A 55,217-nucleotide genomic window follows, 5' to 3' on the forward strand; every position below is an offset into this window, starting at 1 on the left:
AGCGGCGGCCCGTACCGGGTCGTCCCGGCTGGTCAGCGAAGCCCGCCGGCTGACCTCGGCGCTCTCCGGCCGCTGATCCGCCCCACGATCACCGTGGCACCGATCACCGTGGGACCGATCCCCGACGGCGGGGCGGGGCGCGCGCGCTGACGCTTCCTCACGGGTCGTGACGAAGGGAATTCAGCAGGTAGCAATTAGGTGAATTCCTGACTGAATTCCCGTCAACAAGCGTCCGCTTCATATCTCGATTTGATAACAACCCTCCCCTGATGGCCTGGACCATTGCAGCGCAACGCGCGTAACTGCCCTCGTTTTATTGAGAGTTGACTGTTCGTCAAATCAGGTCGACAGGTAACGGAATGATTTCTCGAAGCGGACTCCCGTTTGTCCGAATTCTCCGCGGCATTCGTCTGGCAGGCTTCCGCGAACCCAGTCTTCCGACAACGATTTGAGGTGCCCATGACAGGACGACGCAGACGTCGCGCCGCCGCCGACCACCGCCGCAAACCGCGGAGGTTGATACTCATCACCGCCGCCACGGCAACGGCGGCGGTGATCGCCGCAGGCATCGCCTACTCCGGGATCGGCGACGGCGCCCAGGCGGCGGCTCCCGTACAGGCCGCGGAGGCCGCCGCACCGGCCGCCGCCCCCGCCCGGGACCAGGAGCCCGAGCCGATCGCCGCCGCGCCCGCCAACGAGAACGCGCGCGGCATGGTCTACGACGGCCTCCAGGCCGCGCCGAAGGGCGACCGGTGCGTGGGTGTGTACCGCACCGACACCGGCCTGTGCACGCACGGCCCCGACGCCCCGCCCAAGGGCGTCGACATCACGAAGGAGATCGCCCCGGCCGTCAAGGAGACGGCTCCGGCGGCCGATCCCTCCCGCCCCGCCGCCGAGGACCCCGCCTCCAAGGAAGGTGGCGGGCGTCCTCAGGACGCGCCCGCCGCCGACGCCGCGGCGACCAAGGCGACCGCGCCCGAACCGGCCGCCGCCGGCGGCAGCCAGGCCGTCGCCGCGGGCCCCGCGGGCCAGACCGTCCAGTGCGACGGCGACGGCAGCACCGGCAACCGCGTACAGGTCGTGTACGTCCACGCCCCCGGCAAGGACCGCTACTCCGAGTACGTCGCCTCGTTCCGCAAGTGGGCGGCCGACGCCGACCTCATCTACTCGGCGAGCGCCCAGGAGACCGGCGGCGTACGCCACATCCGCTACGTCACGGCCGCGGACTGCACCCCCACGGTGCTCAACATCGAGCTCCCGGCCTCGGCCCTGTCCGAGTTCAGCGCGACCAACAACGCGCTCGCCGGCAAGGGCCTCGACCGCCGCGACCGCAAGTACATGATCTTCGCGGACACCCAGGTCTACTGCGGCATCGGCACCTTCGCGGGCGACGAGCGGCCCGGCCAGGCCAACCAGAGCAACTTCGGCCCGTCCTACGGGCGTACGGACTCCGGCTGCTGGGGCGGTCACACCGCCGCGCACGAGCTCGGGCACAACCTGGGCGCGGTCAACAACAGCGCCCCGAACACCAGCCGCGGCGCCCACTGCACCGACGAGTACGACGTCATGTGCTACTCGGACACCCCGTACTACCCGCAGATGCGCAACATCTGCACCAACCAGGCGTCCGAGAACATCCTGGACTGCAACCACGACGACTACTTCCACACCAGCCCCAAGGCCGGAAGCTACCTGGCCACGCACTGGAACATCGCCGACAACCAGTTCCTGATGCGCTCGAAGGGCGGTAACGGCACCGACCCGGGTCCGAACCCGAACCCGACGCCGACCCCGACGAAGAAGCCGACGCCCACGCCGACGAAGAAGCCCGGCGGCGGCCCGGCCGCGACGGCGGCCCAGATCCAGTCCGACTCCGTCGTGGTGAGCTGGCCCAAGGTCGAGGGTGCGTCCTGGTACCAGGTCCTCCTGAACGGCAAGCACCTGACCTGGGTCCAGTCGCAGGCGCTGCGCATCTACAACCTCCAGCCCAACACGTCGTACACGGTCACCGTCTCCGTCCGCGACAGCTCCGGCCGTGACAGCGGCCCCGGCAAGGCCGCGTCCTTCAAGACGCCGGGAGCGGGCGGCGGGGCGACCAACCCGGGCAGCAAGTACACGCTCGGCAACGGCAGCACCGGCATGGCCGCCGAGGTGTGGGGCGGCCGCACCGCCGACGGCACGGTGCTCGTCGGCGGCCGCGCCAACGGGTACGCCCAGCAGCAGTGGTTCTTCGACGACGCCGGCAACGGCCAGGTCCGCATGCGGTCCGCGGTCTCCGGCAAGTGCCTGCAGCCGGGCGGATCGCCCTCCGCGGGCATGTGGGTCGCGCAGCAGCCCTGCGACAAGGGCAACGGCGCGCAGGCCTGGAAGCTGACCTCCCGCGGTGGCGCGGTCACCGTCACCGACCCGAGCGGCGGCTTCGCCCTCACCGTCAGCAACCGCCCCTACTACGGGAACTGGCTGCTCGACCTCCAGCGTGCGGACGGCCGCGCGGCTCAGGCCTGGACCCTCCAGAAGGCCGGCTGAGCACTGCCGCGACACGATGCCACGGCGCCCCGGGCCCTTGCGGCCCCGGCGCGCCGTGGCGCCCTGACGCCGTGAAACCGCCCCGGCGGACGGCCGCCCCGCGCGGCCGTCCGCCGGTCCCCCTCATCTCGACCGGAGCACCCCGACGATGCGCATACGAATCGCTTTCTCGGCCGTCCTGACCGCACTCGGCCTCATGCTGCTGACCCCTGTTGCGGCCCACGCCCACGGAGACACCGTGAAGGTGGTGGTGACCGGGCAGCGGACGGGCCACGTCACCGCCGACATCACCTGGGAGAACGACGGGGACGCCGTCGACGAGACGGTCGCCGCCACCGTGAACGCGATCAGCGTCGACGGGTCCCGCACCATGGGGCCCTGGCGCCTGGTCCGCGACCCCGCCGCGGCGCCTGCCGGCTGGACCACGGCCGAGACCCTGCCGCCGGGTTCCTGGAAGGTGAGCGTCGACGTGGGGTTCCCGGCCCTCGGACACGGCGACCTCGAAGTCGCCGTCCCCGTGGTGGACCCGGCCCCGGGCACCGGCGCGCCGACCGCCTCCGCCCCGGCTCCGGGCACGCCGACCACCGCACAGCCCTCGGCCGGCACCCCGTCGGCCGGCGCCCCGTCGGCCGGTCCGCCCTCGGCCGCCGCTCCGGCCGCGTCCACGGCTCAGGTTCCGGCCGCCGAAACCGAGGGGTACGCCGTCTGGTGGACCACGGCGGGTGTGGCGGCGACCGCCCTGGCCGGGGCGGCCGTCGGTCTCTTCCTGCGCCGCCGCCGGATGCGCCGCCGGCTGGGATAGCGGAACCGTCGGCTACGCCGTGGTGTGCCGGAGCTCGGCCGCCACGGCCCCGACGAAACGTTCCAGCCCCTGCGGGTTGATCCGTAGGAACAGATTCGGCTCGATGAGTTCCAGCTCCATGACCACCGGTTCCCTGGCCTCGTCCAGCGCCAGGTCCACTCGGGCGAACAGCAGCTCGCCCGGTGCGGGAACCGCCGCGAGGGCCGCCCGCGCCGTCCTGATCTCCGCCTCGGTGGGCTGGTACGGGGCCGCCCCGGGGTGCGGCACCCGGAAGTTGTCCGTCACCCCGGCCTCGGTCAGCACCGGCTGCTTGCGGATCGCGTGGCTGAAGGTGCCGCAGAAGAAGACCAGGGCGCGTTCCCCCTCCTCCACGAGGCGCAGGTACGGCTGGACCATCGCGGTACGGCCCTGGTCCAGCAGCATCCGGGCGTGGCGCACGGCGTCCGCCCGCCGGCCGGGCTCGTACCGGGCGGTGTCGCGCGCGCCCGAGGAGACCGTGGGTTTGACCACCACTCCGTGAGGCCCGTCGAAGTCCTCCTCGTCGCAGTGCCCGCCCGGTTCGACGAAGCGGGTCGGCACCACCGGGACCCCGCGTTCGGCGAGTTCCCTCAGATAGCGCTTGTCGCTGTTCCAGCGCACCAGCGGCGCCGGGTTCCACAGCCGGGTGACCCGGGCCGTCGCGTCGGCCCACGCCAGGAACTCCTCGAGGCGTCCCACGTAGTCCCAGGTCGACCGGATGACCGCCAGGTCGAAGCCGTCCCACTCCTTCGGGTCCGCGTCCCAGGCCACGGCTTCCGCGGACATGCCTGCGGCGCCCAGGGCCGCCAGGATCAGCGGGAGGTCCACGTCCTGATCGACGCCGTCGCCGCTCGTCACGATCGCGATCCTTGCCGTACTCACTCGGCTCTCCCCTCGTCACGTCCGCGATCACTCTTCCATGCGCGATCCGCCTGCGGGAGGGAACCCGGCGGGTGGCTCGTGCGTCGTACCGGGCAACGTCGTGCTCATGGCTGCGGGACGGGAAACGGGTCCGAGGCGGATGGGCGGGGCGGCATTGGTGGAGCAGGCCGACAGCAGTGTGCGCGCGGCGGGTGGCGACCTGTGGCGCTGGGGCAGGGACGCGCGGGGCCGCTCCGCCTGGACGCGCGGGCGCGTACCGGCATCACTGGCCTTACTGACCGCCGGCCTCCTCGCGTTCCACCGGGCCGTGCCCAACGGAGTCGGCCGCCTCGGCAGTCTGCTGGAGGCCTTCCTGCCCTGGCTCGGCCTGGCGGTTCCGATCCTGCTCGTACCGGCGCTGGTGCGCCGCTCGGCCACCGCGCTGCTGGCGCTGCTCCTGCCCGCCACCGCGTGGGCGGTCCTCTTCGGCGGGCTGCTGCTCCCCGCCGGCGGCGGCCCCGCCCCCATCACGGCGGTCCAGCACAACGTCAGCGACGAGAACCCCGATCCCTCGGGCACCGCGGCCGCGCTGCTCCGGGCAGCGCCGGACCTCGTCGCCCTGGAGGAGCTGACGCCCGCCGCCCTCCCGGCCTACGAGGCGGCCCTGGCCGAGGAGTTCCCCCACCACGCGGTCGAGGGAACGGTCGGGCTGTGGTCGAGGTATCCGCTGACGGACTCCCGGCGCCTGGACATCAAGCCGACCGCGATCGGGGAGGGCTGGAGCCGGGGCCTGCGGGCCGGCGTGCGCACGCCTCGCGGCGAGATCGCCGTGTACGTTGCCCACCTGCCCTCGGTGCGCATCCGGCCGAGCGGTTTCGGCTCCGGTCTGCGGGACGAGAGCGCGGGCTTGCTGGGCGCGGCCCTCGCCGTCGAGCGGCTGGACACGGTGATTCTGCTGGGCGACCTCAACGGCACGGTGGACGACCGCGGTCTCGCCCCGCTCACCTCGCGGCTGCAGGCGCCCCGGCGGGGGCTCGCCTTCAGCTGGCCCGCCGCCCTGCCGGTGTCCCGGATCGACCAGGTCCTGACCCGTTCGGCGAAGGTGTCCGACGTCCGGACCCTGCCCGCCACCGGCAGCGACCACCTCCCGGTCGCCGCCCGCATCACACTCGGCGCCTCATAGCCGGATCACGATCTTCCCCCGGACGTGGCCCTCCCTCAGGTACCGGATGGCATCGGGCACTTCGGCCAGCGGGTAGGTCCGGTCGACGACGGGGGTCACCGAGCCGGCCTCGATGAGCTCCGTCAGCACCTGCAGGTCACTGTGGTGGTGCTCCATGGCGGCGACGGTGCGCAGGCGGTGGCCCACGAAGGGGGACAGCAGGAGCGCGCCCAGCTGCCGCTCGTTGCCGCCGAGCCACCGGCCGCCTCCTTCCCCGCCGACGATGACGAGGGTCCCGCGCGGGGTGAGGGCGCGGCGCAGCCGGGAGACGGGGCGGTTGCCGGCGATGTCGAGGACGAGGTCGTAGCGCTGGCTGCCGTCGACGGGGTCGTGCTCCGCGTAGTCGACGACCTCGTCGGCTCCGATGGAGCGGACCAGGTCCGCCTTGGCGGCACTGCAGACTCCGGTGACGCGGGCGCCGAAGGCCTTGGCCAACTGCACGGCGTACGTGCCCACTCCGCCCGACGCGCCGAGGACGAGGACGGACTGCCCGGCCTGGACCCGTCCGACGTCGCGCAGGGCCTTGAGCGCGGTGCACGCGGAGACGGGCACGGCGGCGGCCTGTTCGAAGCCGGCATTGCGCGGTTTCGGCGCGAGCGTTTCCTCCTTGGCGCAGGCGTACTCGGCGAACGACCCGTCGCAGCTGCCGTACACCTCGTCGCCCGGCCGGAAGCGGGTCACGTCCGCGCCGACCTCCTCCACCCGCCCCGCGAGGTCCATGCCACGGATGCGCACCTTGGGTGCCCGCAGGCCGAAGCCCATGGCGCGCAGTGCGTACGGCATGCCCGCCATCAGGTGCCAGACGCCCTGGTCGACGCCGGCCGCGTGGACCCGTATGAGCACCTCGCCGCGGCCCGGCACCGGCCGGTCCGTCTCTTCCAGCCGAAGGACCGCGGGCGGCCCGTAAACGTCCTGGACGATCGCCTTCATGAGTGCTCTTCCTCGGTCTCGGTCTCGGTCTCGGAGTACTGGAACACCGCGTCGAGCGGTACGGCGAACACCCGGGCGATCTGGAAGGCCTTCTCCAGGGAGGGCGAGTAGCGGCCCTGCTCGATGGCGATGACGGTCTGCCGGGTCACGCCGATGCGGCGGGCCAGCTCGGCCTGCGTCATCTCGCCGTTGGCGAAGCGCAGGGCACGGATGGTGTTGGTGACCTTCGTGGGCCTCACCACAGCTGGAAGCCCAGCCGGTAGGCGGCGATCTTCGCCGTGGATCCGAGCAGCGCCGACAGGACGAACGCCAGGTAGATGGCGTTGGCGATCCAGAACTGGTCCGCCTCGGCCATGGCCAGGACGAGCCCGGCCACGGCGCCGATCACGACGAAGGACTGTCCGATGTACTCGCCGAAGCGGTGGATCTCCCGGTCGCGCTGGTCCTTGGTGTTGTCCTCCTTCGGCGCGAGCAGCGCCACGGTGATGTGCAGGGCGATCGACGCGACGATCGACGCGCCGACCGTCCACAGCAGCGCGGCCGCGTACGGTACCTGGGTGAGCGGGGTGTCCCCGGACCGCCCCAGGATCACGGCCAGGTACGCCCCGTAGGACACGACCGCCACCACGATCATGATCCACGCGCGTTTCTCCTCGACTGCCACAGCCACTCCCCATGTAAAGAAAACCCGACACGTGCAGTGTCAAACAAGCACAACACGATGTCAAGACTTCTATACATGCCCGGGCGGCGGGGGCCTGCGGCCGCTCTCCGTACGGCGTTTCGACCCCGCCGGACCGCCTAGGGCGCGGCGAGGAGCTCCGGTCCGTTGTTGCGGACGTTGTTGACGGCGGTCGACACCGCGCGGACGTCCAGCCGGCCCCCCGCCGGGGCGGCGAGGAGGGCGCGCAGCTCGTGCGGGTCCTGGTGGGCCGGGTCGAGCCAGGCCTCGTAGTCGGCCGGGGCGAGGGCGAGCGGCATGCGGGGGTGCACGCGGCCCGCCGCGTCGGTGGCCTCGGTGGTGATGATGGTGCAGGTCGCCCACCAGGCCGCCGCATCGTCGTCGTCGGCGACGGCGGGGTCGCGCCAGAACTCGTACAGCCCGGCCATCGCCATCACCTCTCCGCCCTCGGGACGGATGAAGTACGGCTGCTTGTACGCCTTCGCGGTGCCGGAGGCGGGGACGGGCTGCCACTCGTAGAAGCCGTCCGCGGGCAGCAGGCACCGGCGCTTGGCGAAGGCCCGCCGGTAGGCCGGCTTCTCGTGCACCGTCTCCACCCGCGCGTTGATCATCTTCGCGCCGCCGGTCGGGCTCTTCGACCACGACGGCACCAGTCCCCACCGCAGGGGCCGTAGCCGCCGCTCCAGCAGGCCCGTCTCGCGGTCGGCGCGCTCCAGCACCGCCCACACCGCGTCGGTCGGGGCGACGTTCCAGCTCGGCTCCAGCACGTGACCGGGATCCGGGGGCGCCGCCTGGAAGAGGCCGGACAGGTCCTCGGGACTGCGGGTGGAAGCGTAACGGCCGCACATGCCCTCCACCCTGCCACCCGAGCCGGCTTCCCGGCGGGGGTACACGCCGCGGTACGCGCGCCCCGGCAGCAGCCCCGGCAGAATCGGAATACACGCATCCGTGCGGGGCCGGCACCGGCTCGCAGCAAGGTGGCGGCCGGTTTGCGGAACGGTCCTGGAGGGCAGACGGTGGCACACACCGCTCGCACACATCGGACGACGGCAGGGTACGCACACAGATGATCACTGTCGGGGTCGAGGAAGAGTATCTGCTGGTGGATCCGGACACCGGGCTGCCGGTCCCGCACGGCGCCGCGGTGCGGGTCGCGGCCGGCCTCGATCCGGTCTCCGCGGAGGACGACGTCCAGGCCGAGCTCCTCCAGGCCCAGGTCGAGGTCGCCACGCCCGTCTGCACCGACCTCGGGGAGATCGGCGGCCACCTGCTGCGCCTGCGGCACGCCGTCGGCTCCGCCGCCGAGGCGAGCGGCTGCAAGGCGGCGCTGACCGGGACCGCGCCCGTCAAGGGGGCCGCGCCGGTGCCCGTCACACCCGTGACCCGCTACCTGGCGATGCGCACCCACGCAGCGCGCCTGGTCGACGAGCAGCTGATCACCGGCATGCACGTGCACGTGGGGATCCCGGACCGGGCCCAGGGCGTCGACGTGCTGAACCGGATCCGCGTGTGGCTCCCGACGGTGCTGGCGATGTCGGCGAACTCCCCGCTGTGGGAGGGTCACGACACCGGCTTCGCGAGCTGGCGCACGGTCGTCTTCGGACGGTGGCCGGTGAGCGGACCCACCCCTGTCTTCCGCGACGACGCCGACTACGACCTGCGTGCGGCCGAACTGGTGGAATCGGGCGTCATCGCGGACACCGGCCAGCTGTACTGGCACGCCAGGCTGTCGGAGAAGTATCCGACCGTCGAGATCCGGTGCGCGGACGTGCAGCTGCGGGCCGACGACGCGGTGATGTTCGCGGGCATCGTGCGGGCGCTGGTGGCCACCGCCCTCGGGGAGTCCGCCTGCGGGGTGCCCGCGCCGCTCTGTACGCAGGAGATGCTGCAGGCCGCGACCTGGCAGGCCGCCCGGCACGGCGTGGGGGGACCTCTGGTCGGGCCGGACGGCGCCCGCCTCGAGGCCCGGGCGGCCGTGGCCCTGCTCGTGCGGCACATCCGGCCCGCGCTGGACGAGGCCGGGGACCTCCGCGAGGTGACGTCCCTCGTCCACCGCCTGCTGCGGGACGGCACCGCGGCCGACCGGCAGCGCAGGGCACTGTGGGAGGGCGGCATGCCGGCACTGATCGACCTGATCACCAACCAGAGCACCGCTCCCTGAACGGCGGCCCGCGCAGCACCGGCGGACCGGTCCGCGCGCCCGGCCCCGCTCTCGTGGTGCGCCATCGGGTGCGGGACCCGAGGATGGAACCAGTCCCCCACCCCGCTGAAGGGAGCCTTCCCGTGCTGGAACGCAAGCGTGCCGACGACGAGGCCGAGGTCCGCCGACGCACCGGAGGCCCCGGTACCGAGCCCCGGAAGCGGACGGCGTCCTCGTGGCCACTGGCCGCGGGCGACTACTGGTTCGGCGGCGAGGGCGGGGACGGCCGCGGCGGCTCCGGCGGCGCAAGAGGCGCGTCGACGCCCCGTTGATCTTTCGGCCGGCGGGGAAGGGGCGGAATATGCCACAAGCCATCGCCCCCCTGCGCGCCCTCGTCCGCCGTCACCGGGAACCCGCGGTCGTGCAGACCGTCCGCTCGACCGCGGCCGCCGTCATCTCGTACGTCGTCGCGCTCCGGGTCAGCGACGAGCCCGCCCCCCTGACGGCTCCGCTCACCGCGCTGCTCGTCGTCCAGGTCACCCTCTACTCCACGCTCACCACCGGAATCCGGCGGGTCAATTCGGTCGTGGCCGGGGTGCTGCTCGCGATCGGCTTCAGCGCGCTCGTGGGCCTGACCTGGTGGAGCCTCGGGCTGATCATCCTGGTCTCGCTCATCATCGGGCCGCTGGTGAAGGCCGGGGAGTTCGTACCCGAGGTCGCGATCAGCGCGATGCTGGTGCTGGGCGTGACCAGCGTGACGGACACCGCCTGGGACCGGGTGCTCGAGACGCTGATCGGCGCGGCGGTCGGTCTGCTGTTCAACTTCCTGTTCGTGCCGCCGGTGTGGATCGGGCCGGCGAGCGAGGCCATCACGGACCTCGCCCGGCGCATGCGTGCCCTCCTCGGCCACATCGGCGACCAGGTCGCCGAGCACACGCCGGTCGAAAAGGCCGCCGCCCACCTCCACGAAGCCCGTCGGCTCGACAACGACATCGCGCTGGTCGACGCGTCCTTGCGGCAGGCGGAGGACAGTCTGCGGCTGAACCCGCGGGTGCGTGAGGGCCTCCTGTTCCGTCTGGTGCTGCGCACCGGGCTGGACACGCTGGAGATCTGCGCGGTGGTGCTGCGGGTCTCCTGCCGGACCCTGACGGACCTCGCGAAGTCGCACCAGGCGGGTCCGATGTTCCCGCCGCCCATCGCCGGGGCCCTGCGCGAGCTGTACGGGCACCTGGCCGTCGCCGTGGAGAGCTTCGCCGAGCTGATCACCGCGCAGGTCAGCGCCAACGCCGAACAGGCCGAGGAGAAACTGGCCCGCGAGCTGACGACGGCCCGCGTCAGCCGGGACCGCCTCGCCGTGCTCCTCCGGGAGGAGGCGGGCGTCCATCCGGCGGCGTGGCAGCTGTACGGGGCGCTGCTCGCCGAGGCGGACCGGGTGCTCGACGAACTGGGCGTGGACAAGCGCTCGGAGCGGCTCATCGAGGAACTCGACCGGCACTCCCGCATGCGGCGCGAGCGCTATCCACGGCTGCACCGCCTGACCCGGCGGTTTTTCTCCCCTCCGGCCTGAACCCGGGCCGGGCCGCCTGGTCTCCTCACCGACCCGCCCACGCCCGGGTGTCCGATCCGGCGAGGGGCGGCGTGTCCAGGCCCGCCCCTCGCTGCAGTCCCGTCAGGAACGCACCCACGGCCTGCGTGGCGGTGCGCGAGGGCACCCAGCCGAGCTCCTCCCGGGCGCGGCCCGCGTCGAGGAGCGGCAGCCGCAGGACCGCGTCGAACAGGCCGGGGGCGGCGGGCACCAGGTACATCCGCCAGGCGGCGGCGAGCGCGGCGCGGGCGGCCCCGGCGGGCAGCGGCACCGTACGGGCGTGCAGCAGGCCGGCTACGGAAGGCATGTCGAGCACCGGATCGGCCACCAGGTTGAACGGCCCGCGGACCGGGCGGACGACGGCCGCCCGGTAGGCCTCGGCGGCGTCCTCCGTGTGCAGGGCCTGGAAGCGCAGGCCGCTGACGGTGGGCACGGCCGGGACGAGACCGGCGCGGATCAGGCGCCACGGCAGGAGCGGCCCGGCGAAGATGCGCCGCTGTTCGCTCGCCGCCACTTTCTTGAACAGGAAGGCGGGCCGCATCCGTACGACGCGCAGCCCGGGGTGGGCGAGCTGGTAGCCGTCGAGGTAGCGCTCCAGGTAGGCCTTCTCCCGGGTGTACGCGGCGCCCGGCCAGCCGTGGGTCGGCCAGGACTCGTCGACGGGGCGCCCGTCGTCCGGGCCGGGCGAGTAGGCGCCGACCGAGGAGGCGTGGACGAGGGCTTGGACGCCCGCGCGGGCGCAGGCCTCGAAGACCCTGATGCTGCCCAGGACGTTGGTGTGCCAGGTCTCCACGGGGTCGTGCGTGGGCTGGAACCTCCAGGCGAGATGGACGACGGCGTCGGCGCCCGCGAAGAGCTCGGTCAGGTCGCTGCCGCCGGGGTCGATGTCGGCGGCCGCCCACCGCACCCCGGGGATGCGGAGGCCGGGCAGGCGGCGGGCGACGCCGAGGACGTCGGTGACCGACCGGTCCTCCGCCAGGGCCCGGACCACGCTGGTGCCCGCGTTGCCGGTCGCACCGGTCACCACGACCCTCATGACGTCCACCGTGTCCTCCGGCCGGTGCGGCCCTCGTGCCTACAGGTGGTGTGCGGGGTGTTCATGACTGCTCCTGCGGATTCGGGGAGGGGCGGCGGGCGGCGCCCCGGCGGGGACCACTGGCGGGAGGACCGGCAGGGCGACCGGCGGAGGGACGGTCACCCCAGGTGGTAGACGGCGAAGGCACGGTCGATCACCGGCATGGCGACGTTGCGGACCCGCACACCGCCCGCCGTCAGGCCGTGTTCCGTGCCCCGGTGGGCGTGGCCGTGCACGGCGAGGTCGGCGCCGGCCTCGTCCATCGCCTCGGCGAGCAGGTAGCTCCCGAGGAACGGGTAGATCTCCAGCGGCTCGCCGGCCAGGGTGTCCGGCACCGGCGAGAAGTGCGTGAGCGCGATCCGTACGCCGCATCCCGCGTCCGTCACCTCGCGCAGGGCGCGCAGCAGCCCCTGGGCGCACCTGCGGGTGTAGCCGATGAAGGACTTCATCTCGGGCTCGCCGAACTCGCTGCCGCTGCGCCCGGCGAAGCCCCCGCAGAACCCCTTCGTCCCCGCCACCCCCACCTTGACCCCGTCCAGGTCGAGGACCACGCCCTCGCCTTCCAGCACGCTCACCCCGGCCTCCACCAGGACCCGGGTGACCGTGTCCTGTTCGTCGCTCTGGTAGTCGTGGTTGCCGAGCACGGCCACGACCGGCACGGACAGTTCGGCGACCTCGGCCGCGACGACGCGGGCCTCGGCGGCAGTGCCGTGGCGGGTGAGGTCCCCGGCGAGGAGCAGGACGTCCGCATGGCGGGGCAGCGTCTCGAAGGCCGGCCTCAGGAGTCCCTGGCTGTCCGGCCCGAGGTGGATGTCCCCGACCGCGGCCACGCGGATCACCTCAGCACCTCCACGTGCTCCGGGGGGTCGGTGTGGCCCACCACCACGTCGGTCAGCAGGGGTACGCCTGCCAGTTCGGCCTCCGCGATCCGGCGTACCGCGGCCCGGCATTCGGGCGTCGCGACGGTGCCGGAGAGGACGACGGTGTCCCCGCGCAGGTCCACGCGGACTCCGAGTTCGGCGATGTCCGCTGCGGCGAGCCGCTGCCTCAGGTGCTCGATCCGGTACTCCACCGGCTCTTTCACGGGGTCTGTCTCCCTCCCTGACCGGGGCGGCTTCGCGCCTTCTCCCGCGGCCTGCGGCCGTCTCGGGCCGTCAGCCGTGCGTCGCGGTGGCCCGGCGTACGCACCGGGCTCCGCTCCCGCGGGGATCCGGCGCGTCCGGCGCGTCCGGCGCGTCCGGCGACGACTCGTCCGTCGGCTCGGACGCCGACTGATCGGACGGCGGGGCATCGGTCAGCAGCCCGCTGCGCAGGTTCTGCAGGGTGCGGTTGAGCAGGCGCGACACGTGCATCTGCGAGATGCCGAGCTGCTCTCCGATCTCGGACTGCGTCATCTCCTGCCCGAAACGCAGCGAGAGGATCTCCCGGTCCCGCGCGGGCAGCCGCTCCAGCAGCGGCTTGAGGGCCTCCAGGTCCTCGATCCGCTCGTAGGCCGGCTCCTCCCGGCCCAGTGCACGCTGAGCCGTACCCGGGTCGGCGTCCTCCTGGACGCACACGTCGAGAGAGCGGGAGGAATAGGCCTGCGCGGCCTGCCGGCCCTCCGCCAGCTCGGCGTCGGTGATCCCGAGGTGGGCGGCCAGTTCGGCTTCGGTGGGGAGCCGGCCCATGACCTGCTCCAGCTCGTCCGAGGCCCTGGCCAGGCTCTGGCGCAGTTCCTGCAGGCGTCGGGGCACCTTTACGGCCCAGCTGGTGTCGCGGAAGAAGCGCTTGATCTCGCCGGTGATGGTGGGGAGGGCGAAGGAGGTGAACTCCACCCCGCGCGTCACGTCGTACCGGTTGATGGCCTTGATCAGGCCGACGGTGCCGACCTGGACGATGTCCTCCATCGGCTCGCTGCGGCCGCGGAAGCGGCGGGCCGCGAACTTGACCAGGCTGAGGTTGAGCTCGATGAGGGTGTTGCGGACGTACGAGTACTCGGCCGTTCCCTCGGTCAGGGTGCTCAGTCGCCGGAAGAGGACCACGGACAGGGAGCGGGCGTCGGCCGTGCTGGCCTTCAGGGGCTCGGCCAGCGGGTCGACCGGGGCGCGGCCGTCGGCGTACGAGGTACGGGGGGTGTTCGACGTGTTCGACGTGTTGGACGTCTTCGTGTTCGGAGTCATGAGAAGGGGCCTCCGCCTCCGACGGGAATGTCGGACCGTGCAGTCGGCTTCACACCGGTTTATACCCTTTGATCCGCCGCCGACGCGCCGCCGGCCCGTCTTTCGCCCGCCATACCCCACTGCCGTACCCCGCCTCCGTAGCCGCTGCGCAGGCATGACGAACGGCGCAGTGGGCAGCAGCCCTGCATGAGCAGAGTGCAGCAGCAGACGCGTCGGCTGCTGCTGCGCGGACGGGCCGGGGCGGTCACACGCTGCCGGGACTTCACGCGGGAGGCGCTCGCGGACTGGCAGTGGATCCCGGCCGGTGACGGGCCGCCCGGCGGCGGGCCACCGGCCGTCCGGGAGCAGCAGGAGGACGACGAGCGGGTGCGGCGCCGGGAGCGGGTGGAGGACGTGCTGCTCATGGTCTCGGAGCTGGTCGCCAATGCCTGCCTCCACGCGGGCGGCCCCAGCGAGCTGGTTCTGCGTCACGGCGCCGACGGGCTGCTGATCGAGGTTACCGACGACAGCCCGGACCGCCCGGTGCTCCGTCCTCCGCGCGACCCGGCCCTCCCGGGAGGGCACGGCCTGATGGTGCTGGACCGCCTGTCGCGCAGCTGGGGCTGGCGGCCCGCCGCCGCCGGGAAGACCGTATGGCTGGAGGTTCCCCCGCCCTGGCAGCAGGGTCCGGCCCCGGATCCGACCCTGCGGTGACCTTGTGCCGGACGGCATGGGTGACCGGTTCCGACGTGGTTTGACCAGCGCCGGAACGGTAAGGCGCGCCGCATGAAGGCACCTCCCTCCGAAGAACTGGATCTGCAGGCCGAGGACAGAACCCGGCTGCCGCAGGACCACACGCAGGCCATTCTGGAGACGACCAAGCGGGTGGCGGCGCTCCTGAAGGCCTCGGAGCAGCGGTTCGCACTCGCCGGCAGCGTCGCCGCGTTCGCACACGGCGTGCCGGCCCACTTCCAGCACGACACGGACTTCTGCGTGCGTCCCGAGGATTCCGACGCGGTGATCAAGGCCCTGGAAGACGGCGACATCGCGATGCGCCGCGCCCCCGAGGACTGGCTGGTGAAGGGCCGGTCCGGAGGGGAGGAGATCGACCTGATCTTCGAGCTCGCCAGGCGTCCGGTGAGCAGCGAGCTCCTGGACCGGGCGGTGCTGCTGCCGGTGGACTCGGTGTGGATGCCGGTGCTCTCGCCCACGGACCTCATGGACAGCAAGCTCGCGGCCCTGTGCGAGCACTACTGCGACTTCGGGGACCTGCTGCCGATGGCGCGGATGCTGCGCGAGCAGATCGACTGGCCTCGGCTGGACGAAAGCCACCGGGCCGCGCCCCTGGCCGACGCGTTCCTCTACCTCCTGGAGCGGCTCCGCGTCATCGGCCCCCGCGACGGGGCGTGAGGACGCCGAGGGACCGGGCGCGGCCACGAACGACGGCGACGGGTGCCGATTCCGGCACCCGTCGCCCGTGGCGGCTTGGCCGTCCGCGGCGGCTCAGGTCGTCTCAGGTCGTCCTGCCTCGTCCGGTGACGAGGTCCCGGGCGCGGTCCACCAGGCCGAGGCCCGGGGCGAGCAGCTTGTTCGCCGGCGGTGTCGACGGGCTGCCCGGGTGCGGGCGGGTCGGCGCCAGCTTCTTCGCACGGCGGATGCTGTCGCCCAGGTCGTCCAGGTCGCTCTGCGGGCAGTTGTGCCGCAGGGCCGGGAAGAGGTTCTCCTCCTCGTCCTTGATGTGGGCGAGCACCTCGATGCGCAGTTCGTCCACCCGGCTGCCGAACTCGGCCCCCGCCGGATCCAGTTGCTCCAGCTCCTTGAGCAGCTTCTCCGCCCGGGAATGGTCGGCGATCTCCTTGTCCGCGATCCGGTCACCGCCGTCGAGATGCTCGCGGACGGCCGGATAGAGGTACTCCTCCTCCGCCACCGAGTGCCGGACGAGCTCGATGGTCAGCAGATCGGCCAGCTCGCGCCTGCGGTCGCCGTCGGTGGCGGTGCGCAGTTGCCCGAAGTAGTCCTTCACCTCGTCGTGGTCGGCGGTCAGTTCCCGCACCACGTCTCCGCCGTGTCCCATGATGTGCCTCCGGATTCCAGGTCGTCCGGGCGGCCGCCGCCCGGACCCACTGGTCCGCGCCTGCCCCGGGGGAGACGGCTCATGCCACGCCGCTACGCGGCCTTGCCGGCGCCCTGGCCAGCTCCCGTGTCGCGTGAACTGTGACTGATTCCCAATCATGGTTGTCAAGCAGTCCTTGATCGGGCCTGTTCAGCAAGGACCGCTAGATCCCGGGCTCGCGGTAGTGGACTTTCGGCAGTGCCGCGGGGGCGGCGGAGTTCCGTAGGGTCGCGTGCGTGAGAACAGTGATCATCAAGGCCCGGGTGCCGGCACCGGTACTGTCCGCAGGCCTCTTCATCGGGGCGGTGGCGGCTGTTGGCACCGGTGTCGCCACCCTGTGGTGGGGCATACCGGCGGCGGTCTGCGCCTTCCTCGCGGGCTGGCAGCCGGGGCGGAACCGGAGCACGGGGGCGGCCTTGGCCGGAGTGCTCGCGGCCGCCGTGGTGGCTGTGCTCCTGGTGCCGGCATGGTTGGGCTGGGCGAGCCAGTTCGTGGGGTTGCTGCTCGTGGCGGCGATGCTGCCGTGGTTCGCGGGCCGGTTCCTGCGCCAGTACCGCGAACTGGTCCGGGCCGGATGGGAGCGGGCCGCGCGGCTGGAGCGGGAGCAGCATCTGGTCGCCGAGCAGGCCCGGCTGCGCGAGCGAACCCGGATCGCGCAGGACATGCATGATCTCCTGGGCCACGACCTCAGCCTCATCGCCCTGTCCGCGGGGGCACTGAAGCTGGCCCCTGGTCTGTCTGAGGACCATCGGGCCATCGCCCGGGACATCCGCGCCAGGGCGGGAGCCGCCGTGGACCGGCTCGGCGAGGTGATCGGTGTCCTGCGCGAGCCATCGGATCTGGCTCCGGGGCCCGAGCCCAGCGCTGGGCTCACCGAACTCGGGGCTCTGGTGGACCGGGCGGCCGCGGCGGGGCTTGACGTCCGGCTGCGGGTGGAAGGCGAAGCGGCGGCCGGTGACGCGCCGCTGGTCGTCGAGCGGGCCGTGCTGCGCGTCGTCCAGGAGGCGCTGACAAACGTTGCCAAGCACGCCCCGGGGCACCGGGCGACCGTCGCCGTCCGGCACATGGAAGGGCGGACCGAGGTCAGTGTGACGAACGAGCCGGTGCCCTCCGTGTCTGCGGCCCACCATGACCATGCCGCCCGTCCCGCATTGGGGTTCCGGGCCTCCGCACCCGGCGAGGGCCATCGCTTTGGGCTCATCGGCCTGGATGAACGCGTCCGACTGGCCGGTGGAACCTTCGCATCGGGCCCCGAGGGCGGCGGTTTCGCCGTCCGGGCCAGGCTCCCGCACCGTCCCGGGGCTGTGCATCCGCCACGCCACGCCGAGCCCGATGGTCCAGGTGACGTACTGCCCCCTGAGCACCGCAGTGCCCGTCGCCGACTGGGCCGTACCGCCGCCGCGGCCGTCCTGGTGCCACTGTGCACCTCCGCGTTGCTCATCGGCGGGGTACGGGCGTGGGACACCGTGACGGCACGGCAGTCGGTCCTTGCCGCGCAGGACTACGCCCGGCTGCACGTCGGCCAGCCACGCGCGGACGTGGCGCCGTACCTGCCCCGGCGCCAGACGACCCGCCGCCCGGCCGCGCCCACGCCCGCACCACAAGATGCAGCCTGCGAGTTCTACGTACAGACCGGCGACCCGTTCGACGACCGCTCGGGGGACATCTACCGTCTCTGCTTCCGGGCCGACCGCCTGGTCTCCACCGACAACTACACTGGGAAGGCTGTCCGATGATCCGGATCCTGATCGCCGACGACGAGCCCATGATCCGCGCAGGCGTCCGCGCAGTCCTTGCCACTGACCCCGGTATCACCGTCGTCGCCGAGGCAGCCGACGGCCACCAGGCGGTGGATCTCGTCCAGCGCCACCGCCCGCAGGTGGCCGTCCTCGACATCCGGATGCCGGGGACCGGCGGTATAGAAGCTGCAGCCGAGATACGCAGGACCGTCCCCGAAACGGGGGTTGTGATGCTGACGACCTTTGGCGAGGACGAGTACATCCTGCGCGCCCTGAGCGAAGGTGCCGCAGGCTTCCTGATCAAGTCCGGTGAGCCGGAGGAACTGATCGCCGGTGTCCGGGCGGTTGCCGACGGCGCCGCCTACCTGTCACCGAAAGTCGCGGCCCGGGTCGTCGCGCATCTCGCCGCTGGCGGTGCGGGCGCCCAGGTCGGCCGCCGTTCCGCGGCCCGCGCCCGCGTCGAGGCTCTGACCGCGCGGGAGCGGGAGGTGCTCGGCTTCCTCGGCGGCGGGTTCTCCAACGGGCAGATCGCGCGCCGCCTGCACCTGGCGGAGGGGACGGTGAAGGCCCACGTCAGCTCGATCCTCGCGCGCCTCGGAGTCGACAACCGGGCCGCGGCGGCCGTGGTCGCGCACGAGGCCGGCGTGGTCCCGGTGGCGTCCGACCGACTGCCGTACGAGGACAGCTGACACCGCCCGCAGGGCAATCGGCCGTACGAGGAGCCGTACGGTCGCTACGGCCGTCGCGCCGAGCGCCGCGCCCGCCAGGACGTCGTGCGGATAGTGCACCCCGACCAGCACCCGCAACAGGGCGGCCGCCCCGGCCACCGGCAGCACCAGGGCCGCGAGCCGAGGACGTACCAAGGTCACGCCCACGGCCAGCGCGACTGCCAGGGTGGCGTGGTTGCTGGGGAACGACCAGTCGCCCGGCTCGGGACACGATGCCCCTGGCAGGGCACGACACGGACGTTCCTCGTCGACAAGGAGTTTGATCGCCTCACTCAGTCCGTAGGCGACAACGGTCCCGGCGGCCGCCACTGCCACCCCGGCCAGGCCCGGCACGTCATGGCGGCGCAGGGCGCTCCAACCGGCCCAGGCCAGCAGCAGGCCCAGGAACAGCAAAGTACCCTCACTCGCTGCTTCCAGGGCGGTCTCGGCCCACGCCGGCCCATCCGCCACGCTTCCAGTCAGGGCACGGTAGGCCCTCGCAGAGAGGCCCGCCGTGACGTGCACCGGTTCATTCGTGCCCAGTGTGCCGCCGGGCGCCAGCCAAACTACAGCCGCTGCCCCCGTCCCGGCTGACGCGACCGCCACCGGCAGCCGTCGGCCCCACCTGTACCGCTTGATCGATTCCATGCCGCCGACGGTAGGAACACCGCAGGCCGGGGTCACTGGCCGAACGGCAGCCCGGTCCCCCGACGATCGTCAGGGTTGACCGGATAGCCTCGGAGATCCAGAGGCTGTCACGAGCGTCATGCGGCAGCGGCTTCCATGGGCGGTGGCTGGGCTGTGTAGTGGCGTTGGTCCCGGATGAGGGCCCACAGGACGTCGAGGCGGCGGCGGGCGAGGGCGAGGATCGCCTGTTTGTGGCTCTTGCCCTCAGCTCGTTTTCGGTCGTAGAAGGTCTTGGACGTTGGGCAGAAGCCGGCGGCGATCTGGGCGGATAGGTAGAAGACGCGAAGGAGTCGGCGGTGGTAGCGGTGTGGCCGGCGCATGTTGCCGCTGATGCGACCTGAATCCCGTGGGAGGGGTGCGAGGCCAGCAACTCCGGCGAGACGTCCCGCGGTGCCGAAGGCGTCCATGTCGCCGCCGGCGATGAACTCTGCCCCAGCAACGGACCCATGCCAGGCATGCTGAGGAGAACCTCCGCGTCCCGGTGCTCTCGGAATCGGGCCGCGATCCGCGCGTCGATGGCGGCGATCTCTTCATCCAGTGCCAGGACTGTCCGCGCCAGGGTGTTCACCACCGCGGCGGCCGTACTTTCCCCAGCCACGGCGGTGTGCTGTGCCTGGGCCGCGGCGACGGCCGCATCAGCTATGGCCTGGGCGCCACGGACTTTGCGGTTCTTCAGCCAGGTCGCGAGCCGGCTCGGGCCGATCCGGCGCAGACCGACCGGGGTCTGGTAGCCGGTCAGGAGGATGAGTGCAGCTTTGGAGGCGGCGTAGTCGAAGGTCCGTTCCAGGGCGGGGAAGTACTCCAGCAGCTGTGCTCGCATCCGGTTGATGGCCCGGGTGCGGTCGGCTGCGAGGTCGTAGCGGCGGGCGGTGAGGATCTTCAGGTCCACCGCGATCTCATCCCATTCCTGCAAGGGCTGCAGGTCCCGGCGCATCCGTGCCTGGTCGGCGATGACGTAGGCGTCCTTCGCGTCGGTCTTGCCGTCGCCTCGGTAGCCGCGGGAGGCGTGGTGGACGGTCCGGCCAGGAGCGTGGAGGAGCCGCTGACCATGGCCGGCCAGGAGGGCGATCAGCAGAGCACCCCCGTCGGCGTTCAGGTCGACGGCCCAGGTCACTGGGCTGTCCTCGGCCAGCGCGAGGACGTCACCTATCAGATCCAGGAGGTCAGGCTCGTTGTTGGGCACCCGGCGCGAAAGCACCTTCGTCCCGTCCGTGTCGATCACCGTGCAGTGATGCGCGGCCTTGCCGGCATCCGTCCCCGCCCAGAGCTCGGACACCCGAGCCTCCCTCGTCGTCCGGTTGACTGGTCCCTACAGACGACGCCGACGTGTCCTTACGAAGCGATCTCTGTTCGCTCATCCCAATGAGTGGCCGTGTCGTCGCGGGGCACTGGGCGGCTAATCAGTCAAAGCCACAACCACGGCATGAGCGCTGTAAAGCCACACCCAGGCCCCCGGGTCTCCCGATCGTACGAAGGACCGGAATCAAACCGCCAACAAGGTAAGGAGCACCGTGGTTGGCCCGTCGGCCAGGTAGGCGCTCAATGCAGCGCTGGCTCGTGCGCCAGGTCTCTTCGGGCTCATCGACCCGGCCCCGCATGGGATCTATCCGGTGCGTGGGTGTTCTGGTCCGTCGACGCGGTAGCGGGCCAGGCAGACGTCCCGGCCGGTCGTCGGTTGGTCGCACTCGCCCGCGGCTACCAGGAGGCCGGGGTTCTGCGGGGCGATGTCGTAGATCTCGTCGTCCTCTGTGCCGGGGGCGGCGTGGGTCACGACGAACCTGTTCTGGCCGAAGCGCCGGTCGAGCCGACCGTCGGGCAGGTAACGGGCGCGCGCAAAGTCCTCTCGGCCCGTCGAGGTCACCCCGTTGCCGCCAAAGCGAGGATCGAGCGATCCGCCGCCCGTTGCTGCGGCCGCGCCGACTGTTGCCGTACACACCAGGATCGTCGCGGCGCACAGCAGCCTGTTCCTTGAGCTCGTGGCCGCAGAGTGTCGGGTCCGCCTGCAGCACTCAGGAGAGCCGACTGGAACGCCCACGGGCCAACTACAGAGCTTCTTACCTCGTTGGCGGGTTGGATTCCGGTCCTTCGCACGATCGGGGCACCCAGGGGCCCGGGTGCGGCTTCGGCGGGTCTTGTGAAACGCGCTCCTGACCGTTACAGGCAGTCCAGATTCACACAGGGCGTAGTGGGGTACTTCGGCACCCGTCGGGTGCCGTCGGTGCCTCCGTCGCCGCCGCCCTGGAAGGGCGTGGTGATACCAGTCCCGTACCGCTCGACCGTGCGGATCAGCTTCTTCACGGGCCTGGGCTTCTTGGTGATGTGCTTGATGGTGCGCGGGCTGTCGGTGAGATAGGTCGCCACCTCCTTGCCCCCTGCACCGCCCGGCGCGGTGGAGTCGGTGGTGAGGTTTGTGGTTGTGGTGGTGGGAGCGGCGAAGGCGGTGGAGGAGAGTGAGGCGGCTCCGCCGGCCAGGAGGGTGGCGATCAGGAGCGGGGCGAGGCGTCGGGTCCTGGTGGCGGTCATGGGGAAAGGCTCCTCGGGTCGTGGATTGCGGGGGTCGGATGTGGTGGGGCGGGTTGCCCGTGCGCCGTTCTTCGGCGTCATCCGTCACTCCATTGCGCCCCATGCACGGGCCCACGGTCACGGCCCGGGAAGTCGGGGCTTGACCCCGCCCCGTCCGGCTCGCTGTGGGCCTTGAGTGGGTGCCGCCTTGCCGGGGCTCCCCGATCACCGCGTCTGCCTGCCCCCGTCAGCGCTATGCGGACAGGTCAAGGCGGTCCTGGGCGGCCGTGACGGCGTCGTGCGCGCGGAGGCGGCCCATCAGCACGCACAGGGTGTACGTCACGTCGTCCATCTCCCGGCGCGCGTCCTCGCTCTCGGGCTCCGCGCCCAGCCTCGCCCGGCAGGCCCGGAACCGGGCGAGGACCTTTTCGGTCAGGGCCCGGTTCGCGAGCATGGCCGCCGGCGCGGCCGCTGCGGGCGCCGGGCACACCGGGCTGCGGGCGGATTCCACCGCGTGCCGCAGGGCCCGTTCGACAGGTGCGGGGAGCGCCACCCCCTGGGGTGCGGCGACGATGGCCGCGGCCAGCTCCGTGGCCGTGACGTGGACGGCCGCGGCCGCCGAGGCGAGGACGACGCGGGCGTCCCGCGCCGAGCACGGCGTCATTGCCATGATCATCCCCAGGGCCCGCGCCACCGCCGGATCGCCGTCCGCACGTCGGCCGCCTGACTTCGCCCCACCAGCAACATCGGAGGGATTTTCGGTCGAGGAATGACGAATACGAGGAACCATGCGGGATCATCCCTTCAACCGAAGGCAGACGGGCTCCGTAACGGAGTCATGAAGGGTTTACCCTCGCGTACTCGGCGTGCACCTGCCGCAGGCAAAGCTTCAGCCGCTACCGCAGGCGCCACCGTCCGCGCCGGTCCTCCGGCTCGCCGTACCTCCCTGAAGGGCGCGTCAGTCGGCGGGGCCCTTCCAGCGGGCCGGCCGTTCGTCCGCTCCGGTCGGGCCGACCGGCCGGTCGAGGCGGCTCGCCTCGTCCGTGTCCGCGGCTCGTGTGGTCCCGGGTTCCGGACCGGCCGGGTCCTCGCCCCGGGTCCGGGTGCCCGTCCGCGGCCTGGCGCGTGGTGCGGGACGCCGGGCTTCGCCGTCGTGGCCGTGCAGGGGCACGCCTCCCGCGCCGCCTTGGTCGTCCATGACAGACCCCTTTCTTCGTGTTCCGTCACGGCGCCTGCCCTGACGGCGGTGCCGGAAACGCACGGCCGGAGGCGGGGCTCCTCCCATGCATGAGCCGGACGTATCCGGGGAGGCGCCGGGAAGACAGTGACACCCGCCCGCCCCGGGCGGGCACCTGCACCGAGAGGTATGAGCCATGACCGAGGAAGAGATCTGGGGCTACCACCCGACCTCTGGACACCAGCCGGGCCTCGAACTCGTCGGTTACAAGGTCGAGGCCACCGACGGCAGCATCGGAAAGATCGACAAGCACTCCGATGCCGTGGGCGCCTCCCATCTCGTCGTCGACACGGGTGTCTGGATCTTCGGCAAGCACGTACTGCTCCCGGCCGGCACCATCCAGCGCATCGACACGGCCGAGAAGACGGTCTACGTCAACCGGACCAAGGAGCAGATCAAGAACGCCCCCGAGTACGACGAGATGAAGTACGAGGGTGAGTCGGGCTACTTGGAGCAGTTCGCCCGGCACTACAGCCAGTCCCACTCCTGAGGGCCGCTACGGGCCGTCCGGGTCCGGTGACACGGCGCGCAGCGAGTACAGGACGGGAAGGTGGGAATCCCCGAACGGGAGCCGGTACCGGCCGTCCCCGCCCCGGGACAGGATGCCGCGCGGATCGAACTCGGCGGCGACGTGCTCGCCCAGGTGCTTCACCGTGAGGCCCGCGGACGCGGCCGAGGTGACGATCTCGCCGATCGAGTACGGGTACTGGACGGTGTCCTGCGCCGGCAGGCTCAGGCCCGGTTCGGCGTAGGTGCCGGTGACCGTCTCGCGGTGCGGCTCGCCGCCGCCGTAGGGCCAGTCGACGACCAGCGGATCGATGGCGGCGACCGTCTGGAACGCCGGATGCAGATCGACCACGACCAGGCTGCCTCCGGGGCGCAGCGCCATCGCCGCACCGCGCATCCAGGCGTCGGGGTCGGCGATCCAGCAGAGCACCCCGTAGGTGGCGACGACCAGGTCGAAGCCGGCGGCCAGGGACTCGGGCAGCCGCTGGGTGTCGGCTTCGACGAAGGTGGCGCCGAGACCCGTACGGCCGGCCAGCAGCCGGGCCCGCTCGATCGCCGCCGGCGCGAAGTCGACCCCGGTGACCCGGGCTCCCAGCCGCGCCCAGCTCAGCGTGTCCATCCCGAAGTGGCACTGCAGGTGCAGCAGGTCCTTGCCGGCCACGTCGCCCGCCAGCTCCCGTTCGAGGGCGTAGAGGGTCTGACGCCCCGCGACGAAGGACTCGACGTCGTAGAACCTGTCGGTGGGCGTCGAGCCGTGGATCCGGGCACGGACGTCCCACAGCGCACGGTTCAGGGCGAGTCCGTCGTCGGCGTCGGGCCTGCTCTCGGGCCTGGCTTCGGGCATGGCCCCGAGGATGGCACACGCGGCGGGCGTTCCGCGGGCCGGTTTAGGCTGAGGCCATGGTGGTGCGGGGGCGAAGCTATCGGTACGTGGGGCCCGTTGACCTGCGGGCGCTCGTGCGGCCGGAGAACGAGGGCCGGAGGATCGGCTCGGCGGCGGACTTCGACGACTGGGTGTCGGGGCCGGCCCCGGCGGAACTGGCCGAGCCCTTCACCTTCGTCGTCGACACCGCCGGTGTCCTGCGCCTTGCGCCGCGCCGCAGTGAGCACGTGGCGTGCGCCGGCGGTGGCCCGGTCCTGGGCGCCGGTGAGATCGGCTTCCGCCGGGAGTCCGGTCGGTGGGTGGTCCGCGAGGTCAGCAACCAGTCCACGGGCTACTGCCCGGACGCCGGCTCGTGGACGGCCGTCGCGGACGCGCTGGACGCGGCGGGGATCGGGCACCCGCCCGGGTTCACCCACGAGGTGGTGTTCCGCCGGTGCCCCTCCTGCCGGGAGCTGAACATCGTGCGGGAGGAGGACTTCGTCTGCGTGTTCTGCGACGGGGCACTGCCGCGGGAGTGGAACGTGGACGACGGCGGGACCGGGCCGGCCCGGGAAAGCGGCTGATACGGCCGACGCGGCCGTTGCCGCCGATCGTCTGCGCGTGCGCTTCCCCGGCCGTCGCAACGGCGTTGAGGGGCTGGGAGCTGTCCGGCCGATCATGCAACCGTCGTTTGATCCGCGGCGACGTGGTCGGCCCGGTCCGGCCGTGGTCTGGCCGCTGTTCTGAGCCCTCGGTCGGCGTCAGGCCGGGGGGACCAGGCGGTTCTCGTGGGCGAAGACCACGGCCTGGATCCGGTCGCGGAGTTCCAGCTTGAGCAGGACCCGCCCCAGATGGGACTTCACGGTCGCCTCCGCGAGGTACAGGGCGGCCGCGATCTCGGCGTTGGACAGGCCGCGGCCGACCTCGACGAGCACCTCGCGCTCCCGGGCGCTGAGCCGGTCCAGCCGCTCGTCGCGGACGGCGGTGCCCCCGTCGGCCATGTGCGGACGGAAGTCCTCCAGCAGGCGCCGGGTGATCCGCGGGGAGAGCACCGCGTCGCCCGCCGCGACGTTGCGGATCGCGGTCAGCAGTTCCTCGGGCCGGGTGTTCTTCAGCAGGAAGCCCGAGGCCCCGGCTCCGAGCGCGGCGAAGGCGTACGCGTCCAGGTCGAAGGTGGTCAGGATCAGCACCCTGCTCCCCGGGGAGACCTCGACGACCTGCCGGGTCGCCTCGATCCCGTCCGTCCCGGGCATCCGGACGTCCATCAGGACGACGTCGGGCCGCAGCTCCCGGGCGAGGCGGACGGCGTGGGCGCCGTCCGCGGCCTCGCCGACCGGCGCCATGTCGGGCTGGGCCTCCAGGACCGTGCCGAAGGCCATCCGGAGCAGCGCCTCGTCGTCGGCGATCACGATGCGGATCGTCATACGGCGCCCGTCCCGCCGCTGCCCAGCAGGAGCCGGGTCCGCACGCCCCAGCCGCCGCTCGGAAGCGGTCCGGCCCGCAGCGTCCCCCCGTAGGCGGCCGCGCGCTCGCGCATGCCGGGGATGCCGTGGCCGGACGGTGCGGCGGCGGGAAGCGCCGGCCGGGGGCCGCTGTCGGTGACCTCCAGGCCGACGCTCCCGGCCGAGCACTCGACCAGGACCGTCGCGCGGGTGCCGGCGGGGGTGTGCTTGAGGGTGTTGGTCAACGCTTCCTGCACCAGGCGGTAGACGGTGAGTTGTGCGGTGGCCGGCACATGGGCGTGGCCGCCGCGGACTTCCAGGCCGGTCGGCAGCCCGGCGGCGGCCATCTGGTCGGCGAGCGCCTCCAGCTGGGCGATACCGGGCAGCGGGTGGCGCTCGGCGTCCGGCTCGTCGGCCCGCAGGAGGCCCAACGAGCGCCGCATGTCGGTGAGGGCCTGCCGGCCCGTCTCGGAGATCTGCAGCATTGCGGCGGTGGCCCGGTCCGGGGACCTGTGCTGCGCGTAGACGGCGGCGTCGGTGAGCGCGACCATGACGGACAGGTTGTGGGTGACGATGTCGTGCATCTCGCGGGTGATCCGGGCCCGCTCCTCGGCGACGGCCAGCCGCGCCTGCTGCTCCTGGTGCAGCGCCAGCCGTTCGGCCCGCTCCTGCACGGCGGCGAGGTAGGCCCGTCCGGTCCGCACGTTCACCCCGAGGACGGCGGCGGCGACCACCATCGCGGAGAGCGCGACGAACGGGGTCAGGAACGCGCCGTTCGACGCCCAGCGCAGGCAGGCCAGCACGGCCCCGCCCTCCACGACGGCGGCGGCGAGCAGCGTGCCGCGCCGGCCCGTGTGCGCGGCCGCCGTGTACAGGGCCACCAGCAGGGCGATGTCCGCGGGCAGTTGGACGTCCGCCAGCCACTGGACGAAGGCCGCGGCCACCACGGTGGTGAACACCGCGAGCGGGGCCCGGCGCCGCCACACCAGGGGCAGCGCCAGGGCTGCGGTGAGCGCCGCCGCCACCGGCAGCTCCCGGGCCGGGTACGTGGTGCCGACGTTGAGCAGGAGCAGCGCCGGCAGCACCGAGTCCCACACCAGGGGCGGTACCCGGTCCCGGTGGCGCACCGTCACACCTCTCCGCCTATCGGTCGTCGTGGCGGCCCGGCCGGGGCCGCCACCGCTTACAGCCGCAGCCTAGGCCGCGGGCCCGCGCCGCACATGAGCCCGGCGTCGGAGCGCAAGGTGCCGGGGTACTACCACAGGATGAGACCCGCCACCTCCCGCGGTCGCAGGCCGGACACCGATCCGGGGTGCCGGTTGCCACTCCGGTCGCACCGCGGCCCGCCCCCGGTTGCGACGCCGGTCGCAGTCGGCGGCGACCCGGGGTCGACGAGGCGGCGCGGGCCCGGCGCCGAGCATGGCCGGGTGACCGAAACCATCCCGGGGCTGTTCCTGTCCCTTCCGGAAGTCCTCGTCCTGCTGGGCGCCGTCGCGCTGCTGGTGACGCGCTGGCTCCCCCCGGCCGCCCGCCGGCCCGTCACCGTCGCGGCGGGGGTGGTCCTCGTACCGTCGGCGATCGTGCTGGGCATCGTGGGGATCCGCTGGCAGATGCTGCCGGTCCTGGCCGGCGCCGCCGTCGCCTCGGCGTTCGCCCTCCCGCCCCTGCTGCGGCGCGGTGCCGGCCGACCGGCGTGGCGGGCCCGCTGGTGGCTGGCCCTGCCGGGATCGCTGGCCTGCGCCGGCCTGATCGCCACCGGCCCGGTGGCCGCCTGGGCCTTCCCCGTGCCCGTCTTCCCCGAGCCGACGGGCGCCTTCGCGGTCGGCACCCGGGTGGTGCAGTGGACCGACCCGCTCCGCCCCGAGAGCTTCACCGCCGATCCGGACGACCGGCGCACGGTCGTGGTCCAGCTCTGGTACCCGGCGCAGAAGAGGCCTGCGGGCGTCCCTCGGGCCCAGTACCTGGGACGCACGGAGGGCGAGGCGCGGACCGTCTCCCAGGCCCTCGCCGGCGGGGTTGGCCTGCCCGGCTTCCTGGTCGACGGCGTCCCGAGGGCGCGCAGCCGCGCGGTCGTCGACGCCCCGGTGGCCGGCGGGGGCGAGCGGTTCCCGGTCGTCCTCTTCTCCCCGGGGTCGGGCGGGGTACGGTCCCAGAACACCGCCTGGGCGGAGGAGCTGGCCAGCCACGGCTACCTGGTCGCCGCCCTCGACCACCCGTACGACTCCACCGTCGTCGTCCTCGCCGACGGCCGCACGATCCGCGCCACCACCGCCTCCTCCGGGGACCGCGACCGTGACGAGGAGCTGGCCGCCGGGTGGACCGCCGTCCGGGCCGCCGATCTCGGCTTCGTCCTCACCCAGCTGGAGCGACTGGACCGCGGTGAGACCGCCGACCCGCTGACCGGACGCCTCGACACCGGCCGCGCCGCGGTGGCCGGCCACTCCCTGGGCGGAGCCGCCGCCCTGCAGGCGGCCCGGCAGGACCGCCGGTTCGACGCCGTCGTCGACCTGGACGGCTACCCCCACGGCCCCACCGCGCCCGCCCTCGAGCAGCCGGCGCTCGCGCTCACCCAGGAGATCACCGCCGGCACCGACCCGCGCTACCTGCCCCGGCTCACCGAGGCCCTCGAGCACAACACCGCGACGAGCTACCGGCTCACCGTCCCCGGCGCCGGGCACCTCACCTTCATGGACGGCCCGCTCTACCTACCGCCGGTGCCCTCGATCGTCGGCACCCTGGGCCGCACCGAGAGCCCGCGCGTCGTCGCCGCGGCCACCCTCGCCTTTCTGGACGCCACTCTGCGAGGCCGCCCCGGCGACCCGGCCGACATCCTCGGGGCCTACGGCACGGTCTCACCATCAGGGGCTCGGGGAACTGCGACGCCAACTCCGTGATCGGCCGGACAGCTCCTGGGTCCCGAGCAGGTCGAGGACCGGCTCCAGTCCCCCGGGGCGCTGGTCGACCGGCAGATGGTCCACGAAGTGCACCGCGCAGCCGAGTGCCCGCGCACCGCCGTCCGCGTGGCGGTCGTCGCCGACCATGAGTACGTCGGCGGGCGCCAGTCCGAGCCGGTCGCAGGTGACCCGGAAGATCTCCGGGTCGGGCTTCTGCCTGCCGAGCTCGAAGGAGAGCACATAGGCGTCGACCAGCTCGTCCAGTCCGTGCGCGCGGAAGACCGGGCGGAGGTCCCAGCCGATGTTGCTGACCACGGCCACCGGCAGGCCCCGCCGCCGCAGTTCGCGCAGGGTCGGTCCGGTGTCCGGGTAGGGCTTCCAGGCGGCGGGGCTCATGTGGCGGTCGTAGAGCGCCTGCAGCAGCTCCGGCGCCGGCAGACCGGCCGCCCGGGCCAGTCCGCCGTAGGCGGCGCGGTGCTGATCGGCACTCATGTCCCGCTCGTGCCAGAGAGTTTCAAGGTGTGCGGGCAGCTGCCGGGGCGCCGGCCCGCCCGGCAGTGCGCCGTACTCCGTCAGCCGCCGCGCCGTCTCGCCGAACTCCTCGTCCGCCAGCGGGATACCGGTCGCCGCGAGGGCGGCGGCGAGCCACTCCTCGGTCGACTCGATGCGCAGCAGCGTGCCGGAGAAGTCGAACATCACTCCTTTGATCATGTGGTGATCGTAGGGCAGAGCAGGTTCAGGTGGTCGGGTGCAGCCGGGACGGGGAGAGCGGTGAACCGTGCGGGTCCCCCTCCGCGTCCGCGAGGGCGCTGCCCGCCAGCCAGGTCCGCCAGTCCATGTTCCAGTCGCCGAAGCCGTTGTCGAAGGGGGCCATCTTCGCTCCGCCGCTGTTGACCACCTCCACGATGTCGCCTTCGCGGACCGTGTCGAAGAACCAGGCGGCGTCCTCGGTGCTCATGCCGGTGCAGCCGTGGCTGACGTTCTCCTCGCCCTGCGCCTCGACCGACCAGGGCGCGGCGTGGATGTACTCGCCGCTCCACGTCACGCGCGTCGCGTAGAGGACGGGCAGGTCGTAGAACTCCTTGGTGCCGCGCTGGATGCCGACGGTGTCCCCGCGCATACGGACCTTGGGCTCCTTACGCAGGACGACCTTGATGCCGCTGCGGGTCCTGAAGCCCGCCTTGCCGGTGGTCACCGGGATCGTCCTGATGACCCGTCCGTTGCGGCGCACGGTCATCCGGTGGGTGGCGGAGTCGGTGACGGCCTCGATCCGGTCCGCGATGGTGAACTGCACGTCCTCGGAAGGGCCTCCGTACTCGTGGTCCCCGACCTCGACCCCGTCGAGACCGCTGCGCACGCGGACCACGGTGTGCGCGGGCCAGTACGTACGCGGCCGGTAGTGAAGGGTCGAGTCGTCGACCCAGTGCCAGGCGCCCTCGACGTGGGGCTCCGAGGTCACCTGCAGCGCCTGCTCCAGGCGGGCGCGGGCCGGGAGGTCGTCGGCGGGCACCGGTCTGCTGAGCGAGGCGGTCACGATCTCGCCGGCCCCGTACGTGCCGGGGCCGGGCCCGAACTCGGCCGTCAGCCTGCCCCCGTCCGCGGCCGGCGCGGTCCGGAAGGCCATGGTCACCCCGACCGGAGCGCCGCCCGCGTCCTGGGCGCCCACGTGCACGGTGTACGTCTCCCCCGCGCGCAGCGGCTCGGTGTTCAGCCAGTGCTCGCTGTGCGGGCCGAGCTCACCGGCCAGATGGCGGCCGTGCCCGTCCTGCACGGTGACGTCGGTGAGGCGGCCGGCATCGGCGAGGGTGATTTCGAGCGGCCCGCGGGCGTCCGTGGGAAGCACTTCCTGCCGGGCGGCGCGCGCCGCGTCGCCCTCGCGCAGGGTGGGCTCCTTCAGTACGGACCCCACTCCGCGCGCGGTGGCGAGCACCCGCTGCTCCTGCCAGCCGCTGCACAGCCCGGGCCTGAACATGCGTACCGCGCACCGTTCCCCGCCCGCCTCGTGACCCTCCTCCAGCACCCTCCCGACCAGCAGCGTGACCGCCGCTTCCCGCGGCGGACCGCCGAGGGTCCGCTCCGTCGTGTCCGCATCGGGCGCCCGGCCCGGCGCTGCGGCGACGACCAGCATGGCCCCCGTCACCGCAGCCACGGCACCCCACGCCTTGGTCGGTTGTGTCCGTCGCATTCGTGGCATAGCCGTATCAAACCGATGGAGGGCCAAAATGATGATCATGGACTCGGCTCTGGGGCCGAACGGCGTCCGAAGAGAACTCGGACGGAGCACAACCGCCCGGCCGGACCGACCGGTTGCGGACGTCGCGTTGAGGTGTCGATACCCAGATGCCCTCGGACGCCCCGCCCACCGACAATGCGCCCATGCCCATTCGCACAGCACACGTGAACGAACTGACCGTCCTCCAGGACATCGAGAGGGCCGCCGGGATCTGCTTCCGGGACATCGGCATGCCGGAGATCGCCGACGACGAGCCGCTGACGCTCGGCGAGCTCGGGCGCTACCAGCAGGCCGCAATGGCCTGGGTCTCGGTCGACGGGACCGACGCCCCGGTCGCGTACCTGATCGCCGATCGCGTCGACGGCAACCTCCACGTCGAGCAGGTGTCCGTACATCCGGACCACGCGCGCCGCGGAATCGGCCGGTCCCTGCTGGAGCACCTGGCCGGGCTCGCCATCCGCGAAGGGGTGCCCTCGCTGACGCTCACCACCTTCACCGAAGTGCCGTGGAACGCCCCGTACTACGCGCGCTGCGGTTTCCGGCTGCTCGACGACGACGGCCTCACCCCGGGCCTGCGGGAGATCCGCGCCCGCGAGTCGGAACACGGCCTGGACCGGTGGCCCCGCGTCTGCATGCGGCGCGACGTCTGACGGCCCGGGGCGCCCTCACTGCACGGAGGCGGGGGCGGGGTCGGCGGGGGCTCCGGTGTTCCATTCGACGAGCTGGACGACGACTCCGTTGGGGTCGGTCATCTGGAAGAGACGCTCGCCCCAGGGCTCTTCGCGCAGCGGCATGGTGATGGGCGCGCCCGCACCCCGCAGCCGCGCCTCCTCGGCCTCGATGTCGGCGACCGTGAGCGCGAGGATCAGGCCGCCCGCCCGCCGGTCGCGCTGGTCGGCCGGCAGGACCTCGGTGCCCAGGCGGAGCAGGACGATGTCCACGGCGGCGTCGCCGCGGGTCAGGGAGGCGAAGCCGTCGGCGGCCACGGCCACTTGGTAGCCGAGGTGGGTGCAGAGGAAGTCGCGGGAGGCGTCCACGTCGGCGACGGTCAGGGAGAGGGTGGAGGTGGTGACGTTCACGGCGGCTCCTCGAGAGCGATCTTTCATTCAGGCGATTTTTGCGACGGACGTAACTTTAAGCGGGGCCAACTCGCCCGGTCAAGGGTATTTTTACGACGGGTGTAAGATTTCCGCATGGGTACCGAGATGGGGCTCCGCGAGTCCAAGAAGCAGGAGACGCGACAGCTGATCTCCGACCACGCCACCCGGCTCTTCATCGAGCAGGGCTTCGAGGCGACGACCATCGCCGAGATCGCCACGGCGGCACGCGTCGCCAAGAAGACGGTCACCAACTACTTCGCGCGCAAGGAGGACATGGCCCTCGACCACCACGAGGAGTTCACGCAGAGCCTGGCGCGCGCCGTCACGGCGCGCTCCGAGGGCGAGCCCGTCGTGGCGGCGCTGCGGCGCGAGTTCCACACGGCTCTCGAAGGCCACGACCCCGTCGCGGGCTTCGCCGGTCCCGAGTTCGCCCGCATGATCGCGGAGAGCCCCACGCTCACCGCCCGGCTGCGCGAACTCCACGAGCAGCGCGAAGAGGCCCTCGCCGACGCCCTGGCCGCCCTCGCCCCCGGCACGGCCCCCGACATCGCCCCCCGCGCTGCGGCCGCCCTCCTCGCCTCGGCGCATCGCCTGCTGTTCCGGCGCATCCAGGAGCTCACCCTGACGGGCAACTCGAACGACCGGATCACCGCAGCCCTGGCCCCGGAGGCGGCGCACGTCTTCGATCTCCTCGCCGCCGCCCTCGGGGACGGTCCCGCCCCCGTGCCGGCGTGACCTCAGACTCCTGCCGAGGCCATCTCGATGATCGACCGGTAGTGAACGGCCGCGGACACCACGCACGGCCTGCGATCTCCCGGAGCCGCTCCTGTTCCCCGGGGGGCGGATCGCTCGCGACCACGGGGGTGACCGCCATGTCCGACCCTCCCGCAGTACCGAAATCCGTTGCCACGATCGGGCGTTGAGATTTCCATGCCCCTGCCACGTGGTCAACGGCGCCGGCCCGGCACCTTGGCCCGGCCTGGCCGGATCCGTACCGCGCTCGCTCCTTCGCCGAGCGCGAACCCCGGGCCGCGAGGCGCTGCCGATGTGCTGAAGTGGGTGAATGGATCTTCTGATACTGGGTGGGACCGCGTGGCTGGGCCGTGAGATCACGCGGCAGGCGCTGGGGCGCGGGCACGAGGTGACGTGTCTGGCGCGCGGCGAGAGCGGGGGCGTCGTCCCCGGGGCACGGCTGGTGGCGGCGGACCGGAAGGAGGACTCCGCCTACGCCGGACTCCTCGGCCGCGACTGGGGCGCCGTGATCGAGGTGTCGTGGCAGCCGGCCTTCGTCCGCGGCGCGCTCCGCGCCCTGGCGGGGCGGGCCCGGCACTGGACGTACGTCTCCTCCGTCAGCGCCTACGCCGACCACGGCACGGTCGGCGCCGACGAGTCGGCCGCGCTGCTGGCGCCGGCCGGGGGCGAGTACGTCGAGCGGGACGAGTACGGCGAGGCGAAGGTCGCGTGCGAAGCGGCTTCGCGCGCGGCTGTCGGAGAGCGGCTCGTCGTCGCCCGGGCCGGTCTGATCGGTGGTCCCGGCGACAACAGCGGGCGTTCTGGCTACTGGGTGGCCCGCTCCGCCCGCGAGGTGGACCAGCCGATGCTCGTACCCCGCTCCCCCGGGCTGCCGACCCAAGCGGTCGACGTGCGCGACCTCGCGGGCTGGTTGCTGGACCTCGCGCAGCGGGGCGCCACCGGGACCTTCGACGCCGTCGGGCCCGTCGTCCCCTTCGACGAGTGGGTCGACCTGTCGCGGCGCGTGGCCGGCCACACCGGACCGGTGGCGACGGCGGACCCGCAGTGGCTCCTCGACCAGGGGGTCGGGCAGTTCATGGGTCCCGAGTCGATGGCCATGTGGATGACGGATCCGCAGTGGGCGGGCTTCTCGGCGCGCAGCGGGGCCGCGGCGGGGGCGGCCGGGCTGCGCCACCGCCCGCGCGCGGAGATGCTGGAGGCCCTCCTGCAGTGGGAACGCGCCGAGGGCCTGGACCGCTCCCGCCGGGCGGGCCTGAGCACGGCACGCGAGCGCGAACTGCTCGCCGCGCTCCCCGTGCTCGGCGGCTGAGGCGGACGGCCGCACCGGGCAAGGCCCGAAGGCGGGCTGACCTGGAGCGATGCCTCGAGAACCGTGCTTGACGGGGACCGTTCTTCGCCCTAACGTCCGAGGACTTGGCCGGTTCCGCTCTGGACGAGGCCCGCCCGTACGTTCCGCTCCCCGGGGGACCCATGCACCACTACACCGATGCCCTCAAGAAGTACGCCGTCTTCGGCGGCAGGGCCACGCGCCGCGAGTTCTGGATGTTCTGGCTGATCGACACCGGACTCGTGATCGCCCTCGTCGTGCTGGACGACGCCCTCGGCACCTCCATACCGGAGACGGTCTACGCACTGGCCACGTTCCTGCCCTCCCTGGCCGTCACCGTGCGCCGCCTGCACGACACCGGCCGCTCGGGCTGGATGGTCCTCATAGCCGTCCTCCCGCTCATCGGCTACCTCTGGCTGCTCGTGCTGCTGGCGAGCAAGAGCTCGACCGACGAGTCCTACGGCCCCTACCCCGGCACCGCCGAGCCCCTGCCGGCCCACTGACGGCCGGGGCGGCAGCGGCGGTCACGGCCGGGGCCTCGTCGCGATGACGGCCCGGACGCGGACGGTCCGGGCGTAGGTGCCGCCCGGGTCGTGGTCCAGCAGGGCCTGCCGCAGCTCTGCCTCGAAGGCGGCCCTGCGGTCGCCGAAGCGGGCCGGGGCGGAGGAGGGGCAGGAGAACAGGAGGCCGGCCACCTGGTCCGCGGTGTGGCGCAGGCGCTGGTCCCACGTGATGGTCTCGATGCGGGAGAACGGCGACTTGGCGAGATGGTCCTCCGAGCCCTCCGAGCCCTCCGAGCCCTCCGAGCCCTCCGGACCCTCAGCGCCCTGCGAGTCCGCCGAACCCTCCGCCGGGCCCTCCGCCTCGCCCGACCGGTCCACGTCGTCCCAGTCGGCCCCCCTGCCCCGGCCGGGTCCGAGGAATCGTGCGCACACCTCCTCGGCGACCGCCGCCCAGGGCGGGTGCGGGACGCCCGGCCGGGCCACGGAGTCGACGAGGACGATCCCGCCCCGGGGCGCGAGTACGCCGTCCAGTTCGGCCGCCACCCGGGTCCGGTCCATCAGGTGGAAGGCCCGGCCGATGACGCACAGGTCGATCCGGGGCAGGCAGAGCCGGCCGATGCCGTCGGCGTGGCCCGCCAGCCAGGAAGTGTTCGTCAGGCCCCGCTCCTCGGCCAGCCGGGAGCCTTCGTCGAGCATGGCCGGCTCGGGGTCGACGGCGTAGACCTGATCGGCCATCGGAGCCAGGGCCAGGGTGATCGGGCCCGGCCCGGCGCCGAGGTCCAGTACGGTCTGCGAGCCGTCGAGCGCGAACCGGTCCGCGAGCAGCTCGTAGAACTCCGCCGGGTAGGCGGGCCGGTAGCGGGCGTAGTACGGAGCGGCGGACGCGTACGGGGTGCTCATGGGGTCCTCCCGGGCCGGGGTCGATCCGCCGATGGTGGGGCACAACCCGGCGCCCGGCGGCGACCGGCACCGGAAATCCCCCGTACGGATTCCCCGGCCGCCTCTCCCGAACGGTTCGGGCGCGCTACGGCGGTTCCGGCCGGCGCCCGGCGCGCAGCCCTACGTCGCCGCCGCCGACCGGTGGCCTCCGCTCGTGAACGGGTCGAGCCGGCGCCGGCGCCGGCTGATCGAGTCGGGGTCCCAGCCCGGCCGGGGTACCGACGCCAGCAACAGCCGGGTGTAGGGGTCCCGCGGCGAGGTGAGCAGCTCGGAGACCGGGCGGTGTTCCATGGTGCGGCCCCGGTACATGACGAGGGCCTCGTCGCAGACGTAGCGGACGACGGCCAGGTCGTGGCTGACGAAGACCAGCCCGATGCCGGTGTCGCGCCGGATGTCCGCGAGCAGGTTGAGCACCTGCGCCTGTACGGAGACGTCCAGCGCCGACACCGCCTCGTCGAGCACCAGGACGGCGGGTTCGACCGCCAGCGCCCGGGCGATCGCGGCGCGTTGGCGCTGCCCGCCCGAGAGGTGGCGGGGCAGGGAGGCCGCCTCGCGGTCGCCGAGGCCGACCTGGGCCAGCAGCTCCCGGACCCGGTCGGCCCGTGCCGCGCGGTCGCGGATCCCGTGCAGCCGGAGCACGCCGTCGATCGTCGCGCCGATGCCGATCCGGGCGTCCAGGGAGAGGTAGGGGTCCTGGAAGACGATCTGGACGGCCTTGGCACGGGCCAGCCGCGCCGCTCTCCCCCGTACGCTCGCGGCCAGCGGCTCGCCCTGGACGAGGATCCGGCCCGCGTCGGGGCGTTCGAGGCCGATCAGCATCCGGGCCGTGGTGGTCTTCCCGGAACCGGATTCGCCGACGATGCCGAGGGACCCGCCCGCCCTGAGGGTGAACGACAGGTCGTCGACCGCGACGACCACGGCGGCGCCGGTCCGGTAGGTCTTGCGCAGGCCGCTCACCTCGAGGAGGGCGGCGGTGGGGTCGGTGGTCAACTGTCCTCCGTGCAGGATGCGAGGGAAGGCGCGGGCGCCACTGCCAGTTCGGCCGTGCGGTGGCAGGCGACCTCGGCCGGACCGTGCCGTTGCAGCAGGGGTGGGGACTGGTCGCAGCGGCCGGGCTCGGCGAAGCGGCACCGGGGCGCGAAGGCGCAGCCGGGAGCGGACTCCAGCAGGCCCATCGGGGCGCCCGGAATGGGGGTGAGTCGGCCGAGCGGGCCTTCGAGCGGTGGTGAGGAACCGAGCAGGCCGGCGGTGTACGGGTGGCGGGGCGAGGTGAAGAGCTCCCCCACGGGCGCGGTCTCGACGATCCGGCCCGCGTACATCACGTAGATCCGGTCGCTGACCGCGGCGGCGAGTTCGATGTCGTGGGTGATCAGGAGGAGGCCGAGGCCGCGTTCGCGCTGGAGCCGTCCGAGGATGGCGAGGATCTCGGCCTGGGTGCTGACGTCGAGTGCGGTGGTCGGCTCGTCGCACAGCAGCAGCCGCGGTTCCGCGGTGAGGGCAGCGGCGATCACGACGCGCTGGAGCATTCCGCCGGAGAGCTCGTGCGGGTACTGGTTCAGGTGCCGGGCGGGGTCGGGCAAGCCCACCGCGCCGAGGAGTTCGGCCGCCCGGGCGTCGGCCTGGGCCTTGGACCAGCCGTGGACCAGGCGCAGCGGCTCGGTGAGGAAGTCTCCGACGCGGCGGACCGGGTTGATGGCGGCCCGCGGATCCTGGTAGATCATCGCCGCCTTGTTGGTCCGTACGTCGCGCAGGCTCGCGGCGTCGGCGCCGACCAGGTCGGTCCCGTCGACGCGCACCCGGCCGCCGATTTCGGCTCCTGCCGGGAACAGGCCGAGGGCGGCGCGGGCGGTGACGGATTTCCCCGAGCCGGATTCGCCGACCAGTGCGACGACCTCCCCGGCGGAGACCCGCAGGGCGACGCCGTCCAGGATCGGGCGGGCCATGGCGGGCAGTGAGACGCTGAGGTCTTCGTAGGCGAGCAGTGTCATCGGGAGTCCCTCCCCGCGAGCCGGTCGCCGAGGTTCTCCCCGACGACGTTGAAGGCGACGACCACCAGGACGACCGCGACGGCCGGCACGATCGCGGACAGGGCCTGCCCCTGCAGCACGGCCGCCTGGCCTTGGTTGATCATGGCGCCCCAGTCGGGGGTCGGCGGCTGTACGCCGAGCCCGAGGAAGGAGAGCGCGGCGAGGTCGAGCAGGGCGTAGCCGAAGTTCACCGTCGACTGGGCGAGCAGGGTCGGGGCGATGTTGGGCAGCATCCTGCGGACCGTCACGAACAGGGCGGAGTGGCCCTGGACCCGGTAGGCGGCGATGTAGGGGCGGGCCTTCTCCTGGACGGCGAGGCCGCGGACGAGCCGGGCGGTGTACGGCATGTAGGCGATCGCCATGGCGAGGACCGGAGCCGTCATCCCCTTGCCGAAGAGGGCCACCGCGAGGATCGCCAGCAGCAGCGCGGGGAAGGCGAACACGACGTCGAGCACCCGGCCGGTCACGGTGTCGATCCACCCGCCGCGCCAGGCGGTGAACAGGCCGACCGCCGTGCCCAGGAGCGTGGAGAACAGCACCACCGCGAGGGGTCCGGCGAGGCTGGTCCGGGTACCGGCGATCAACGCCGAGAAGGTGTCGTGGCCGCCCTGGTCGGTGCCCAGCCAGTGGTCGGCGCTCGGGCCGAGGAGGGTGTCGCCGAGCCGGCCGAAGGTCGGGTCCTGGGGGGCGAGCCACGGCGCCAGCAGCGCCACCAGGACGAACAGGACGAGGAGCAGCAGACAGGCCTGCTGGAGCCGGCTGCCGCCGAGGGCCCGGAGGCGGGTCAGCCGGCGGCGGCCCTCGGCCGCGACCGCGGCCTGTGCCGCCCGTGCGGTCGGCCCGGTCGGCCCGGTCGGTGCGGTGTGTACGGTCATCGGGCGCTCCCCGCCGCGGCCATGCGCGGATCGATCAGCGGGTGCACCAGGTCGACGAGGGCGTTGACCACGACGAACGCGGCCACCACCAGCAGGACGATCGCCTGGACCACCTGGAAGTCCAGCTGGTCCACCGACTGCACCAGCAGGGAACCCACTCCGGACATCCCGAAGGCGGTCTCGACGATCGCGGTGCTGACCAGCATCCCCGAGACCAGGAGCGCGGAGACGGTCACGATCGGTCCCAGCGCGTTGCGCAGGACGTGCCGTCGGATGACGGTCCGCCGCGGTGTCCCCCGGCTGAGGGCCACCTCGACGTGCTCACGGCGCAGTTCGTCGAGCATCGCCGAGCGGGTCACGCGGGTCACGAGCGCCACGAAGGTCACGGACAGGGCCGCGGCCGGGAGCACCACGTGGTGCAGGCGGTCCAGGACGCCGGTGCCGTTCCCGATCGTCGGGAACCACCCCAGCTGCACGCCCAGTACCGATCGGAGGAGGAGCGCGGCGACGAAGGCGGGCGCGGCGGCGCCCACGGTCACCAGGAGCATCAGGGTGCGGTCGGTCCGCGTGCCCCGGCGCAGCGCGCCCACGACACCGGATCCGATGCCCACCACCGCGATCATCAGGGCCGATACGCCGATCAGCAGCATGGACGCGGGCAGCCGGGACCAGATGACCGAGGAGACGTCCTGGTGGAAGAGGTAGGAGCGGCCGAAGTCCCCGTGCAGGACGCCCTCCAGCCAGTTCCCGTACCGGACCAGGAACGGCTCGTCGAAGCCGTACTGGCGGCGGATCTCGGCGAGTTCCTGCGGGCTGGGGCTGCGCCCCTTCACGAGGAAGGAGGCGGGGTCCCCCGGGGCCAGGAACAGCGAGGAGAAGACGAGGAAGGAGGTGACGAGCAGGGTCGCCGCCATGCCGGCCAGCTTGCGCAGCACCCGCCCGGCCCGTGCCAGCGCGACGGTCATCCCTTCGCCCCTATCTCGGCCGCCCACGGGTAGTAGAGGTAGGCGATGGACGGCTGGACGCCGGTGATCCGCTTGCCGAGGAACACGCTCACGGGCTGGGTGTAGAGGGGCAGCCAGGGCAGTTCGCGCATCGCGATCCGCTGGGCCTCGGCGTTGGCGGCCGTGTGATCGACGGGATCGTAGCTCGCGACCCCCTTGTCGACGGCCTTGTCGAAGGCGGGGTCGGACCAGTTGCCGTAGTTGCTGAAGGCGCCGGTCTGCAGGGAGCCGTACATGTCCAGCGGGTCGGTGATGGACGTGTACCAGAAGGTGAGGAAGAGGTCGATGCCCTCGCGCGCGGCCGGGTCGGTGAAGAGCGTCGTGTACTTCTCCGCGGAGACGGAGTCGATCTGCGGCTTCAGTCCGATGGCCGTGGCGGCCTGGGCGACGGCCTGCGTGATGATGGTCGTCTGGGAGTCCAGCGGGCTGGTCGCGATCACCACCTTCTGGCCGTTCACTCCGGCCTCCGCGGCGAGCGCCTTGGCCTTGGCCGGGTCGTACGGGTACTTGGGGAGTTCCTTGAGGATCGCGTCGCGGGTCGCGGCGGGCGCCTCGTTCCAGAGGTTGTCGGTGACGAGCGAGTCGGCGACCTGGCCGACCCCGCCGGCGCCGGCCTTGACGATGCCCTCGCGGTCGATGGCCATGAGCAGGGCCTGGCGCACCCGGGCGTCGCCGAGCGGGCCCTTGAGGTTGGCGACCACCTCGTCGGCGACCGTGGTGTTGCGGCCGAAGTAGAGGGTTCCGGCCCGGGTGTCGCGCAGTTGGGAGTAGGCGTTCGGCGGGACCATCCAGCCGCCGTCGACCTCGCCGCTCTGGAAGGCGTTGACGCGGGTGGTCGCGTCGGCCAGGAAGACGAACTTCACCTCGCCGGACTTGGCCTTGAGGGCGGGGTTCCAGTAGTCGTCGAAGCGCTTGAGCGTGAGGGACTGGCCGGAGGTCCAGGAGCCGAAGGAGAACGGGCCGGTGCAGTTCACGCCGGTCTGCGGATTGCCGTAGTTCTTGCCGGACTTGGCGAGGGTGGCGGCGGACTCCACCGTGCCCGGGCTGGCGGCGAGGTACTTGTTGAAGGTGGAGTCGGGCCGCGCCAGGGTGACGGTGACCTCCATCGGCCCGGTGCGGTCGACCGACTTCACGTTCCGGAAGGGGTTGGCCCAGACGCTGGCCGTCTCCGGGTCGAGGTTGCGGCGCAGCGAGGCCACGACGTCGTCGGCGGTGAGCGTGGTCCCGTCGTGGAACCGCACGCCGGGGCGGATCTGGTAGACCCAGGTGGTGGGCGTCGGGTTGGTGTACGAGGACGCGAGGTTCGGCGAGGTCGTCAGATCGGGGTTCCAGCGGAGCAGGCTCTCGCAGACGTTGGCGAGGATCTGGTTGGGCGGGTAGTCGAACGAGTAGGCGTAGTCGATGGTGGTCGGCTCCGCGAAGATCGACCAGGTGAAGGAGTCCACGGGGCCGGCGGCGGCCGGCGTCGCGTCGGTGATCTCGAAGGCGGTGGCTCCGTCCTTCCGTCCGCCCGTGGTGCCGCTGCACGCGGTGGTGACGAGCACCGCGGCGGCCGCGAGGGCTGCCGACAGGGCGTGGCGGATCCGGCTGCGTCGGTGGTGCGGCGATCCCGATGTGGCTGATGACATCGTCTGGCTCCCTGAGGGGTGAGCGTGGTGGGGTTCGTGCTGCTCGGCCGGTGGCGGCCCGGCCGGCGACTGCCCGGTCCGCCGGCAGTCCGTGATCGGTAGGTCGGTGGGTCGGTGCGCGGGTGCCCGGCTGCTCGGTGGGCAGGTGTGCGGGGGTGCCCGGCTGCCCGGTGGGCAGGTGTGCGCGGTGCGCAGGGGGTCCGGTGCGCAGGGGCTCCGGTGCTCAGTCCGTCGCGGCGAAGACGAGTTCGCCGTCGAGGTAGGTCCGGAGCACCCGGGTGTCGGCGATCTCCTCGCTGGGGTGGGCGAAGGGATCCCGGTCGAGGACGACGAGGTCCGCGTACTTGCCCGCCTCGACGGTTCCGGTGACCTCGTCGAGGTGGTTCACCCATGCGCTGCCCGCGGTGTAGGCGGTCAGTGCCTGGGAGAGGGTCAGTGCCTGCTCCGGGAAGAAGGGAGCCAGGGGTTCGAAGGTCCCGGACGCGTGGGGGGCCTCGTCGGGGACGGCGCGGTTGACGGCGACGTGGATGCCCCACAGCGGGTTGGGGCTGCTCACCGACCAGTCGCTGCCGGCGACGAGGCGGGCGCCGGCCCGCTGCAGGTCCCCGAAGGGGTACTGGAGGGCGGCCCGTTCGGGTCCCAGGAAGGGGATGGTCAGCTCGTCCATCTGCGGCTCGTGGGCGGCCCACAGCGCCTGGATGTTCGCGGCCGCTCCCAGGCTCGCGAAGCGTCCGATGTCGTCGGGGTGGACGATCTGCAGGTGGGCGAGGTGGTGGCGGTTGTCGTTGGGGCCGTTGGCCGCCCGGGCCGCGGCGAGTGCGTCGAGCACCTCGCGCACGGCGCGGTCCCCGAGTGCGTGGAAGTGGACCTGGAAGCCGGAGCGGTCGAGCCGGGACACCGCCTCGGTGAGCAGTTCCGGTTCGATGAAGCTCAGTCCGGAGTTCGCGGTGGCGCAGCCGCAGCCGTCGAGGTAGGGCTCCAGCAGTCCGGCCGTGAAGTTCTCGGCGATGCCGTCCTGCATGATCTTGATGCTGGTGGCGTTGAAGCGGCCGACCTGTCCGGTGCGGCGGCGCTCCTCCAGTTCGGGTATCTGCTCCAGGCCGCGCTCGCGGTCCCACCACAGGGCGCCGACGACGCGTGCGCGCAGGGAGCCCTCGCGGGCCGCCCGCAGGTAGACCCCGTAGTTGTCGGGGTTGCCGGGGAACGCGCCGATCATGGCGTCCTGCCAGCTGGTCACGCCGAGGGAGAAGAGGTGCTCCTGCGCGGCGAGGAGGCCGGCGTGCGCCTCCTCTGGCGTCGCGATGGGCACGTGGCGGGCCACCAGGTCCATGGCGCCCTCCTGGAGGGTGCCGGCCGGGGTTCCGTCGGCGTCCCGCTCGATCCGGCCGTCCACCGGGTCGGGAGTGGTGCGGTCGACGCCCGAGAGTGCGAGGGCGCGGGTGTTGACCCAGGCGCCGTGGCCGTCCCGGTTGGTGAGCATGACGGGCCGGTCCGGCACCACCGCGTCGAGCATGGCGCGCGTCGGCGTGCCCCCGGGGAAGACGTCCATGGACCAGCCGCCGCCGCGGATCCAGGCCGCTTCGGGGTGCTCCTCGGCGTACGCGGCCACCACCGCCAGGTAGCCGTCGATCGACCGTTCCTCGCTGAGGTCGCAGCTCAGCATCTGTACGCCGGCCACCGCCGGGTGCACGTGGGCGTCCTGGAACCCCGGTACGAGCAGTCCGCCCGCGAGGTCGACCACCTCGGTGTCCGCGTCCGCGAGGGAGCGCACGGTGGCGTCGTCGGCGACGGCGAGGATCCGTCCGCCCCCGATGGCGACCGCGGCATCGACCGGGGCCGGCCCGGTCGCGGTGAAGACCTTCCCGCCCACGAATACGGTGTCGGCCCGCTGCCTGTTGTTGGACATCGACGCATCCTCCGGCTCGGCGGGCAGACCCGCACGGCTTGTTTGTTGAGGAGGAGTGAACGGGAGCGCAACATTGTTGTCAACGGTGTTGCGCCGCCTCCGTTCCACATCGTTACACTGGCCCCACCATGCCGAAGTCATCCGACGCACCCGCCCGGTCCAAGCGCGCGGGCAGCCAGCTCACACCTGACGCCATCATCGAAGCGAGCCTGCGCATCGCGGCCCGCGGGAGTGAGGACGCCTTCACCGTCCGACGCCTCGGCGAGGAGCTCGGCGCCGACCCGACCGCGATCTACCGGCACTTCCGCGACAAGGACGAGCTGCTGCTGTCCGTCGCCGACCGCACGCTCGGCGAGGTGCTCGACAGCATCCCCGAGGGGCTCGACTGGAAGGGCCGGCTGCGGGCGCTCGCCGACGGCTCACTGGAGGTGGCGCTGAAGTACCCGGTGGTCGGTTCGACCATGGCCAGCCGGACCACCCGGCGGCCCAACGAGTTCCGGGTGGTCGAGCTCATCCTCGGCGCCGTCATGGAGGCCGGGCTCGACGGGGCCGAGGCGGCCGTCCACTACCGCATGGTCGGCGACTCGCTCCTCGCGTACGTCGGCCAGCGCGCCGCCTACCTGCTGTTCGACCCGGACATCCGGGCGGCCGACGAGTCCTCCTGGAGCCGCGAGTACCGCTTGGTCGACGCGGAGGGATTCCCGAACATCACCCGGCTGAGCACGCAGCTCGCCGAGGTGACGGACGAGCAGATCTTCCTCGCCAGGGTGGAGGCGCTGATCACGGCGATCGAGAAGCGCGTGGAGGAGCTCCGCGCGACGTAGGACCTGCCGGGCGGCGTGGGCGCGGTCAGCCGGTGCAGCCCGGGACGGCGCCGGCCGGGCTGCAGTTGTTCGGCCGGTTGTCGCGGACGACGTCACCGTTCAGGGTGAGGGTTCCGGACGCCTTGAAGATGCCGCCGCCGTCGCCCGCCCGGTTGTGGGTGATCGTGTTCTCCTCCAGCGTGGTGGTGCCCGATCCGGCGGACCCCCCGGCGGCGTAGAGGCCGCCGCCCTGAGCCGTGCCGTCCTTCGCGGTGACCGTGTTGCGCAGGACCTTGTTGCGCCTGGCCCTCAGGGTGCCGCCGTCGGGGTTGTCGAGGCCGCCGCCCTGAGCGGTGCCGTTCGGCGCGTCGGCGGTGTTGCCGGTGATGCGGCTGTCGGTCAGGTCCAGCGTGCCGAAGGGGCCGAGCCGGACCCCGCCGCCGCGTGCGTTGCCGTCCCGGGCCACTGCGCGGTTGCCGCTGATCTCCACCTTGGTCACCGTCATCAGGGCGTTGTTCGCGATGGCCCCGCCCTGGGCGAAGCCGTGCGGGGCGTCGGAGGTGTTGTGCGTGATGGCACCGCCGGTCACTCTCATCCTGCCGGGCTCGGGGATGCCGTTGGCGACGGCTCCGCGGGCGAACCCGTTCGGGGCGAAGGACCGGTTCCCGCTGACGGTGGTGTTTTTGATGGTTGTCTCGGCGAAGCTGATGATGCCGGCCCCGAAGGCGAAGCTCTCCTTGGCCTTCGTCACGGAGGCGGTGTTCCCGGTGAGCCGGGAGTGGGTGACCTTGAGCGGGCCGTCGTTCGCGATGCCGGCGCCCGCGGCGACGCCGCCGGCCTCGCTGCCGCTGTAGATGACGCGGTTCCCGCTGACCTCGGTCTCGCTCACGCTCCCCGTGCCGGGGTTGTCGATGCCGCCGCCCTGTGCGTACACGTCGGCCCGGGACGTGTTGCCGGTGAACCTGCTGCGCGTCACCTTCATCGTTCCGGCATTGGAGATGCCGCCACCGCAGGCGAGTCCCGGAAAGCCGGGGAACGCGGGGCAGTCCGTGGCGAAGCCGCCGCTGATGGTCGTGCGGGTGAGCGTGAGGTTGCCCGTGTCACTGACGAAGAGGATCCGGAACCTCGGCACCTTGCCGGCGTGCCCGTCCCGCCGGATCGTGGCCCCGTGTCCCTCGATGGCGATCTCACTGGTGATCACCGGCAGCCCGTTGCCGGGGTTCTCGGGGTCGGGCGCCGTCAGCGTGTACGTGCACCGGTCCGCCAGCCGGAGCGTGTCCGGTCCGGGTGAGGCGTTCGCCTCGTTGATCGCCGCGACGAGGTCGGGCACCGAACAGCGGACCTGCACCGAGGCGGCGTGGGCGGCCGGGACGGGGACCGCCACCAGCGCGCCCGCCACCAGGCCGATGACGGCCGGGACATGCCGACGAGACATCCGAGACTCCTTCTGCGTGTATGACCGGCCGTCAGGGACCGCGAACCGGCCGGGCCCAGCCGACCATGTGCGACCGCTCTCGGCTCCCCCAGGTGATCCGTACGGGCGGGCTGACAGCCCGTACGGATCACAAGGACGCGCGAACGGACCAAGCCGCCGGACGCGGGGCCGGCCGCCTTGATCACTTCACCGGGAAAAGCCCTCGCCAGAAACTTCGCACGTATGTACTCTGAGCAGGCGTCAAACCTGATCACGTTCAAAAACAAAAAATGGGGGGGCCGGTGCGTAATCGCCGACTCATGCTGTCCACCGCCGCAATCGTCGCGGCCGGTGTCGGACTCGTCCCGGGTGTCGCCAACGCGACGGGCCAGGACGGAGCCAAAGGGACGGACCACCGGGGGGTGTCCGTTCCCGACCTCGATCTGAGCAAGATCGCGGCCAAGGCGTACAAGGAGGGGACCACCACCTCCAGCCCTGCTTCCAAGACGGTCCACCCGGCCGCCAAGGACGGCAAGCAGGCCGCGGGCGCCACCGCCGAGCCGACGGTCGCCCTGGAGGCCGGAGCCACCAGCGCGCACGGCGTGGAGCTGAAGCTCGCCGTCACCAGCGACCCGGGCACCGCGCTCGGCGTGCAGGTCGAGTGGGGCGACGGCAGCCAGATCCAGGTGGGTGCCAACGGCCCCACCAACCTGACCGAGAACCACGTGTACGCCAAGTCCGGCGTCTACACCGTCAAGGTCTCCCTGGTCGACGGCAGCGGCGTCCGCGGAACCAACCAGATCGTCGTGCAGACCGCGGGCAACGAGTTCACCCCGCACGCTCCGACCCGTCTGCTGGACACCCGTGCGGGCATCGGCGGGGCCGCGAAGAAGGTGCCCGCCTTCGGGACCGCCCGCATCAAGGTCGGCGGCGCCGCTCAGATCCCGGCCGGTGTGACCGCCGTGGCCCTGAACGTCACCGTCACCAACCCCTCGAAGGACGGACACGTCCGCGTGTACGCCGAGGGCGGCGAGGTGCCGACCACGTCGAACGTCAACTACACCCCGGGGCAGACCGTCCCGAACATGGTGATCGCGTCGGTCGGCCAGAACGGCTACGTGGACATCTACAACCACGGCGCGGGCGAGCTCGACCTCATCGCCGACGTCACCGGTTACTTCTCCAAGTCCGCCGCCAACGGCTACACCTCGCTCGAGCCGAGCCGTATCGTCGACACCCGCGAGGGCCTCGGCACCAGCCAGGGCAAGGTCGCGGGCTACGGAACCTTCAACACCCCGGTGCGCGGCCGCGCGGGCGTCCCGGCGACCGCCACGGCCGTCGCGCTCAACGTGACCGTCCACGAGCCCAACATGGAAGGCCACCTGACCGTCTACCCCGGCGGCCCGGCGCCGACCTCGTCGAACCTGAACTTCGGCCAGGGCCAGACCATCGCCAACTCGGTCATCGTCCCGATCGGCCCCGACGGCAAGATCAGCTTCCGCAACGGTGCCGGCGCCGGCACCCACGTGATCGTCGACGTCGTGGGCTACTACAGCCCCGAGAGCCCGAGCGCGCTGATCCGCACCGCCCCGAGCCGCTGGTTCGACACCCGCGAGTGGGGCAACCCGCTCGATGGCCGCTCCTACATCTACGGCCGGGTCATGGGCGGAGACACGAACGTCACCGCGCTCGTCACCAACGCCACCGTCACCAACCCCGAGGGCACCGGCTTCCTGACGGTCTCCCCGGACCCCAACTCGTGGGCCGCCTACGAGGGCGGCTGGGAGACCTGGCCGACCCCGCCGAACTCCTCCAACCTCAACTGGACCTACCGCAAGACCGTCCCGAACCTGGTCCAGGCGAGCTCCGGCGTCAACAACGTGATCGACTTCTGGAACATGGGCTACCAGTCCACGGACCTGCTCGTCGACACCTTCGGCTTCTACGCCAAGAACTGACGCCCGGCCCACCGGCAGTAGCTGCCGGCTGAACCGCCGGCACGGCGCCCCGGGAGCGGACCCCAGTGGTCCCGCTCCCGGGGCGCCGTGCGTCGTTTCCGGCCCGGTCCCGGCCCCGCATCACTTCGACGGGGTCAGCCGCTCCCACAGGAAGGTGTGGACGAGAGCCTCGTTGAAGGCGGTCTGCCGGTGGTCGGTGGCGCCCGCGTGGCCGCCGCCGAGGTGCTCGTGGAAGAGCACCGGATGCCCGGACTCGCGCAGCCGGGCGGCCATCTTGCGGGCGTGGCCCGGGTGAACGCGGTCGTCGCGGGTGGAGGTGAGCAGGAGCAGCGGCGGGTACGCGGGCCCGTCCGCCCGGACCTGGTGGTACGGGGAGATCCGCTCCAGGTGGGGACGGTCGGCCGGGCTGTCGGGATCCCCGTACTCGGCGATCCAGCTGGCGCCGGCGAGCAGCTTGTGGAAGCGGAGCATGTCCAGCAGGGGCACGTGGGCGACGACCGCGCCGAACAGTTCCGGGTTCCGGGTGAGCATCGCGCCCATCAGCAGTCCGCCGTTGCTGCCTCCCTCGATGCCCAGCTGGGCGGGGGTGGTGATGCCCCGGGCGGTGAGGTCCCGGGCGACGGCGGCGAAGTCCTCGTACGCCCGGACCCGGTTCGCGCCGAGGGCCGCCCGGTGCCAGTCCGGCCCGTACTCGTGCCCGCCCCGGATGCCGGCGACGACGTAGGTACCGCCGCGCGCGAGCCAGGCCCGTCCGGTGAGCGCGCTGTACTGCGGGACCATGGAGATCTCGAAGCCGCCGTACCCGTAGAGCAGGGTGGGGCCCGGGCCGGGGCGGTCCTCGGGTCCGACGACGAAGTACGGGACCCGCGTGCCGTCCGCGGAGGTCGCGAAGTACTGGCTCACGGCGAGGCCGGCGGTGTCGAAGAGCGCCGGGCCCTGCTTGACGCTCTCGCCGTCGCCGCCGGCCGTGCCCCGGTAGAGGGTGGACGGCTGGAGGAAGCCGGAGACGTGGTGGAAGTACTCGTCGCTCACGTCCGGGTCGGTGCAGGTGACCGAGGCGGTGGACAGCGGGGGTACGCCCGGCAGGGGTGCGCGCCGCCAGCCGCCGGGCTCCGGGGTGAGGAGCTCCATCCGGGAGGAGACGTCGGCGCGGGTGCTGAGGATGAGGTGGTTGCGGGTCCAGCTGTATCCGGCGAGCGCGGTCCGCTCGTCCGGGGTGAACAGCACCTCGGCCTCCCGCTCCCCCGCCCGGAAGGCGTCGAAGTCGAAGGCGAGCAGGCTGCCCGCGGGGTGGCCGAGCCACGGCGTCTTGGGGGTGACGGTCAGCCACTGCCGGTGGACGGAGGCGCCCGCGTCGTCCGGTACGTCGATCTTCACCGGCGGGCCGGCGGGGTCTTCCGGAAGGAGGAGGAGTTCCTTGTTCCAGAAGTCGATCTGCCGGTGGACGAAGTCCCGTTCGAAGCCGGGGGTGTCGTCGTGCCATCCGCTCGCGGACAGGTCCGTGGGCCGGCCCTCGTAGACCAGCTCCGCGTCTTCGAGCGGGGTGCCGCGCCGCCAGCGGCGCACCTGGAGCGGGTATCCGGACGCGGACATCGAGCCGGGGCCGAAGTCGGTCCCGATCCAGATCCGGTCGTGGTCGATCCATCCGATCCGGGTCTTGGCCTCCTCGACCGTGAACCCGTCCTCGACGAATTCCAGGGTCTCCAGGTCGAACTCGCGCACGACGCAGGCGTCGGCGCCGTCCCGCGACAGCATGACCAGGGCGTGCCGGTGTCCGGGGGCCAGGACGGTGCTTCCCGCCCAGGCCCACTTCTCCTCCTCGGCCCCGGCCAGTGCGTCCAGGTCCAGGACCACCTCCCAGGCCGGCCGGTCCGTGCGGTACTCCTCGAGCGTGGTCCGCCGCCACAGCCCGCGTACGTGGTCGGCGTCCTGCCAGAAGTTGTAGAGGTGGCGGCCCCGGCGGACGACGTACGGGATCCGGCCGTCGTCGTCCAGCACCTCGCGCATCTCCTGCTCGAGCACCTTGAACCCGGGGGCGCCGGTCAGCGCCTCAACGGTCTCGGCGTTGCGCTCCCGGACCCAGTCGAGGGCGGCCTCGCCGGATACGTCTTCCAACCAGAGGTAGGGGTCTTCATCGCTCATCAGGCGATTGTGCAGGAAGACGGGCCGTGCGCAGGGCCGAGTGCACCGACCAGACCACCGAGACCAGCGGGACCGCGACCACCGCGCCGACCACTCCGGCCGCGATGGCCCCCGCGACCACCGAGATCGCCACCACCAGCGGGTGCAGCTGCACCGCCCGGCTCATCACCAGCGGGTGCAGCAGATGGCCCTCGATCTGGCCGATGACCACGATCAGCGCCACCACGATCCCCGCCACGAGAGGCCCCTTCGCGGCCAGCGCGACCACGGCGGCGATCGCCAGCGCGACCGGCGACCCGATGAGGGGGATGAAGGCCGCGAAGAACTCCAGCACCGCCAGCGGAACGGCCAGCGGGACCCCGAGGAAGTACAGCGCCAACCCGACGAGGACGGCGTTCGTCGCCGCGACCAGCAGGATGCCGTGGGTGTAGCCGGTGAAGGTACGCCAGGCCGCCCGTCCGGCGATCGCCACCCGGTCGCGGGCCGGCTCGGGCAGCTGCGCGCAGAACCACGACCACTGCCGGTCGCCGCCGTGCAGGAAGAAGACCGAGCAGAAGACGGCGAGGGCGAGGACGGTCAGGACGTGGACCAGGCGCCCGGCTCCGCTGACCGCCTGGCTGAGAACCGTGGAGCGGTGGCTGGAGAGGTACGCGCCGATCCGGGCCTGGACGTCGGAGAGTGCTCGCGGGTTCAGCCGGAAGGGGGGCCGCTCCAGCCACGCCTCGATGCTGGCGAGCCCCTCGCGGAACTCCCGGGCCAAGGTCGTGCTCTCCCCCGCCACCGCCTCGCCGACCAGCGTCAGCACGCCCAGCAGCAGCAGCGTGCTGCCGACGAGGGCCACGGCGACGGCGAGCGTGCGGGGCAGGGCGTGCGCGATGCGCCGGGTGGGCGCCCAGAGCAGCGCCGAGACGACGAGGCCGAGGAAGAGGGCCACGGCGATCTCGTGGAACCGGCCCAGCACGGCGAAGACCGCGTAGACGGCGGCGCCGACGACCAGCAGACGCCAGGCGTACGACGCGGCCGTACGCAGGAAGGGTGACACCGGCGGCATGGTCCATGGGTGCCACCGCGGCCCGCCGATGCCACGCGCCGGGTCCCGGATTCGCCCGTCCGGGGCGGCGGGGAGGCGTCCGGGGAGTACCTACGGAGGCCTCGGGGTGGTCGGGTCCGGCGCCGGCGCCGGGAAAATGCGTTGCCCCGGCGGGGGCGCACGCCGACGATGGCATCTCGTGAGCACCTCCCGACTGACCGCCGTACTGCCCGATCTCGCACCGTGGCGGTCCAGCCGCGACTTCCGGCTGCTGTTCTACCAGGGGACGGTGACGTACTTCGGCTCGTTCATGGCGATGATCGCGCTGCCGCTCCAGATCAAGCACCTGACGGACTCGCCTCTGGCGGTCGGCGCGATGGGCGCGGTGGAGCTGGTTCCGCTGGTGGTCTTCGGGCTGTACGGGGGCGCCCTCGCCGACGCGGTCGACCGGCGGCGGATGATCCTGCTGACCGAGGCGGGGCTCGGGGTGCTGGCCCTGGTGCTCCTGGTGAACGCGCTGCTGCCGGATCCGCTGCTGTGGCCGCTGTACGTGGTCGCGGCCGGCGTGTCGGCCCTGGCCGGGCTCCAGCGGCCGGCCCTGGACTCGCTGATGGCGCGGATCGTGCCGCACGACCAGCTGACCGCGGCCGCCGCCCTCAACGGGCTGCGCTACCAGTTCGGCGCGATCGCCGGCCCCGCGGTGGCGGGTCTGGTCGTCGCCTACGCCGGGTACGCCTCGGCCTACTCCGTCACCGTCGTGGGCTTCCTCGTCTCCGTGCTGCTGTGTCTGCGGCTCAGTCCGGCGCCGCCCGTGCGGGGCGCCGAGCGTCCCTCGCTGCGCGGGATCGCCGAGGGCGCGCGGTACGCGTGGAGCCGGCCCGTGCTGCTGGGGACGTACGCCGTCGACCTGGCGGCGATGTTCTTCGCCTTCCCGAACGCGATCTTCCCCTTCCTCGCGGACGAGCTGGACGCGGTGTGGGCGCTGGGTCTGATGTACGCGGCGGGGGCGGTGGGCTCCCTGGTACTGGGGCTGACCAGCGGCTGGGTGTCCCGGATACGTCGGCACGGGCTGCTGGTGGTGGCCGGGGCTACGGTCTGGGGGCTGGCGATCGCGGCGGCCGGCGCATCCGGAGGGATCTGGATCGTGCTGCTGTGCCTCGCGGTGGCGGGCGCCGGCGACATGCTGAGCGGGCTGGGGCGCGCCACGATCTGGAACCAGACGATCCCCGAGGAGCTGCGGGGCCGGCTCGCGGGCATCGAGGTGCTCTCGTACAGCGTGGGCCCGCAGCTGGGCCAGGTCCGGGCGGGCACGATGGCCGGATGGACCGGTACCCGCTCGGCCTTCTGGAGCGGCGGTCTGGCCTGCGTGGCATCGGTGGCGGTGCTCGCCGCGCTGCTGCCGAAGCTGATCTCCTACGACGCCGACACCGACGAGGACGCACTGCGCCGCCGGGCGGCCCGGGCGGCGGAGCCGAGCGGCGCGGTGGCCTGACGCCCGCCCGTGCTCAGTTCTCCTTCTCGGCGAGGATCCGGTCGGCCGCGTAGTGCGGGCAGTTGGTGGCGTGCCAGGTCACCGAGAGCGAACAGGGTCCGGTCCGCAGGGTCCGCACCGCGCCGTCGGCGGCGGTGGCCTTGCAGAAGGGACACACGACGGTCTCCGGGCGCAGTAGATCGAACATGCCGTGTCCTTCCCGCAGCTTTCTCACACCGGACCAGTCCAGAACTATCAAATCCGGCGCCATTCGGCCCCAGTACCCACAAGTACGGATGGATATTGGATGCCGTGGCCCAGCGGGAAGAGCGGTGGGACGGCCACCGGGAGACGTCCCCGGGCGGCGGCCGCGCCGGCGATGACCCGGGCTGCGGACCGGAGTTCGGGGTCGGTCCACGAGTAAGTGGCCACGCTCGCCGTCACGTCGGGAAGATGGACGACGTCGTAAGGGTTGCGCAGGGCCACCGCGATGACGGGGACGCCTGTCGCGGTGAGACGGTCGACCAGGGCGCACTGGGCGCTCCGCACACCGAGGTTGTACGTGCACACCAGCACGGCGTCGTGGCCCCGGGCGGCGGCCGCGGCACGTGCGGTGTCCCCGGGGGTGGGGGCGAGCCCGGTGGGCGCGGCGCTCGCGGTGAAGCCGAGCCGTACGAGGGCCTCGGCGAGCACCGTGGTGGGCGGGACGGCGCTGCCCGTCGGGGAGGCCGGATCGGCGCCGGTGACCAGCAGGCGCGGGCGGGTGGCGGGTGAGAGCGGGAGCAGGCCGGACCGGTTGGTGAGCACGGTCGTGGTGCGTTCGGCGATCCGGTCCGCTTCCCCCAGGTGCGCGGGGTTCCCGACGACCGCGCCGACGGCCGCGCCGGTGCCCGCGCCGAGACCTCGGGCGGTTTCGAAAAGGCCGAGCGCCTGCTTGAGCCGCAGGATGCGCAGGACGGACCGGTCGATGCGCTCCTCGCCGAGTTCGCCGGCGCGGACGGCCCGGAGGACGGCCTGGTGGGCGCGGGGCAGGCTGGGCGGGTTGAGGAGCTGGTCGCAGCCGGCCCGCAGCGCGCGGACGGGGATCTCCTCGTCACGGTACTTCCTGCGTACGCCGGCCATGCCGAGGGAGTCGGTGACGATCACCCCGCGGTGGCCCAGGCGTTCGCGCAGCAGGCCGGTGACGACCCGCTGGGACAGGGTGGCCGGGTCGCCGGAGGGGTCGAGGGCGGGGACGACGATGTGGGCGGTCATGACGGAGCCGACGCCGGCGGCGACGGCCGCCGCGAACGGGGGTTCGTCGAGGGCTTCCCACTGGGCGCGGGTGCGGTCCAGGACGGGCAGGCCGGTGTGGCTGTCCTCGGCGGTGTCGCCGTGGCCGGGGAAGTGCTTGGCGGTCGCCGCGACGCCGGCGTCCCGCAAGCCGCGGATCTGGGCGGCGACGAGCGCGGCGACGGCCTCGGGGTCGGACCCGAAGGAGCGCACGCCGATGACCGGGTTGGCGGGGTTGGTGTTGACGTCGGCGACGGGCGCGTAGTTCTGCCGGACGCCCATCGCGGCCAGTTCGGTGCCGGCGATCCGGGCGGCCGACCGGGCGTCCCCGGGCGCTCCCGCGGCTCCGAGTGCCATCGCGCCGGGCAGCAGGGCGGCCGGGTGTCCGATGCGGGCGACGGCGCCGTGCTCCTGGTCGGTGGAGATCAGCACCGGTACAGGAACGGGCTGCGCGAGCGCCGCCCGCTGGATGCCGGCGGAGAGGGCGGCGACCTGGAGCGGGTCGCGGATGTTGCGGGTCGAGGAGTAGTAGGCGATCCCGCCGACGTGGTACCGGGCGATCAGCTCGGCCGCGTCGGCGACGCCGTGCAGGCTCCGGTTGGCCCGTTGGTCCGCCGCGTCGGGGGCGGTGGCGCGGTGCCCGTGGATGCGTACGACGAAGAGCTGGCCGACCTTCTGGGCCAGGTCCATGGCATCGAGCAGGGCGTGCGGTCCGGCCGCGGGGTCGGCGACGGCTCCGGTGGCCTCCGCCATCGTCAGCGCCGCGCCCGTCACGGCCGCGGACAGGAACGCCCGGCGCGAAGTCGTCATGGAGCGGACGGTAGCCATCCGCTTCCCCGGATCCGGCCGCGACGCGCAGGCGCCCGTCGTGAACGGTGCGCGCCGCGTCGGTTACCGTCGCCTCGTGAAGCCGACACAGGGTGGCGCCCGGGCGCTGCCGGCCCCGCTGTCGGGGCCGCTGTTGGCCGCGATACTGGCCGCGGCGCTGCTGGTGGCATCGGCCGCGCCCCCGGCCCGGGCCCGGGACTTCGGAGGCGAGATCCCGGTGCGCGTGGTCTCGTACAACATCCACGCGGGCATCGGCTCCGATGGCGTCTTCGACCTGGACCGGCAGGCGGCCGTCCTGCGCGCCCTGCACGCCGACGTGATCGGACTGCAGGAGGTGGACGTCCGCTGGGGAGCCCGCAGCCGGTGGCTCGACACGGCGGTCGAGTTGGGCAGGCGCCTGGCGATGCACGTGTCGTTCGCCCCGATCTACCGCATCGGCAGCCGCGAGTTCGGCGTGGCCGTCCTGTCCGGACACCCCGTCCTGGCCGCGGAGAACCACAGGATCACCCGGCTCTCGACCCAGACCGCCCCGGACCCGGCACCCGCACCCCTGCCCGCTCCGGCTCCCGGCTTCGGCGAGGTCGTGCTGCGGGTGCGGGGCGCTCCGCTGCGCGTGTACGTCACCCACCTCGACCACCGCGGCGACCCCTCCGTGCGGACGGCGCAGGTCGCCGAGATGCGGCAGATCATGCGACGGGCCTGCGGGCCCAAGGTCCTCGTCGGGGACTTCAACGCACCGCCCTCGGCGCCCGAACTGGGCCCTCTGTGGCGCGACGTGAGGGATGCGGATCCCGGCGGATCGACCCACCCCGCCCGGAACCCGGTGAAGCGGATCGACTACGTGACCGTCTCGGCGGGAGTGCGCGTCCACGGAGCGCACGTCGACGGCACCCTCGCCTCCGACCACCGCCCGGTCGTCGCCGACCTGCGGCTGCGCCGCTGACTCCGGGCGGGAGGTTACTGGCGAGGAAACACCGCCTTTGGCTAGGGTGAGCGCCCTCGGCGATCCCTCCTTCGGATCTCAAGATCAAACACGGATCCGACGCGTCGATCGAAGGACGTTCCGCCACCCGGGACATGAATATGCACTGCAGAGCGACGCGGTTGTCGGCAAAACCGCCCGGCGTCGGCTCGGTGCGAGCCAGCCTGCCCTCGTCCTGTCACCCAGGGCCGGAGGGCGGCGGCCCTCTCATTCACCTACCTCCCGAAGGCAAGGCAGAGATGGCACGAATGCCCCGCCAGTCCCCCCGTCGACCGCACCCGCACGCACATCCGGTCGACGAGCTGCTCCCGGTCCCCCGACTCGCCCTGTACGGCTTCCAGCACGTCCTCGCG

General features: G+C 72.6%; 55 protein-coding genes and 2 pseudogenes (2 of these 57 cut by a window edge). 23 read left to right on the forward strand and 34 right to left on the reverse strand.

All coding sequences use genetic code 11. The features are described 5' to 3' along the window. The 3 genes from OG472_RS04905 to OG472_RS04915 all read left to right on the forward strand — a co-directional run. Positions 1–76, forward strand: partial view of a DUF6493 family protein gene (locus OG472_RS04905; RefSeq protein ID WP_405940983.1) — the 3' end only. The gene continues 1,373 nt to the left of window position 1, outside the view; only the last 76 of its 1,449 coding nucleotides appear in the window; its start codon lies off the left edge, out of view; it ends in the stop codon at positions 74–76. Positions 77–459: 383 nt separating this feature from the next. Further along, positions 460–2,526, forward strand: a complete 2,067-nt coding sequence (locus tag OG472_RS04910; protein ID WP_401603020.1) for an RICIN domain-containing protein — start codon at positions 460–462, stop codon at positions 2,524–2,526. A gap of 148 nt (positions 2,527–2,674) precedes the next feature. Next, on the forward strand, positions 2,675–3,328 hold the full coding sequence (locus OG472_RS04915) for a hypothetical protein (protein ID WP_405828033.1): 654 nt from the start codon (positions 2,675–2,677) through the stop codon (positions 3,326–3,328). 12 nt (positions 3,329–3,340) lie between these two features. On the opposite strand, the gene OG472_RS04920 is transcribed toward OG472_RS04915, so the two are convergent. Beyond that, positions 3,341–4,228, reverse strand: coding sequence for a RimK family alpha-L-glutamate ligase (locus OG472_RS04920; RefSeq protein ID WP_405828035.1), 888 nt, complete (start codon positions 4,226–4,228; stop codon positions 3,341–3,343). Positions 4,229–4,334: 106 nt separating this feature from the next. On the opposite strand from OG472_RS04920, the gene OG472_RS04925 reads away from it, so the two are divergent. Then, positions 4,335–5,390 (forward strand): endonuclease/exonuclease/phosphatase family protein, encoded by a 1,056-nt coding sequence (locus OG472_RS04925; protein ID WP_405940984.1) that lies wholly within the window; start codon positions 4,335–4,337, stop codon positions 5,388–5,390. On the opposite strand, the gene OG472_RS04930 is transcribed toward OG472_RS04925, so the two are convergent. From OG472_RS04930 to OG472_RS04945, 4 genes are all read right to left on the reverse strand, one after another. Next, the gene (locus OG472_RS04930; RefSeq protein ID WP_405828039.1) at positions 5,385–6,359 is read right to left on the reverse strand and encodes an NAD(P)-dependent alcohol dehydrogenase; all 975 of its coding nucleotides are present in this window, start codon (positions 6,357–6,359) and stop codon (positions 5,385–5,387) included. The genes OG472_RS04925 and OG472_RS04930 overlap by 6 nt on opposite strands. Beyond that, positions 6,356–6,598 carry a helix-turn-helix transcriptional regulator gene (locus OG472_RS04935; RefSeq protein WP_405834773.1) on the reverse strand — a complete coding sequence of 81 codons (243 nt, stop codon included), beginning with the start codon at positions 6,596–6,598 and terminating at the stop codon, positions 6,356–6,358. Before OG472_RS04935 ends, OG472_RS04930 begins: the two co-directional genes overlap by 4 nt. Continuing rightward, positions 6,595–7,023: a hypothetical protein gene (locus OG472_RS04940; RefSeq protein ID WP_401603029.1), complete on the reverse strand. Its 429-nt coding sequence runs from the start codon at positions 7,021–7,023 to the stop codon at positions 6,595–6,597. Before OG472_RS04940 ends, OG472_RS04935 begins: the two co-directional genes overlap by 4 nt. A 137-nt stretch (positions 7,024–7,160) precedes the next feature. Beyond that, positions 7,161–7,889 carry an SOS response-associated peptidase gene (locus tag OG472_RS04945; RefSeq protein ID WP_401603031.1) on the reverse strand — a complete coding sequence of 243 codons (729 nt, stop codon included), beginning with the start codon at positions 7,887–7,889 and terminating at the stop codon, positions 7,161–7,163. A 218-nt stretch (positions 7,890–8,107) separates the two neighbouring features. Between OG472_RS04945 and OG472_RS04950 the strand changes: the two genes are divergently transcribed. From OG472_RS04950 to OG472_RS04960, 3 genes are all read left to right on the forward strand, one after another. Further along, positions 8,108–9,202 carry a glutamate--cysteine ligase gene (locus OG472_RS04950; RefSeq protein ID WP_401603033.1) on the forward strand — a complete coding sequence of 365 codons (1,095 nt, stop codon included), beginning with the start codon at positions 8,108–8,110 and terminating at the stop codon, positions 9,200–9,202. 122 nt (positions 9,203–9,324) lie between these two features. Then, entirely contained in the window at positions 9,325–9,513 is a 189-nt protein-coding gene (locus OG472_RS04955; RefSeq protein ID WP_401603034.1) for a hypothetical protein, read from the forward strand. Positions 9,514–9,542: 29 nt separating this feature from the next. Further along, on the forward strand, positions 9,543–10,748 hold the full coding sequence (locus OG472_RS04960) for an aromatic acid exporter family protein (protein ID WP_401603036.1): 1,206 nt from the start codon (positions 9,543–9,545) through the stop codon (positions 10,746–10,748). Positions 10,749–10,773: 25 nt separating this feature from the next. Here OG472_RS04960 and OG472_RS04965 read toward each other — a convergent pair whose 3' ends face one another. From OG472_RS04965 to OG472_RS04980, 4 genes are all read right to left on the reverse strand, one after another. Continuing rightward, positions 10,774–11,802, reverse strand: a complete 1,029-nt coding sequence (locus OG472_RS04965; protein WP_405940985.1) for an NAD-dependent epimerase/dehydratase family protein — start codon at positions 11,800–11,802, stop codon at positions 10,774–10,776. Between the two features lie 158 nt (positions 11,803–11,960). After that, positions 11,961–12,680, reverse strand: a complete 720-nt coding sequence (locus tag OG472_RS04970; RefSeq protein ID WP_401603040.1) for a metallophosphoesterase — start codon at positions 12,678–12,680, stop codon at positions 11,961–11,963. Beyond that, positions 12,677–12,925: a BON domain-containing protein gene (locus tag OG472_RS04975; protein WP_401603042.1), complete on the reverse strand. Its 249-nt coding sequence runs from the start codon at positions 12,923–12,925 to the stop codon at positions 12,677–12,679. The genes OG472_RS04970 and OG472_RS04975 overlap by 4 nt, the downstream gene beginning before the upstream one ends. Before the next feature lie 70 nt (positions 12,926–12,995). Further along, a complete protein-coding gene (locus tag OG472_RS04980) occupies positions 12,996–14,000 on the reverse strand; it encodes a SigB/SigF/SigG family RNA polymerase sigma factor (RefSeq protein WP_405940986.1) in 1,005 nt (334 codons plus the stop codon). Between the two features lie 186 nt (positions 14,001–14,186). Here OG472_RS04980 and OG472_RS04985 point away from each other — a divergent pair, with 186 nt between their 5' ends. Together OG472_RS04985 and OG472_RS04990 are read left to right on the forward strand one after the other, a co-directional pair. After that, entirely contained in the window at positions 14,187–14,693 is a 507-nt protein-coding gene (locus OG472_RS04985) for an ATP-binding protein (protein ID WP_405828046.1), read from the forward strand. Positions 14,694–14,765: 72 nt separating this feature from the next. Continuing rightward, a complete protein-coding gene (locus OG472_RS04990) occupies positions 14,766–15,389 on the forward strand; it encodes a nucleotidyltransferase family protein (RefSeq protein WP_401603047.1) in 624 nt (207 codons plus the stop codon). A 103-nt stretch (positions 15,390–15,492) separates the two neighbouring features. Here the strand turns inward: OG472_RS04990 and OG472_RS04995 are convergent, their stop codons facing one another. After that, positions 15,493–16,053 carry a hemerythrin domain-containing protein gene (locus tag OG472_RS04995; RefSeq protein ID WP_401603049.1) on the reverse strand — a complete coding sequence of 187 codons (561 nt, stop codon included), beginning with the start codon at positions 16,051–16,053 and terminating at the stop codon, positions 15,493–15,495. Positions 16,054–16,328: 275 nt separating this feature from the next. On the opposite strand from OG472_RS04995, the gene OG472_RS05000 reads away from it, so the two are divergent. Beyond that, the gene (locus OG472_RS05000; protein WP_405940987.1) at positions 16,329–17,828 is read left to right on the forward strand and encodes a sensor histidine kinase; all 1,500 of its coding nucleotides are present in this window, start codon (positions 16,329–16,331) and stop codon (positions 17,826–17,828) included. Continuing rightward, on the forward strand, positions 17,825–18,520 hold the full coding sequence (locus OG472_RS05005) for a response regulator (protein ID WP_401603052.1): 696 nt from the start codon (positions 17,825–17,827) through the stop codon (positions 18,518–18,520). Before OG472_RS05000 ends, OG472_RS05005 begins: the two co-directional genes overlap by 4 nt. Positions 18,521–18,562: 42 nt before the next feature. Here the strand turns inward: OG472_RS05005 and OG472_RS05010 are convergent. From OG472_RS05010 to OG472_RS05035, 6 genes and pseudogenes are all read right to left on the reverse strand, one after another. Further along, positions 18,563–19,186 (reverse strand): annotated as a pseudogene (locus OG472_RS05010) (phosphatase PAP2 family protein); the annotation flags it as partial. 116 nt (positions 19,187–19,302) lie between these two features. Next, a pseudogene (locus OG472_RS05015) lies at positions 19,303–20,501 on the reverse strand (IS110 family transposase). A 327-nt stretch (positions 20,502–20,828) separates the two neighbouring features. After that, a complete protein-coding gene (locus OG472_RS05020; RefSeq protein WP_405940988.1) occupies positions 20,829–20,996 on the reverse strand; it encodes a hypothetical protein in 168 nt (55 codons plus the stop codon). A gap of 383 nt (positions 20,997–21,379) precedes the next feature. Further along, entirely contained in the window at positions 21,380–21,748 is a 369-nt protein-coding gene (locus OG472_RS05025) for a hypothetical protein (RefSeq protein WP_405828052.1), read from the reverse strand. 232 nt (positions 21,749–21,980) lie between these two features. Then, the gene (locus tag OG472_RS05030; protein WP_405828068.1) at positions 21,981–22,397 is read right to left on the reverse strand and encodes a DUF5133 domain-containing protein; all 417 of its coding nucleotides are present in this window, start codon (positions 22,395–22,397) and stop codon (positions 21,981–21,983) included. Positions 22,398–22,685: 288 nt separating this feature from the next. Further along, the gene (locus OG472_RS05035) at positions 22,686–22,925 is read right to left on the reverse strand and encodes a hypothetical protein (protein WP_401603065.1); all 240 of its coding nucleotides are present in this window, start codon (positions 22,923–22,925) and stop codon (positions 22,686–22,688) included. A 175-nt stretch (positions 22,926–23,100) separates the two neighbouring features. On the opposite strand from OG472_RS05035, the gene OG472_RS05040 reads away from it, so the two are divergent. Further along, positions 23,101–23,454 carry a PRC-barrel domain-containing protein gene (locus OG472_RS05040; RefSeq protein ID WP_405940989.1) on the forward strand — a complete coding sequence of 118 codons (354 nt, stop codon included), beginning with the start codon at positions 23,101–23,103 and terminating at the stop codon, positions 23,452–23,454. Between the two features lie 6 nt (positions 23,455–23,460). On the opposite strand, the gene OG472_RS05045 is transcribed toward OG472_RS05040, so the two are convergent. Then, a complete protein-coding gene (locus OG472_RS05045; protein WP_405940990.1) occupies positions 23,461–24,315 on the reverse strand; it encodes a class I SAM-dependent methyltransferase in 855 nt (284 codons plus the stop codon). A gap of 56 nt (positions 24,316–24,371) precedes the next feature. Here OG472_RS05045 and OG472_RS05050 point away from each other — a divergent pair, with 56 nt between their 5' ends. Further along, positions 24,372–24,917 (forward strand): hypothetical protein, encoded by a 546-nt coding sequence (locus OG472_RS05050; RefSeq protein WP_405828075.1) that lies wholly within the window; start codon positions 24,372–24,374, stop codon positions 24,915–24,917. Between the two features lie 177 nt (positions 24,918–25,094). Here OG472_RS05050 and OG472_RS05055 read toward each other — a convergent pair whose 3' ends face one another. Beyond that, positions 25,095–25,757, reverse strand: a complete 663-nt coding sequence (locus tag OG472_RS05055) for a response regulator (protein WP_405828077.1) — start codon at positions 25,755–25,757, stop codon at positions 25,095–25,097. After that, the gene (locus OG472_RS05060; RefSeq protein ID WP_405940991.1) at positions 25,754–26,908 is read right to left on the reverse strand and encodes a sensor histidine kinase; all 1,155 of its coding nucleotides are present in this window, start codon (positions 26,906–26,908) and stop codon (positions 25,754–25,756) included. Before OG472_RS05060 ends, OG472_RS05055 begins: the two co-directional genes overlap by 4 nt. A 294-nt stretch (positions 26,909–27,202) precedes the next feature. Here OG472_RS05060 and OG472_RS05065 point away from each other — a divergent pair, with 294 nt between their 5' ends. Beyond that, on the forward strand, positions 27,203–28,669 hold the full coding sequence (locus OG472_RS05065; RefSeq protein ID WP_405940992.1) for an alpha/beta hydrolase family protein: 1,467 nt from the start codon (positions 27,203–27,205) through the stop codon (positions 28,667–28,669). On the opposite strand, the gene OG472_RS05070 is transcribed toward OG472_RS05065, so the two are convergent. Next, positions 28,634–29,380: an HAD family hydrolase gene (locus tag OG472_RS05070; protein ID WP_405940993.1), complete on the reverse strand. Its 747-nt coding sequence runs from the start codon at positions 29,378–29,380 to the stop codon at positions 28,634–28,636. The genes OG472_RS05065 and OG472_RS05070 overlap by 36 nt on opposite strands. Before the next feature lie 25 nt (positions 29,381–29,405). Continuing rightward, the gene (locus OG472_RS05075; RefSeq protein ID WP_405940994.1) at positions 29,406–30,818 is read right to left on the reverse strand and encodes an Ig-like domain-containing protein; all 1,413 of its coding nucleotides are present in this window, start codon (positions 30,816–30,818) and stop codon (positions 29,406–29,408) included. A gap of 227 nt (positions 30,819–31,045) precedes the next feature. On the opposite strand from OG472_RS05075, the gene OG472_RS05080 reads away from it, so the two are divergent. Next, positions 31,046–31,552: a GNAT family N-acetyltransferase gene (locus OG472_RS05080; protein ID WP_405940995.1), complete on the forward strand. Its 507-nt coding sequence runs from the start codon at positions 31,046–31,048 to the stop codon at positions 31,550–31,552. Between the two features lie 15 nt (positions 31,553–31,567). Here the strand turns inward: OG472_RS05080 and OG472_RS05085 are convergent, their stop codons facing one another. Continuing rightward, positions 31,568–31,981 carry a VOC family protein gene (locus OG472_RS05085; protein WP_401603080.1) on the reverse strand — a complete coding sequence of 138 codons (414 nt, stop codon included), beginning with the start codon at positions 31,979–31,981 and terminating at the stop codon, positions 31,568–31,570. 114 nt (positions 31,982–32,095) lie between these two features. Here OG472_RS05085 and OG472_RS05090 point away from each other — a divergent pair, with 114 nt between their 5' ends. From OG472_RS05090 to OG472_RS05100, 3 genes are all read left to right on the forward strand, one after another. Beyond that, positions 32,096–32,737: a TetR/AcrR family transcriptional regulator gene (locus OG472_RS05090; RefSeq protein ID WP_405828087.1), complete on the forward strand. Its 642-nt coding sequence runs from the start codon at positions 32,096–32,098 to the stop codon at positions 32,735–32,737. Positions 32,738–33,065: 328 nt separating this feature from the next. Beyond that, positions 33,066–34,064 carry an oxidoreductase gene (locus OG472_RS05095; RefSeq protein ID WP_405940996.1) on the forward strand — a complete coding sequence of 333 codons (999 nt, stop codon included), beginning with the start codon at positions 33,066–33,068 and terminating at the stop codon, positions 34,062–34,064. 104 nt (positions 34,065–34,168) lie between these two features. Then, on the forward strand, positions 34,169–34,585 hold the full coding sequence (locus OG472_RS05100; RefSeq protein ID WP_401603085.1) for a DUF805 domain-containing protein: 417 nt from the start codon (positions 34,169–34,171) through the stop codon (positions 34,583–34,585). Between the two features lie 21 nt (positions 34,586–34,606). On the opposite strand, the gene OG472_RS05105 is transcribed toward OG472_RS05100, so the two are convergent. The 7 genes from OG472_RS05105 to OG472_RS05135 all read right to left on the reverse strand — a co-directional run bounded on the left by OG472_RS05105 (position 34,607) and on the right by OG472_RS05135 (position 42,964). Continuing rightward, complete coding sequence (locus OG472_RS05105) at positions 34,607–35,485, reverse strand: class I SAM-dependent methyltransferase (protein ID WP_405940997.1); 879 nt, start codon at positions 35,483–35,485, stop codon at positions 34,607–34,609. Positions 35,486–35,644: 159 nt separating this feature from the next. After that, positions 35,645–36,514, reverse strand: coding sequence for an ATP-binding cassette domain-containing protein (locus OG472_RS05110; RefSeq protein ID WP_405940998.1), 870 nt, complete (start codon positions 36,512–36,514; stop codon positions 35,645–35,647). Next, a complete protein-coding gene (locus OG472_RS05115) occupies positions 36,511–37,512 on the reverse strand; it encodes an ABC transporter ATP-binding protein (RefSeq protein ID WP_401603090.1) in 1,002 nt (333 codons plus the stop codon). The genes OG472_RS05110 and OG472_RS05115 overlap by 4 nt, the downstream gene beginning before the upstream one ends. Continuing rightward, positions 37,509–38,426, reverse strand: coding sequence for an ABC transporter permease (locus tag OG472_RS05120; RefSeq protein WP_401603092.1), 918 nt, complete (start codon positions 38,424–38,426; stop codon positions 37,509–37,511). Before OG472_RS05120 ends, OG472_RS05115 begins: the two co-directional genes overlap by 4 nt. Then, on the reverse strand, positions 38,423–39,391 hold the full coding sequence (locus OG472_RS05125) for an ABC transporter permease (RefSeq protein ID WP_401603094.1): 969 nt from the start codon (positions 39,389–39,391) through the stop codon (positions 38,423–38,425). The genes OG472_RS05120 and OG472_RS05125 overlap by 4 nt, the downstream gene beginning before the upstream one ends. Then, positions 39,388–41,058, reverse strand: a complete 1,671-nt coding sequence (locus tag OG472_RS05130) for an ABC transporter substrate-binding protein (protein ID WP_405828099.1) — start codon at positions 41,056–41,058, stop codon at positions 39,388–39,390. Before OG472_RS05130 ends, OG472_RS05125 begins: the two co-directional genes overlap by 4 nt. A 223-nt stretch (positions 41,059–41,281) precedes the next feature. Then, complete coding sequence (locus OG472_RS05135; RefSeq protein ID WP_401603097.1) at positions 41,282–42,964, reverse strand: amidohydrolase; 1,683 nt, start codon at positions 42,962–42,964, stop codon at positions 41,282–41,284. A gap of 128 nt (positions 42,965–43,092) precedes the next feature. Here OG472_RS05135 and OG472_RS05140 point away from each other — a divergent pair, with 128 nt between their 5' ends. Continuing rightward, positions 43,093–43,788 (forward strand): TetR/AcrR family transcriptional regulator, encoded by a 696-nt coding sequence (locus OG472_RS05140; RefSeq protein ID WP_401603099.1) that lies wholly within the window; start codon positions 43,093–43,095, stop codon positions 43,786–43,788. 25 nt (positions 43,789–43,813) lie between these two features. Here OG472_RS05140 and OG472_RS05145 read toward each other — a convergent pair whose 3' ends face one another. Further along, positions 43,814–45,202 (reverse strand): hypothetical protein, encoded by a 1,389-nt coding sequence (locus OG472_RS05145; protein ID WP_405940999.1) that lies wholly within the window; start codon positions 45,200–45,202, stop codon positions 43,814–43,816. Between the two features lie 281 nt (positions 45,203–45,483). On the opposite strand from OG472_RS05145, the gene OG472_RS05150 reads away from it, so the two are divergent. After that, the gene (locus OG472_RS05150) at positions 45,484–47,139 is read left to right on the forward strand and encodes a hypothetical protein (RefSeq protein WP_401603103.1); all 1,656 of its coding nucleotides are present in this window, start codon (positions 45,484–45,486) and stop codon (positions 47,137–47,139) included. Between the two features lie 120 nt (positions 47,140–47,259). Here the strand turns inward: OG472_RS05150 and OG472_RS05155 are convergent, their stop codons facing one another. Then, positions 47,260–49,281: a prolyl oligopeptidase family protein gene (locus OG472_RS05155; protein ID WP_401603105.1), complete on the reverse strand. Its 2,022-nt coding sequence runs from the start codon at positions 49,279–49,281 to the stop codon at positions 47,260–47,262. Beyond that, positions 49,271–50,332, reverse strand: a complete 1,062-nt coding sequence (locus tag OG472_RS05160; protein WP_401603106.1) for an AI-2E family transporter — start codon at positions 50,330–50,332, stop codon at positions 49,271–49,273. Before OG472_RS05160 ends, OG472_RS05155 begins: the two co-directional genes overlap by 11 nt. Before the next feature lie 178 nt (positions 50,333–50,510). On the opposite strand from OG472_RS05160, the gene OG472_RS05165 reads away from it, so the two are divergent. Then, positions 50,511–51,803, forward strand: coding sequence for an MFS transporter (locus tag OG472_RS05165; protein ID WP_405941000.1), 1,293 nt, complete (start codon positions 50,511–50,513; stop codon positions 51,801–51,803). A 13-nt stretch (positions 51,804–51,816) separates the two neighbouring features. On the opposite strand, the gene OG472_RS05170 is transcribed toward OG472_RS05165, so the two are convergent. After that, positions 51,817–51,990, reverse strand: a complete 174-nt coding sequence (locus tag OG472_RS05170; RefSeq protein ID WP_319720980.1) for a hypothetical protein — start codon at positions 51,988–51,990, stop codon at positions 51,817–51,819. Positions 51,991–52,037: 47 nt separating this feature from the next. Further along, positions 52,038–53,864: a glycoside hydrolase family 3 protein gene (locus OG472_RS05175; protein ID WP_405828111.1), complete on the reverse strand. Its 1,827-nt coding sequence runs from the start codon at positions 53,862–53,864 to the stop codon at positions 52,038–52,040. A gap of 148 nt (positions 53,865–54,012) precedes the next feature. Here OG472_RS05175 and OG472_RS05180 point away from each other — a divergent pair, with 148 nt between their 5' ends. Further along, complete coding sequence (locus tag OG472_RS05180) at positions 54,013–54,825, forward strand: endonuclease/exonuclease/phosphatase family protein (RefSeq protein ID WP_405943141.1); 813 nt, start codon at positions 54,013–54,015, stop codon at positions 54,823–54,825. Between the two features lie 278 nt (positions 54,826–55,103). Next, positions 55,104–55,217, forward strand: the 5' portion of a protein-coding gene (locus OG472_RS05185) for a nucleobase:cation symporter-2 family protein (RefSeq protein ID WP_405941001.1). The gene runs 1,317 nt beyond the window's last position; 114 of the gene's 1,431 nt are visible here — the first part of the coding sequence; it begins with the start codon at positions 55,104–55,106; its stop codon lies off the right edge, out of view.

Origin of the sequence: Streptomyces sp. NBC_00207 (genome assembly GCF_045160965.1) — a bacterium.
In the GTDB taxonomy this organism is placed as follows: domain Bacteria; phylum Actinomycetota; class Actinomycetes; order Streptomycetales; family Streptomycetaceae; genus Streptomyces.

Excerpts from the sequence above, each read along its gene's own strand:
- OG472_RS04910 (WP_401603020.1), top strand. The coding sequence starts at position 460 with ATGACAGGACGACGCAGACGTCGCGCCGCCGCCGACCACCGCCGCAAA.
- OG472_RS04915 (WP_405828033.1), top strand. The coding sequence starts at position 2,675 with ATGCGCATACGAATCGCTTTCTCGGCCGTCCTGACCGCACTCGGCCTC.
- OG472_RS04925 (WP_405940984.1), top strand. The coding sequence starts at position 4,335 with ATGGCTGCGGGACGGGAAACGGGTCCGAGGCGGATGGGCGGGGCGGCA.
- OG472_RS04930 (WP_405828039.1), bottom strand. The coding sequence starts at position 6,359 with ATGAAGGCGATCGTCCAGGACGTTTACGGGCCGCCCGCGGTCCTTCGG.
- OG472_RS04945 (WP_401603031.1), bottom strand. The coding sequence starts at position 7,889 with ATGTGCGGCCGTTACGCTTCCACCCGCAGTCCCGAGGACCTGTCCGGC.
- OG472_RS04950 (WP_401603033.1), top strand. The coding sequence starts at position 8,108 with ATGATCACTGTCGGGGTCGAGGAAGAGTATCTGCTGGTGGATCCGGAC.
- OG472_RS04960 (WP_401603036.1), top strand. The coding sequence starts at position 9,543 with ATGCCACAAGCCATCGCCCCCCTGCGCGCCCTCGTCCGCCGTCACCGG.
- OG472_RS04965 (WP_405940985.1), bottom strand. The coding sequence starts at position 11,802 with ATGAGGGTCGTGGTGACCGGTGCGACCGGCAACGCGGGCACCAGCGTG.
- OG472_RS04980 (WP_405940986.1), bottom strand. The coding sequence starts at position 14,000 with ATGACTCCGAACACGAAGACGTCCAACACGTCGAACACGTCGAACACC.
- OG472_RS04985 (WP_405828046.1), top strand. The coding sequence starts at position 14,187 with ATGAGCAGAGTGCAGCAGCAGACGCGTCGGCTGCTGCTGCGCGGACGG.
- OG472_RS04990 (WP_401603047.1), top strand. The coding sequence starts at position 14,766 with ATGAAGGCACCTCCCTCCGAAGAACTGGATCTGCAGGCCGAGGACAGA.
- OG472_RS04995 (WP_401603049.1), bottom strand. The coding sequence starts at position 16,053 with ATGGGACACGGCGGAGACGTGGTGCGGGAACTGACCGCCGACCACGAC.
- OG472_RS05005 (WP_401603052.1), top strand. The coding sequence starts at position 17,825 with ATGATCCGGATCCTGATCGCCGACGACGAGCCCATGATCCGCGCAGGC.
- OG472_RS05025 (WP_405828052.1), bottom strand. The coding sequence starts at position 21,748 with ATGACCGCCACCAGGACCCGACGCCTCGCCCCGCTCCTGATCGCCACC.
- OG472_RS05030 (WP_405828068.1), bottom strand. The coding sequence starts at position 22,397 with ATGGCAATGACGCCGTGCTCGGCGCGGGACGCCCGCGTCGTCCTCGCC.
- OG472_RS05035 (WP_401603065.1), bottom strand. The coding sequence starts at position 22,925 with ATGGACGACCAAGGCGGCGCGGGAGGCGTGCCCCTGCACGGCCACGAC.
- OG472_RS05040 (WP_405940989.1), top strand. The coding sequence starts at position 23,101 with ATGACCGAGGAAGAGATCTGGGGCTACCACCCGACCTCTGGACACCAG.
- OG472_RS05045 (WP_405940990.1), bottom strand. The coding sequence starts at position 24,315 with ATGCCCGAAGCCAGGCCCGAGAGCAGGCCCGACGCCGACGACGGACTC.
- OG472_RS05050 (WP_405828075.1), top strand. The coding sequence starts at position 24,372 with ATGGTGGTGCGGGGGCGAAGCTATCGGTACGTGGGGCCCGTTGACCTG.
- OG472_RS05055 (WP_405828077.1), bottom strand. The coding sequence starts at position 25,757 with ATGACGATCCGCATCGTGATCGCCGACGACGAGGCGCTGCTCCGGATG.
- OG472_RS05070 (WP_405940993.1), bottom strand. The coding sequence starts at position 29,380 with ATGATCAAAGGAGTGATGTTCGACTTCTCCGGCACGCTGCTGCGCATC.
- OG472_RS05080 (WP_405940995.1), top strand. The coding sequence starts at position 31,046 with ATGCCCATTCGCACAGCACACGTGAACGAACTGACCGTCCTCCAGGAC.
- OG472_RS05090 (WP_405828087.1), top strand. The coding sequence starts at position 32,096 with ATGGGTACCGAGATGGGGCTCCGCGAGTCCAAGAAGCAGGAGACGCGA.
- OG472_RS05095 (WP_405940996.1), top strand. The coding sequence starts at position 33,066 with ATGGATCTTCTGATACTGGGTGGGACCGCGTGGCTGGGCCGTGAGATC.
- OG472_RS05105 (WP_405940997.1), bottom strand. The coding sequence starts at position 35,485 with ATGAGCACCCCGTACGCGTCCGCCGCTCCGTACTACGCCCGCTACCGG.
- OG472_RS05115 (WP_401603090.1), bottom strand. The coding sequence starts at position 37,512 with ATGACACTGCTCGCCTACGAAGACCTCAGCGTCTCACTGCCCGCCATG.
- OG472_RS05120 (WP_401603092.1), bottom strand. The coding sequence starts at position 38,426 with ATGACCGTACACACCGCACCGACCGGGCCGACCGGGCCGACCGCACGG.
- OG472_RS05125 (WP_401603094.1), bottom strand. The coding sequence starts at position 39,391 with ATGACCGTCGCGCTGGCACGGGCCGGGCGGGTGCTGCGCAAGCTGGCC.
- OG472_RS05130 (WP_405828099.1), bottom strand. The coding sequence starts at position 41,058 with ATGTCATCAGCCACATCGGGATCGCCGCACCACCGACGCAGCCGGATC.
- OG472_RS05135 (WP_401603097.1), bottom strand. The coding sequence starts at position 42,964 with ATGTCCAACAACAGGCAGCGGGCCGACACCGTATTCGTGGGCGGGAAG.
- OG472_RS05140 (WP_401603099.1), top strand. The coding sequence starts at position 43,093 with ATGCCGAAGTCATCCGACGCACCCGCCCGGTCCAAGCGCGCGGGCAGC.
- OG472_RS05145 (WP_405940999.1), bottom strand. The coding sequence starts at position 45,202 with ATGTCTCGTCGGCATGTCCCGGCCGTCATCGGCCTGGTGGCGGGCGCG.
- OG472_RS05155 (WP_401603105.1), bottom strand. The coding sequence starts at position 49,281 with ATGAGCGATGAAGACCCCTACCTCTGGTTGGAAGACGTATCCGGCGAG.
- OG472_RS05160 (WP_401603106.1), bottom strand. The coding sequence starts at position 50,332 with ATGCCGCCGGTGTCACCCTTCCTGCGTACGGCCGCGTCGTACGCCTGG.
- OG472_RS05170 (WP_319720980.1), bottom strand. The coding sequence starts at position 51,990 with ATGTTCGATCTACTGCGCCCGGAGACCGTCGTGTGTCCCTTCTGCAAG.
- OG472_RS05175 (WP_405828111.1), bottom strand. The coding sequence starts at position 53,864 with ATGACGACTTCGCGCCGGGCGTTCCTGTCCGCGGCCGTGACGGGCGCG.